Annotated in this window: 48 protein-coding genes (1 of these 48 running past the window's edge); 25 read left to right on the top strand and 23 right to left on the bottom strand. The window is 71.5% G+C overall.

All coding sequences use genetic code 11. The features are described 5' to 3' along the window. The 3 genes from ACZ49J_RS23665 to ACZ49J_RS23655 all read left to right on the top strand — a co-directional run. Positions 1–8, top strand: the 3' end of a protein-coding gene (locus ACZ49J_RS23665; protein ID WP_467452703.1) for a COG1470 family protein. 847 nt of this gene lie to the left of the window's left edge; only the last 8 of its 855 coding nucleotides appear in the window; its start codon lies off the left edge, out of view; its stop codon occupies positions 6–8. Between the two features lie 47 nt (positions 9–55). Continuing rightward, positions 56–1162: a hypothetical protein gene (locus ACZ49J_RS23660; protein WP_467452775.1), complete on the top strand. Its 1107-nt coding sequence runs from the start codon at positions 56–58 to the stop codon at positions 1160–1162. A 77-nt stretch (positions 1163–1239) separates the two neighbouring features. Further along, positions 1240–2475 (top strand): hypothetical protein, encoded by a 1236-nt coding sequence (locus ACZ49J_RS23655; protein ID WP_467452776.1) that lies wholly within the window; start codon positions 1240–1242, stop codon positions 2473–2475. A gap of 104 nt (positions 2476–2579) precedes the next feature. On the opposite strand, the gene ACZ49J_RS23650 is transcribed toward ACZ49J_RS23655, so the two are convergent. Continuing rightward, on the bottom strand, positions 2580–4076 hold the full coding sequence (locus ACZ49J_RS23650) for an oligopeptide:H+ symporter (protein ID WP_467452705.1): 1497 nt from the start codon (positions 4074–4076) through the stop codon (positions 2580–2582). 465 nt (positions 4077–4541) lie between these two features. On the opposite strand from ACZ49J_RS23650, the gene ACZ49J_RS23645 reads away from it, so the two are divergent. After that, entirely contained in the window at positions 4542–5219 is a 678-nt protein-coding gene (locus ACZ49J_RS23645) for a response regulator transcription factor (RefSeq protein ID WP_467452706.1), read from the top strand. Between the two features lie 212 nt (positions 5220–5431). Next, on the top strand, positions 5432–6706 hold the full coding sequence (locus tag ACZ49J_RS23640; RefSeq protein WP_467452707.1) for an ATP-binding protein: 1275 nt from the start codon (positions 5432–5434) through the stop codon (positions 6704–6706). A 120-nt stretch (positions 6707–6826) separates the two neighbouring features. Here ACZ49J_RS23640 and ACZ49J_RS23635 read toward each other — a convergent pair whose 3' ends face one another. Further along, positions 6827–7396 carry a GtrA family protein gene (locus tag ACZ49J_RS23635; protein ID WP_467452708.1) on the bottom strand — a complete coding sequence of 190 codons (570 nt, stop codon included), beginning with the start codon at positions 7394–7396 and terminating at the stop codon, positions 6827–6829. 196 nt (positions 7397–7592) lie between these two features. Between ACZ49J_RS23635 and ACZ49J_RS23630 the strand changes: the two genes are divergently transcribed. From ACZ49J_RS23630 to ACZ49J_RS23620, 3 genes are all read left to right on the top strand, one after another. Beyond that, positions 7593–8732, top strand: a complete 1140-nt coding sequence (locus ACZ49J_RS23630) for a 5-(carboxyamino)imidazole ribonucleotide synthase (protein WP_467452709.1) — start codon at positions 7593–7595, stop codon at positions 8730–8732. Positions 8733–8809: 77 nt separating this feature from the next. Continuing rightward, entirely contained in the window at positions 8810–9316 is a 507-nt protein-coding gene (gene purE / locus ACZ49J_RS23625; RefSeq protein ID WP_467452711.1) for a 5-(carboxyamino)imidazole ribonucleotide mutase, read from the top strand. Positions 9317–9321: 5 nt separating this feature from the next. Next, on the top strand, positions 9322–10506 hold the full coding sequence (locus ACZ49J_RS23620; protein ID WP_467452713.1) for a dipeptidase: 1185 nt from the start codon (positions 9322–9324) through the stop codon (positions 10504–10506). A gap of 253 nt (positions 10507–10759) precedes the next feature. Here the strand turns inward: ACZ49J_RS23620 and ACZ49J_RS23615 are convergent, their stop codons facing one another. Next, positions 10760–11152, bottom strand: coding sequence for a VOC family protein (locus ACZ49J_RS23615; RefSeq protein ID WP_467452714.1), 393 nt, complete (start codon positions 11150–11152; stop codon positions 10760–10762). 68 nt (positions 11153–11220) lie between these two features. Continuing rightward, complete coding sequence (locus tag ACZ49J_RS23610; protein WP_467452715.1) at positions 11221–11580, bottom strand: VOC family protein; 360 nt, start codon at positions 11578–11580, stop codon at positions 11221–11223. A gap of 141 nt (positions 11581–11721) precedes the next feature. Here ACZ49J_RS23610 and ACZ49J_RS23605 point away from each other — a divergent pair, with 141 nt between their 5' ends. Beyond that, positions 11722–12225: a CGNR zinc finger domain-containing protein gene (locus tag ACZ49J_RS23605; RefSeq protein ID WP_467452717.1), complete on the top strand. Its 504-nt coding sequence runs from the start codon at positions 11722–11724 to the stop codon at positions 12223–12225. 202 nt (positions 12226–12427) lie between these two features. Here the strand turns inward: ACZ49J_RS23605 and ACZ49J_RS23600 are convergent, their stop codons facing one another. The 6 genes from ACZ49J_RS23600 to ACZ49J_RS23575 all read right to left on the bottom strand — a co-directional run bounded on the left by ACZ49J_RS23600 (position 12428) and on the right by ACZ49J_RS23575 (position 18908). Then, on the bottom strand, positions 12428–13138 hold the full coding sequence (locus ACZ49J_RS23600; protein ID WP_467452718.1) for a cupredoxin domain-containing protein: 711 nt from the start codon (positions 13136–13138) through the stop codon (positions 12428–12430). Next, positions 13135–13701, bottom strand: a complete 567-nt coding sequence (locus ACZ49J_RS23595) for a hypothetical protein (RefSeq protein WP_467452720.1) — start codon at positions 13699–13701, stop codon at positions 13135–13137. The genes ACZ49J_RS23600 and ACZ49J_RS23595 overlap by 4 nt, the downstream gene beginning before the upstream one ends. 119 nt (positions 13702–13820) lie before the next feature. Next, positions 13821–14876, bottom strand: a complete 1056-nt coding sequence (locus ACZ49J_RS23590; protein ID WP_467452721.1) for a cupredoxin domain-containing protein — start codon at positions 14874–14876, stop codon at positions 13821–13823. A 27-nt stretch (positions 14877–14903) separates the two neighbouring features. Continuing rightward, the gene (locus ACZ49J_RS23585) at positions 14904–16241 is read right to left on the bottom strand and encodes a copper resistance CopC/CopD family protein (protein WP_467452722.1); all 1338 of its coding nucleotides are present in this window, start codon (positions 16239–16241) and stop codon (positions 14904–14906) included. Between the two features lie 11 nt (positions 16242–16252). Next, positions 16253–16870, bottom strand: coding sequence for a hypothetical protein (locus ACZ49J_RS23580; RefSeq protein WP_467452724.1), 618 nt, complete (start codon positions 16868–16870; stop codon positions 16253–16255). A gap of 694 nt (positions 16871–17564) precedes the next feature. Further along, complete coding sequence (locus ACZ49J_RS23575; protein WP_467452725.1) at positions 17565–18908, bottom strand: UDP-glucose dehydrogenase family protein; 1344 nt, start codon at positions 18906–18908, stop codon at positions 17565–17567. 199 nt (positions 18909–19107) lie between these two features. On the opposite strand from ACZ49J_RS23575, the gene ACZ49J_RS23570 reads away from it, so the two are divergent. Next, on the top strand, positions 19108–20265 hold the full coding sequence (locus ACZ49J_RS23570; protein ID WP_467452726.1) for an acyl-CoA dehydrogenase: 1158 nt from the start codon (positions 19108–19110) through the stop codon (positions 20263–20265). Here ACZ49J_RS23570 and add read toward each other — a convergent pair. Together add and ACZ49J_RS23560 are read right to left on the bottom strand one after the other, a co-directional pair. Next, entirely contained in the window at positions 20243–21295 is a 1053-nt protein-coding gene (gene add / locus ACZ49J_RS23565) for an adenosine deaminase (RefSeq protein WP_467452727.1), read from the bottom strand. The genes ACZ49J_RS23570 and add overlap by 23 nt on opposite strands. Positions 21296–21383: 88 nt before the next feature. Next, a complete protein-coding gene (locus tag ACZ49J_RS23560; protein WP_467452728.1) occupies positions 21384–22412 on the bottom strand; it encodes a glycosyltransferase family 2 protein in 1029 nt (342 codons plus the stop codon). A 128-nt stretch (positions 22413–22540) separates the two neighbouring features. On the opposite strand from ACZ49J_RS23560, the gene ACZ49J_RS23555 reads away from it, so the two are divergent. Continuing rightward, the gene (locus ACZ49J_RS23555) at positions 22541–23992 is read left to right on the top strand and encodes an LCP family protein (protein WP_467452729.1); all 1452 of its coding nucleotides are present in this window, start codon (positions 22541–22543) and stop codon (positions 23990–23992) included. Positions 23993–24021: 29 nt separating this feature from the next. Here the strand turns inward: ACZ49J_RS23555 and ACZ49J_RS23550 are convergent, their stop codons facing one another. After that, complete coding sequence (locus ACZ49J_RS23550; protein ID WP_467452731.1) at positions 24022–24768, bottom strand: ribosome-inactivating family protein; 747 nt, start codon at positions 24766–24768, stop codon at positions 24022–24024. 231 nt (positions 24769–24999) lie between these two features. Then, positions 25000–25548: an acyl-CoA thioesterase gene (locus tag ACZ49J_RS23545; RefSeq protein WP_467452732.1), complete on the bottom strand. Its 549-nt coding sequence runs from the start codon at positions 25546–25548 to the stop codon at positions 25000–25002. A 119-nt stretch (positions 25549–25667) separates the two neighbouring features. On the opposite strand from ACZ49J_RS23545, the gene ACZ49J_RS23540 reads away from it, so the two are divergent. Continuing rightward, positions 25668–26972 carry an LCP family protein gene (locus ACZ49J_RS23540; RefSeq protein ID WP_467452733.1) on the top strand — a complete coding sequence of 435 codons (1305 nt, stop codon included), beginning with the start codon at positions 25668–25670 and terminating at the stop codon, positions 26970–26972. 102 nt (positions 26973–27074) lie between these two features. On the opposite strand, the gene ACZ49J_RS23535 is transcribed toward ACZ49J_RS23540, so the two are convergent. The 4 genes from ACZ49J_RS23535 to ACZ49J_RS23520 form a co-directional block, all read right to left on the bottom strand. Continuing rightward, positions 27075–28751 (bottom strand): LCP family protein, encoded by a 1677-nt coding sequence (locus ACZ49J_RS23535; protein ID WP_467452734.1) that lies wholly within the window; start codon positions 28749–28751, stop codon positions 27075–27077. 338 nt (positions 28752–29089) lie between these two features. Then, positions 29090–30811 (bottom strand): LCP family protein, encoded by a 1722-nt coding sequence (locus ACZ49J_RS23530; protein ID WP_467452735.1) that lies wholly within the window; start codon positions 30809–30811, stop codon positions 29090–29092. Positions 30812–31033: 222 nt separating this feature from the next. After that, positions 31034–32212, bottom strand: a complete 1179-nt coding sequence (locus tag ACZ49J_RS23525) for an LCP family protein (protein WP_467452737.1) — start codon at positions 32210–32212, stop codon at positions 31034–31036. A 770-nt stretch (positions 32213–32982) separates the two neighbouring features. Next, complete coding sequence (locus tag ACZ49J_RS23520; RefSeq protein ID WP_467452738.1) at positions 32983–33738, bottom strand: TIGR03089 family protein; 756 nt, start codon at positions 33736–33738, stop codon at positions 32983–32985. Positions 33739–33875: 137 nt separating this feature from the next. Between ACZ49J_RS23520 and ACZ49J_RS23515 the strand changes: the two genes are divergently transcribed. Further along, a complete protein-coding gene (locus tag ACZ49J_RS23515; RefSeq protein ID WP_467452739.1) occupies positions 33876–35252 on the top strand; it encodes a peptidoglycan recognition protein family protein in 1377 nt (458 codons plus the stop codon). Between the two features lie 193 nt (positions 35253–35445). Beyond that, on the top strand, positions 35446–36528 hold the full coding sequence (gene manB / locus ACZ49J_RS23510) for a mannose-1-phosphate guanylyltransferase (RefSeq protein WP_467452740.1): 1083 nt from the start codon (positions 35446–35448) through the stop codon (positions 36526–36528). A 578-nt stretch (positions 36529–37106) separates the two neighbouring features. Here manB and ACZ49J_RS23505 read toward each other — a convergent pair. From ACZ49J_RS23505 to ACZ49J_RS23490, 4 genes are all read right to left on the bottom strand, one after another. After that, positions 37107–38114, bottom strand: coding sequence for a DNA-3-methyladenine glycosylase family protein (locus ACZ49J_RS23505; protein ID WP_467452742.1), 1008 nt, complete (start codon positions 38112–38114; stop codon positions 37107–37109). A 123-nt stretch (positions 38115–38237) separates the two neighbouring features. Further along, positions 38238–39584 carry a coenzyme F420-0:L-glutamate ligase gene (locus ACZ49J_RS23500; RefSeq protein WP_467452743.1) on the bottom strand — a complete coding sequence of 449 codons (1347 nt, stop codon included), beginning with the start codon at positions 39582–39584 and terminating at the stop codon, positions 38238–38240. After that, entirely contained in the window at positions 39581–40564 is a 984-nt protein-coding gene (gene cofD, locus ACZ49J_RS23495; RefSeq protein WP_467452745.1) for a 2-phospho-L-lactate transferase, read from the bottom strand. Before cofD ends, ACZ49J_RS23500 begins: the two co-directional genes overlap by 4 nt. Positions 40565–40631: 67 nt before the next feature. After that, on the bottom strand, positions 40632–41144 hold the full coding sequence (locus ACZ49J_RS23490) for a cysteine dioxygenase (RefSeq protein WP_467452747.1): 513 nt from the start codon (positions 41142–41144) through the stop codon (positions 40632–40634). Positions 41145–41849: 705 nt separating this feature from the next. Between ACZ49J_RS23490 and ACZ49J_RS23485 the strand changes: the two genes are divergently transcribed. From ACZ49J_RS23485 to ACZ49J_RS23475, 3 genes are all read left to right on the top strand, one after another. Continuing rightward, complete coding sequence (locus ACZ49J_RS23485; RefSeq protein ID WP_003975777.1) at positions 41850–42113, top strand: WhiB family transcriptional regulator; 264 nt, start codon at positions 41850–41852, stop codon at positions 42111–42113. A gap of 279 nt (positions 42114–42392) precedes the next feature. Next, on the top strand, positions 42393–46034 hold the full coding sequence (locus ACZ49J_RS23480) for a glycosyltransferase family 2 protein (RefSeq protein ID WP_467452749.1): 3642 nt from the start codon (positions 42393–42395) through the stop codon (positions 46032–46034). Beyond that, entirely contained in the window at positions 46031–47533 is a 1503-nt protein-coding gene (locus ACZ49J_RS23475) for a DUF5719 family protein (protein WP_467452750.1), read from the top strand. Before ACZ49J_RS23480 ends, ACZ49J_RS23475 begins: the two co-directional genes overlap by 4 nt. Before the next feature lie 286 nt (positions 47534–47819). On the opposite strand, the gene ACZ49J_RS23470 is transcribed toward ACZ49J_RS23475, so the two are convergent. Then, entirely contained in the window at positions 47820–48146 is a 327-nt protein-coding gene (locus tag ACZ49J_RS23470) for a metallopeptidase family protein (protein ID WP_468350095.1), read from the bottom strand. A 514-nt stretch (positions 48147–48660) separates the two neighbouring features. Here ACZ49J_RS23470 and ACZ49J_RS23465 point away from each other — a divergent pair. The 8 genes from ACZ49J_RS23465 to ACZ49J_RS23430 form a co-directional block, all read left to right on the top strand. Continuing rightward, on the top strand, positions 48661–49083 hold the full coding sequence (locus ACZ49J_RS23465; protein WP_134042683.1) for a DUF3499 domain-containing protein: 423 nt from the start codon (positions 48661–48663) through the stop codon (positions 49081–49083). 133 nt (positions 49084–49216) lie between these two features. Continuing rightward, on the top strand, positions 49217–50833 hold the full coding sequence (locus ACZ49J_RS23460; RefSeq protein ID WP_467452751.1) for an L-lactate permease: 1617 nt from the start codon (positions 49217–49219) through the stop codon (positions 50831–50833). 184 nt (positions 50834–51017) lie between these two features. After that, positions 51018–52382, top strand: coding sequence for a phosphomannomutase/phosphoglucomutase (locus ACZ49J_RS23455; RefSeq protein WP_467452752.1), 1365 nt, complete (start codon positions 51018–51020; stop codon positions 52380–52382). 332 nt (positions 52383–52714) lie between these two features. Further along, positions 52715–52885: a Trm112 family protein gene (locus tag ACZ49J_RS23450; protein ID WP_467452753.1), complete on the top strand. Its 171-nt coding sequence runs from the start codon at positions 52715–52717 to the stop codon at positions 52883–52885. Positions 52886–53027: 142 nt separating this feature from the next. Further along, positions 53028–54155, top strand: coding sequence for an SIS domain-containing protein (locus ACZ49J_RS23445; RefSeq protein ID WP_467452754.1), 1128 nt, complete (start codon positions 53028–53030; stop codon positions 54153–54155). A 96-nt stretch (positions 54156–54251) separates the two neighbouring features. Beyond that, positions 54252–55403 (top strand): mannose-6-phosphate isomerase, class I, encoded by a 1152-nt coding sequence (manA, locus tag ACZ49J_RS23440; protein WP_467452756.1) that lies wholly within the window; start codon positions 54252–54254, stop codon positions 55401–55403. A 157-nt stretch (positions 55404–55560) separates the two neighbouring features. Next, positions 55561–56538: a cation diffusion facilitator family transporter gene (locus ACZ49J_RS23435; RefSeq protein WP_467452759.1), complete on the top strand. Its 978-nt coding sequence runs from the start codon at positions 55561–55563 to the stop codon at positions 56536–56538. A 369-nt stretch (positions 56539–56907) separates the two neighbouring features. After that, positions 56908–57671 (top strand): adenosylhomocysteinase (locus ACZ49J_RS23430; RefSeq protein ID WP_467452760.1); only part of this gene is annotated, 764 nt, incomplete at its 3' end.

Genomic DNA, 57671 nt, shown 5'->3' with positions numbered 1-57671 from the left:
TGCGGTGAGGCGGATCTCGGCGCTGGTGGCGGTGCTCGCGCTCGTCCTGGTCCCGATGACGGTGGGGGCGGGAACGGCCGCGTGGGCGGCGGAGAAGCCGGCCGTCAAGCTGTCCAAGTCGCAGGCGGGTACGGGCGGTTCGATCACCGTGAGCGGAAGCGGATGGCGGCCCGGGACGCTGTTGATGCTGCTGATCTGCGGTCGGGCCACACCGTCCCGCGGGGTGATCGGCGGCACCAACTCCTGCGCCAACGCCGACGGGCGCGCCGTCACCACCGACACGAAGGGCGCCTTCGGCAAGAAGCTGCCCGTGGTCGAGCCGCCCGTGCCGTGCCCGTGCGTCGTCCACGTCGCGACGGTGACCGGCGAGAAGGCAGAAGCGGACGCGGTCCTCCAGGTGGCCGGGCACTCGGTGGAGCCGCTGCCGGAGGAGACGGCCGGCGGGCGGCTCTCGGTCCTCACGGACACGCGGCTGGACGGGTCGAGCGGGCTGCTGACGTGGTTCGGGGCGCCGCCGCAGCGCCGCCTCGTCTTCACCGTCGGCAACGTGGGCACGTCCCCCGTCAAGGACCCGGTCTTCCACGTGGGCACGTCCCACGGGGTGTTCGCCCCCCAGTGGGAGGAGCAGCGGTGGCGCGGCACGATCCGGCCGGGCAAGAAGGCACGGATCGCGTTGCCGGTCGAGCTGTCCTCCGGAGCGCACGGCTCCTACACCGTCTCGCTCAAGTACGGCGGCAAGGTGCTCGCCGAACAGCCCTGGGGCGTGGGCCGGCCCTGGGGCGTGACCCTCTTCTGGATCCTGCTCGCCGTCGTCGTGCCGGCCGCGGTGTTCCGCGTCGGGATGGCCGTGGTCGACCGGGTCCGCCCGGGCGCCCGTGTGTCACGGCGGCACCGGGGGCCACGGCTGTCCGACCTGCGCGCACGGCTGTTGGGGGCGGTGCGCGGACGCGCGTCGGCCGGCTCGGAGCCGGCCGCGCCGCGGGCCCGGCCGTCCCGGACGTCCCGGTCCGCCGTGGCGCCGCCCACGAGCACGGCGTCCCGTACGACCCCGGCCCTGCCGTGGTTCACACCGGACACCGAGCCGGGGACGGCAGCGGCCGGTCAGCTCTCCGCACCGCAAGAGAACGGTTCGACGACTGCGACAGGGAAGGGAAACACGTGAGCGCGCAACGGAGAGTTCTCACGGTACGGCGTGGGAGAGCCGGGCGGACCCGGGCGAGCGCGGCCGGGGTCGCGCTGATGCTGAGCGGGGCCGGGGTCCTGATCGCGGTGGCCGCGGTCCCGGCGCAGGCGGCGGAGGTCAGTTACGCGACGAAGTGCGTGCCGCCGGCCGTCTCGCAGCTGCCGCCCGTGGACGGCACCACCAAGGTGGAGGTGACCGCGCCGGCCACGGCGAAGGTGGGCGACGAGATCGAGGTGGTGTGGAAGTTCGTCCAGGCGGCGTCCAAGAACCCCGACCTCATCGACCTGCCCGCGAACTCCGTCCAGCCGAGCGGCACGCTGAAGGCGGCCGGTGCGCAGAGCGCCGACATCGCGATGCAGGGGCCACGGGAGAACCCCGCCATCCCCAAGGGCGGTGCCATGGTGCTGTCCGACATGAAGGGCAAGCTGAAGCTGACGAAGGCCGGGCAGGTGACGCTGACGCCGGACGCGTACGCGATCAACGTCATGTCGACGGAGACCAAGTGCGCGCCGACGGAGGCCGTGACGTCGGCCGCCACCATCAACGTGACCGAGGGCGGCGGGGGCACGTCGACCCCCACGCCGTCCACGCCGACGCCGCCACAGACTACGACGCCCACCCCGTCGTCGGGTACGAACGCGGGAGGCGGCGGCGGGCAGACCGACTTCACCGGCAAGGAGGTCCAGGTCCCCTACAAGTGCAAGACGCCGATCGGCGACAAGGACGCCACCTCGCCGGTGCAGATCAACGCCAAGAAGAACGGCGGGAGTTACGACCTCACCGTGCAGTTCAAGAAGTCGGTGATGGACAGTCCTGCGGACATCCCCAAGGACTCCGTGAAACCGTCGATGGAGGTGGTCCTGGGCGGTGCCGACAAGGGCACCGTGCACGTGGAGGGGCCGGCGAACTCCGAGGCGATCAAGTCCGGTGAGCCGATCGAGGTGCCCGACCTGACGGGCACGTACAAGCCGGGGGCCTCCGGGGAGTCGACGCTCTCGCCGGGTGTGCTGACGGTGAAGGCGCTGGGCACCACGACGACGTGCACCCCGTCCAAGAGTGAGGTCTCCCTGACTCTCGACACGACGCAGCAGCCCGGCGGTGCCTCGGGCGGCGGTTCGGCCGGGGGTGCGGCGGGCGGTTCGTCGTCCGGCTCCGGCGGTACGACGGGCGGCCTGGCCGAGACGGGTGCCGAGGACCACGGCTCGCTCAAGGCGCTGGGCCTGGTCGCGGGGACGGTGACGCTGCTCGGGGGCGCCGTCTTCACGTTCCTGCCGCGTCGCCGCGTGCGCTGACGTTCCCGGAACAGCCGGAACAGCGGCAATAACCGGAACAGCCGAAGGGCCCACCCCACCGGGAACGGCGGGGCGGGCCCTTCACGCGTCGTGTGCGTTCCGCGTCAGTGCACGTCGCCCATCAGCTGCTTGACCCGGTTGCGGTACATCCACACCGCGACACCGGCGACCACCGCGAGCGCGGCCTCCATGGCGACGACGCCCCTGCCGTTCAGGCCGACGCCCGCGATGGAGAGGAGGCCCGTGGTCGCGTCGCCGGCGGTGACGGCCAGGAACCAGACGCCCATCATCTGGGAGGCGTACTTCACCGGGGCCATCTTCGTGGTGACGGACAGGCCGACCGGGGAGAGCAGCAGCTCACCGACGGTCTGCACGAAGTAGATCGCCACCAGCCACATCGCGGCGGCCTTGTGACCGCCCCCGGCGATCGACAGCGGGGCGAGGAACAGGAAGAAGGACGCGCCGACCAGGACCAGCCCCGAGGCGAACTTCACGATCGTGCTCGGCTCCTTGCCGCGCCGGTTCAGCGCGAGCCAGAACCAGGCGAACACCGGGGCCAGGGCCATGATCAGGACCGGGTTGACCGACTGGTACCAGGAGACCGGGAACGACCAGCCGAGGACGCTGTTCTCGGCGGAGGAGTCGGCGAAGATCGACAGGGTCGAGCCGCCCTGGTCGTAGATCATCCAGAAGACGGCGGCGGCGACGAAGAACCAGATGTACGCGGACATCTTCGACTGCTCGGCCCGGTCGAGGTCCTTGTCGCGCTTGATGCGGACCAGGACCATCGTCGGGATGATCACACCGAGCAGGGTCAGCGGGACCAGGATCCAGTTCAGCGTGTAGTGGCCGGAGAAGCCGACGATCGCGTAGAAGACGACGGCGATGCCCGCCCAGATCGCGGCCTTGCGCAGCGTCGAGGTCTTCTCCTCGGCGGACAGCGGCGTCGGGACGACGCTGGAGCGCGGGGCCAGGTGACGGCTGCCGATCAGGAACTGGGCGAGGCCCAGCGCCATGCCGAGGGCGGCGAGAGCGAAGCCGAGGTGCCAGTTGACGTTCTCACCGATGGTGCCGATCACCAGCGGCGCGGCGAAGGCACCGAGGTTGATGCCCATGTAGAAGACGGTGAAGCCGCCGTCGCGGCGGGGGTCGTCCGGGCCGTCGTAGAGGTGGCCGACCATCGTGGAGATGTTGGCCTTCAGCAGACCCGAGCCGATCGCGACGAGGCAGAGGCCCGCGTAGAACGTGCCGGAGGCCGGCAGGGCCAGCGTGAGATGGCCGAGCATGATGACGCCGCCGGCGATGGCGACGGTCCTGCGCGGGCCCCAGACCCGGTCGCCGAACCAGCCGCCCGGCATGGTGAGCAGGTACACCAGCGACACGTACACCGAGTAGATCGCGGTCGTGGCCGCCGCGCCCAGGTGCAGGCCGTCGGGGGCGACGAGGTACAGCGGGAGCAGGGCCCGCATGCCGTAGTAGGAGAACCTCTCCCACATCTCGGTCATGAAGAGGGTGGCCAGCCCGCGGGGCTGGCCGAAGAAGGTCCTCTCGGAACCGGGGCTGCCCGGGGAGACCGAGTCCTTCGTCAGGCTGGACGCCATGGTCGTTCCTTGCTGGTCAGGGCGCGGGGTGGGGGGATCCGTGTCCAGATCATTCCCGCACACAAAAGAGACCTTCGACGTCATATGCCGCCAAAGGTCCCCGTGTGGTGCTTGGTTTGCGCCTTCACCATACGTCAGAGTAACAACGACCCCGGAAGGGCCTGAGACGTGTATCACAGGTAAGAAAGGAGTTGTGGTCTCTCATTTGAAGGTTGTGTGCGGGATCGCCCCCCATGGCCGCAGGAGGTCAGCCCAAGGCTGTCACTGTGCGTCACGGTAAGGAGAGGGTGCTTCGATCCGGTGACGGTGGCCTGGCCCGGAGCCGTCGGGTGAGCGCCGGGAGATCCTTCGGGGATCGCCAGGAGATCGTCGGGGGCCAAGGTAAGAAGTCGGCAGTGAGAAGGTGTGAATCACGGTTGCCGATCACCCTCCCTGGTGTGGTCAAAGGCGGTCTACCATCACCCCATGACCCGAGTACTGCTCGCCGAGGACGACTCGGCCATCTCGGAGCCGCTGGCCCGCGCACTGCGCCGGGAGGGCTACGAGGTCGAGGTGCGCCAGGACGGTCCCACCGCGTTGGACGCCGGGATGCAGGGTGGCGTGGACCTGGTCGTCCTGGATCTGGGGCTGCCCGGCATGGACGGCCTTGAGGTGGCGCGCAGGCTCCGCGCCGAGGGGCACACCGTCCCGATCCTCATCCTGACGGCGCGCGCCGACGAGGTGGACACCGTCGTCGGTCTCGACGCGGGCGCCGACGACTACGTCACCAAGCCGTTCCGGCTCGCGGAGCTGCTCGCCCGCGTGCGGGCCCTGCTGCGGCGCGGCGCAGCGGAGCCCCAGCAGCCGCCCGCCACCCACGGCGTCCGCATCGACGTCGAGTCCCACCGGGCGTGGATGGGCGAGGAGGAGCTCCAGCTCACGGCGAAGGAGTTCGACCTGCTCCGGGTGCTCGTGCGGGACGCGGGGCGGGTCGTCACCCGGGACCAGCTGATGCGGGAGGTCTGGGACACCACGTGGTGGTCGTCGACCAAGACGCTCGACATGCACATCTCCTGGTTGCGGAAGAAGCTCGGGGACGATGCCGCCAATCCGCGGTACATCGCCACGGTACGGGGTGTCGGGTTCCGGTTCGAGAAGAGCTGATTCGCTGCCGCTGGGCTTGGCCGGGTTCACCTGGCCGCCGTCGTGCCTTGGGTGAGTTCGCGGGTGCCGGTTGTCCGTGGTTGCTCGCGCCCACGCGGCGGAGCCGCATATGTGCACAGCCCCGCGCTCCTGCGGGCGCGCCCGCCCTGGCCGGGGTGGCGCAGTACTCAGAGGCACACTGGTCCACGTAAACCTGCTGCTCGGAGGGGACCGTGCGTCGTCGTCTCATTCAGTCCACGCTTGCCGTGGTTCTCGTGGTGATCGCGGTCTTCGGGGTCTCCCTGGTGATCGTCGAGACGCGCACGATCACCAACAGCGCCCAGGAGCGCGTCGACTCCGAGGCGGTGCGGCTCGTGAGCATTGTGGACAGCCGCATCCTGGGGGACGAGCGGATCAGCGCGGACGTCCTCAGGGACCAGGTCGCCGACGTGCGGTACGCGCGCATCGACATCCCCGGCCGGGAACCGATCGAGATCGGCGACCGGCCCACGGGTGACGTCATCCACTCCGATGAGGAGGGCGACCAGGGCGAGACGGTCACGGTCGAGGAACCGCGGTCGTCCGTGACGCGGGAGGTCGGCCGCACGTTGCTGATCATCGCCGCGGTCGCGCTGCTCGCCGTCATCGCGGCCGTCCTCCTCGCCGTACGCCAGGCCAACCGCCTCGCGTCCCCCCTCACCGATCTCGCGGAGACCGCGGAGCGCCTCGGCTCGGGCGACCCCAGGCCGCGCCACAAGCGGTACGGCGTCCCGGAGCTGGACCGGGTCGCCGACGTCCTCGACGCCTCCGCCGAGCGCATCGCCCGTATGCTCACCGCCGAGCGGCGCCTGGCCGCCGACGCCTCCCACCAGCTCCGTACGCCGCTGACCGCCCTCTCCATGCGACTGGAGGAGATCACGGTCGCCGACGACCCGGACACCGTGAAGGAGGAGGCGACCATCGCGCTGACACAGGTCGAGCGGCTGACCGACGTGGTGGAGCGGCTGCTGACGAACTCCCGCGACCCGCGCACCGGCTCCGCCGTCTCGTTCGACCTCGACGAGGTGATCAAGCAGCAGCTGGAGGAGTGGCGGCCGGCCTACCGCAGCGCGGGCCGCGCGATCGTCAGCTCGGGCAAACGCCACCTGCGGGCCGTGGGAACGCCGGGTGCGGTGGCGCAGGTGCTGGCCGCGCTCATCGAGAACTCGCTGATGCACGGCGGCGGAACCGTGGCGCTGCGGACGCGTGTGACCGGCAACCAGGCGGTGATCGAGGTGACCGACGAAGGGCCCGGCATCCCCGCCGATCTGGGGGCGCGGATCTTCGAGCGGGCGATCAGCGGGCGGAACTCCACGGGGATCGGGCTGGCCGTGGCCCGCGATCTGGCCGAGGCGGACGGGGGGCGCCTGGAGATGCTGCAGCTTCAGCCGCCGGTGTTCGGGTTGTTCCTGTCGCGGACGCCCCTGAAGCCGGTTCCCTCCGGGGGTGAGGGGAGGACGGTTCGGTGAGGTGGCGGTTCGTTCTTGGCCGCGGGTTCATTGTGGCTGGTCGCGCCCACGCGGCGGAGCCGCATGTTCGGCACAGCCCCGCGCCCCTGATGGGGCGCTGCCCCTTACGGGCGCGGCCCCTTACTCGGGGCGGTTCCTCTGGCTGTACGCCGTGCTGCCCGACAACGCCGGCCTCCGGCGGCGCCCCTCCGCGAGGAACGATTCCGCGCTCGCCACCGCCTCCTTCGCCGGGAGGGTGCGGAAGACCCAGGTGCGGTAGGACCAGAAGCGGAACAGGGTGGCGACGCCGATGCCGAGGAACTTGAAGACGTTGCTCTGCAGGGGGCTGTCCCAGCCGAAGCCGTAGGTCGCGGTGTACAGGACGCCGTTCTCGATGACGAGGCCGACCGCGCTGAAGAGGAGGAAGAGCGTCAGCTCCTTCGTCCGGCCGCTCTTGTCGCGGTCGCGGTACGTGAAGTAGCGGAAGCCGACGTAGTTGAAGGCGATCGCGACGATCGTGGCGATGACACTGGCCCGCACCACCTGCAGATCCGTGACGTGCCGGACCAGGTTGAACACGCCGAGGTTGACCAGCAGCCCCGCCCCGCCGACCGCGCCGAACTTGGCGACCTCGCGCGCGAGCTGCTCTATCTGCCGGCGCAGGACACCGCGGGCGGGCCCCGCTTTCGGCCCCGAGGTGGTACTGCCCATGGTGTGCCGGCCCCCGTCACGTCGATTCGTATCGGCTCGGATTCGTCTTCGTCGGTAGGGTGCGCCGACTCCGCCATGCTAACCACGACCCCTCGGGGGATGCCTGTGGACGAGCTCACAGGCTCGTCAAGCGGGTGGCGAAGGTGGGAAAACCGGCCGCCGGAGGGCCGGCTCCCCTGGCCGATACCCTGGGGGTGTGACATTCCCGGTAGTCGGCATGGTCGGCGGTGGTCAGCTCGCTCGTATGACACACGAGGCGGGCATCCCGTTGGGCATCAGGTTCAAGCTCCTCAGTGACACTCCTCAGGATTCCGCGGCGCAGGTCGTCAGCGATGTCGTCGTAGGCGACTACCGCGACCTCGACACGCTGCGCGACTTCGCACGCGGCTGCGACGTGATCACCTTCGATCACGAGCACGTGCCCACCGAGCACCTTCGCGCGCTGGAGGCGGACGGCATCCCCGTGCGCCCCGGTCCGGACGCGCTCGTGCACGCTCAGGACAAGGGCGTGATGCGGGCGAGACTCGACGCCATCGGTGTGCCGTGTCCGCGCCACCGGATCGTGGCCGATCCGGAGGACGTCGTCGCCTTCGCGAACGAGGGGGACGGCTTCCCCGTCGTCCTCAAGACCGTCCGCGGTGGCTACGACGGCAAGGGCGTGTGGGTCGTACGGTCCGCGGAGGAGGCCGCCGACCCCTTCCGGGCCGGTGTCCCCGTGCTCGCCGAGGAGAAGGTCGACTTCGTCCGGGAGCTGGCCGCGAACGTCGTACGGTCGCCGCACGGCCAGGCCGTCGCCTACCCGGTGGTCGAGTCGCGGCAGGTCGACGGCGTGTGCGACACCGTGATCGCCCCGGCTCCTGACCTCGACGAGAGCCTCGCCCTGCGGGCCGAGGAGATGGCGCTGCGGATCGCCCAGGAACTCGGAGTCGTCGGCCACCTCGCCGTCGAGCTGTTCCAGACGCGTGACGGCCGCGTCCTCGTCAACGAGCTCGCCATGCGCCCCCACAACTCCGGCCACTGGACGCAGGACGGCGCCATCACCTCCCAGTTCGCCAACCACGTGCGCGCCGTGCTCGACCTGCCGCTCGGCGACCCGCGCCCCCGCGAGCGGTGGACGGTCATGGTGAACGTCCTCGGCGGCGACTTCCCGGACATGTACTCCGCGTACCTGCACTGCATGGCCCGCGACCCCAAGCTCAAGATCCACATGTACGGCAAGGACGTGAAGCCCGGCCGCAAGGTGGGCCACGTCAACACCTACGGCGACGACCTCGGCGACGTGCTGGAGCGCGCCCGTCACGCAGCCGGCTACCTGAGAGGGCCGATCACCGAATGAGCCCAGCCCACCCGTCTCCCGACCACCGCCCCTCATCGAGCGCTGACGCGCGCCCTGTTCCATTGGTCGGCATCGTCATGGGGTCGGACTCCGACTGGCCCGTCATGGAGGCCGCCGCGCAGGCCCTCGACGAGTTCGAGATCGCGTACGAGGTCGACGTCGTCTCCGCGCACCGCATGCCCCGCGAGATGATCACGTACGGCGAGGAGGCCGCCGGGCGCGGCCTGAAAGTGATCATCGCGGGCGCCGGGGGAGCGGCCCACCTGCCCGGCATGCTCGCCTCGGTGACCCCGCTGCCCGTCATCGGCGTGCCCGTCCCGCTGAAGTACCTCGACGGCATGGACAGCCTGCTGTCGATCGTGCAGATGCCCGCGGGCGTGCCGGTCGCCACCGTCTCCGTCGCCGGCGCGCGCAACGCCGGCCTGCTGGCCGCCCGCATCCTCGCCGCGCACGACGAGGAACTCCTCGGCCGTATGCGGGAGTTCCAGCAGGAGCTGAACGACCAGGCCACCGAGAAGGGCAAGCGCCTGCGTTCCAAGGTGGACGGCACGGCGGGTGGTTTCGGGTTCGGCACGGGTAAGTGACCGTTATGACGTCACTGGGGGAAGCCCGGGAACTCCTCGCGGAGTTCCCGGTCGTCGACGGCCACAACGACCTGCCCTGGGCACTGCGCGAGCAGGTCCGCTACGACCTGGGCGCCCGCGACATCGCCACCGACCAGAGCGCCCACCTGCACACGGACCTGGCGCGGCTGCGCGCGGGCGGGGTCGGGGCGCAGTTCTGGTCGGTGTACGTGCGCTCGGACCTGCCGGGCGCGGTGACCGCCACGCTCGAACAGATCGACTGCGTACGGCAGTTGATCGCCCGCTATCCGCGGGAGCTGCGGGCCGCCCTCACGGCCGCCGACATGGAGACGGCGCGCGCGGAGGGCCGTATCGCCTCGCTGATGGGCGCCGAGGGCGGCCACTCCATCGACAACTCCCTGGCCACGCTGCGGGGGTTGTACGCGCTCGGCGTCCGCTACATGACCCTCACCCACAACGACAACATCGCCTGGGCGGACTCGGCGACGGACGAGCCGAACGTCGGCGGGCTGTCCGCCTTCGGCCGCGAGGTCGTCCGGGAGATGAACCGGCTCGGCATGCTGGTGGACCTGTCCCATGTGGCGGCGACGACGATGCGGGACGCGCTGGACGCGTCGACCGCGCCGGTGATCTTCTCCCACTCCTCCTCCCGCGCGGTGTGCGACCACCCGCGCAACATTCCGGACGACGTGCTGGAGCGGCTGCCCGGCAACGGGGGAGTGGCGATGGTGACATTCGTGCCGAAGTTCGTGCTCCAGGCGGCGGTCGACTGGACGGCGGCCGCCGACGACAACATGCGGGCCCACGGCTTCCACCACCTCGACACCACCTCCGAGGCGATGAAGGTCCACCGTGCCTTCGAGGAGGCCCACCCGCGCCCGGTCGCCACGGTGTCCACGGTCGCCGACCACCTGGACCACATGCGCGAGGTCGCCGGCATCGACCACCTCGGCATCGGCGGCGACTACGACGGCACGGCCTTCACCCCGGACGGCCTCCGCGACGTCTCCGGCTACCCGAACCTGATCGCCGAGCTCCTCCACCGCGGCTGGTCGACCACCGACCTCGCCAAGCTGACCTGGCAGAACGCGGTACGGGTGCTGGGCGCCGCCGAGGACGTCGCACGGGACCTGTCGGCGCGCACGGCTCCCTCGAACGCGACGCTGGAGGAACTGGACGGGGACGGCTGATTCCCTCGGGGCTTCGCCCCGAACCCCGTCCGCGGTCTCGTCTGCCGGGTGTGGCGGTGGGCGGCTGCCGGTTCGTTGTGGCTGGTCGCGCCCACGCGGCGGAGCCGCATGTTCACCACAGCCCCGCGCCCCTCGAAAGTTTGGGCGCGCCCGGGAGCACGGCGCGCCGCACCACTCAGCTCCCCGCTGCCACCGCGCACATCCAGAACGGCACGAGCCGTCCCCGGGGAGGATCACGGACCTGGACGGGTAGCTACTTCGACTCGATCCGGCACAGGCAGAACGGGTGCCCCGCCGGATCGGCGTACACCAGGAAGTCCTTCGTCTCCCGGTCCTCCAGGTCCAGCGGCCGCGCGCCCAGCGCCAGCACCTTCTCGTGGGCCGCGTCGACCTCCTCCCAGGTGCTCCCGGCGTCGAAGTCGAGGTGGAACTGCTGCGAGTCGTGGTCGGCCCGCGGCCACTGGGGCGGTTGGTACCCGGGTGCCCGCTGGAAGGAGAGGCGTGGACCGCCGGGGATGCTCAGGACGACCCAGTCGTCGTCCTCCGTCTCGGGCGTGCCGCCGCCCACCTGCGCGTAGAAGGCGGCGAGCGCCTGCGGGTCGGGGCAGTCCACCACGACGGAACGGAAACGAGCGACGGCCGGCATCGGACCTCCCGGATCAGCGGACACAGATCAGTACGGACGGATCTGCACAGACGGGTCGTGCAGACGGATCAACAGTCGCAGAGGCAGAACGGGTGCCCCGCCGGGTCCGCGTAAACCCGCCAGGCACGCGACCGGTCCTCCGCGTCCAGCGGCCTCGCCCCCAGCGCGAGCACCTCCTTCTCGGCCGCGTCCATGTCGTCCACGCACAGGTCCAGATGGAACTGCTGCGAGGCGTCGGGCGCCGGCCACTTCGGCGGTACGTGACCGGGCGCGGCCTGGAACGCCAGCGACTGACCGCCGGGGACCTTCAGGTCCACCCAGTCGCCGTCGCCCTCGACGGTTCCGCCGAGCACCCCGGCGTAGAAACCGGCGAGCGCGCGCGGGTCGGGACAGTCCAGGACGACGACACCCAGCTTGGCGAGGGCCATGACTTCCTCCTTGAAGCGATGGGGTTACTGCTGGAAGCGGTCAACAGGTAACCGTTACTGCATGCTGCCGCACATGGGGTAACACCGCAAGCGCGAAACACCGTCATCGGGAACGCCACGATCGGAGGTACCGTCGCTGGCATGAGTGAGAGAGCGCCCGCACCCGACGGCCTCGCCCTGGTGGAGGCCCTGGTGAACACCCTCGACATCGAGTCGGGCGCCGACCTCCTGGACACGGCCGAGGGCCGCGAGCGGTTCGGCGTCCCGGAAAGCGACCTCGCGGACGTGCGGGAACTGAGGGAATCGCTGCGCGCCGTCTGCCTGGCCCACGCGGGCCACCCGCCGCACCGCGAGGTGACGCCCCTCGGCGAGCTGCTGGCGCGGGCGCCGCTGTACGTCGCGGTCGACGCGCGGGACGGCTCGGCGACCCTCGCCCCGGCCGACGAGGGCCCGTTGCTCTCCCGTGTCGCGGCGGCCGTGGCCCAGGCGCTCACCGCCGGCACCTGGCTCCGCCTCAAGGCCTGCGAACTGCCCGAGTGCCACTGGGCGTACTACGACCGCAGCCCGGCGGGCCGCGGTCGCTGGTGCTCGATGTCGGTGTGCGGGGCGCGCGCGAAGATGCGCCGCTACCGCGCGAAGGCCTGACTCAGGGGTCCTTTCACTATGCCCGTCCGGGTCGCGCGGCCTGGCACCGCACCTCGCCGCGTTGCCGAAAGGCCCTAGTAGCTCCTCCCCCGCTCTCGGCTTCGCTCGAGCGGGGGGACCCCCATCGAGGACCTTCCGGCGCCTTGCGATGCACGGCACCAGACCACGCGACCTGATCGGACGCTCATAGTGAAAGGACCCCTCAGTCCCCGCCCCCTTCCCGCGAGGCCGCCGCCCGCGAGCCCACCAGCAGCAGGCACAGCACCGCGACGCCCGCGACCAGTCCGGCCAGCACGAGCAGCGGATCGAGGGGGCGGGCCGCCGACGCGGTCTGCTGGGCCTGCGGTGCCGTGGTCGTGGGCGGGGAGCCCGCGGCTGCCGGGGAGGCCATGGACACGCTGGGGGACGCCGACGGCGAGCGGGTCGTGCGTGCCGCCGGCGACCTGGTGCTCGGTGCCGCGGGCGTCGCGGCCCGCCCCGGCACCGTCGCCCGCTGCCCGGACGAGGTGCCCGCGTGGTCGTGGGTGGCGGGCGCCGCCGAGGTCGCGGGTGCCGCCGCGCGGACCACGATCCGGGCCGTCATGTCCGGGTGGACGGTGCAGTAGTAGCCGTACGAGCCGGCCCGGGTGAAGGTGAAGCTCCAGCTCTGCCCCTCGTTCAGCATGGGGGAGTGGATCGGGGCCGGGCCCGAGGTGGTCTTCACGTCGTGCGGAGCCGTGTCCTGGTTGGTCCAGGTCACGGTGGAGCCGACGTCGACCGTCAGGGTCCCCGGAGCGAAGGCGTACCCCTTCATCACCACCCGGTACGAGGCGGCCGCCGCCCGCTGCGGACCCGTGAACGGCGGGAACAGCAGGAACGAGAGTGTGAGAACGGCGAGTACGGCAGCCGACGCCGTCCGCCGTGCCGCCCTCACGCGAACTCCGCGGCGACCAGCAGCCTCAGACGGGTGGCCGGGCACAGCCGGCCGAGCCGGAACCCGGTGGCCCGGCGCAGCAGACGGTACGGCAGCCGGGCGGTGCCCACCACGAGCAGCCGGTCGTCGGCGCGTTCGACGACACGCAGCCACAGCAGCGCGGGGAAGAGGACGCCGCCCAGTTCGAGGTCGGCGAGCAGCCGCAGCCGGCGGCCGCCGTCGAAGGGCTCGACGTGCTGGGAGACGAGGGCGGCCCTGGACGCGGTGAGCGCGGACCGCGGCCCGAGGCCCGCCAGCTGGAAGCGGAACACCGCCTGTTCGGCAGGACCGGACATGCCGGCACCGGACTCGCCCCTGTCGGGCACGCCGGGCTCCGGCACGGTCAGCGCGGCCCCGGTGAGGGTGAGGTGGCGGCGCCGCGTGGGCAACGGCCCGTACCAGCAGGTGAGTTCGGTGAACGAGCGGCCGGGGGCCACGGCGTACCGGCCGGGCCGCGGCAGCCATCCGCCCCCGTCGGGCGACTCGGGCGGTGGGGACACGGTGGGCAGGGTGACGGTTGTCATCCCGGATCTCCTTGGAAAGCGGTTCCCGAGGTGTGGGGAGCGTGTGGAGAATGGGGCGGGCGCCGGTCCGGCCGACTGAGCCTCGGCCGGACCGGCGTCCACCCTCCTCCCAAGGCGCGTCAGCAGCTGTCGGTGAGGAAGTCCTCGGTGGGGGCGAGCAGTTGCCCGGCCCAGACCGTGTGCATCTTCACGTAGCTGTCGGCGTTCAGCAGATCGCCGACCTGCTGCCCGGGCGACTCCTCCAGGTGCGCCTTGTTGATGTGGTTCAGCAGCACGCTGAGTGTGTCGTCGGCGACCGTTCCGCCGCCCTCGACGGCCGGTGTGAGGATGTTCTCGATCCACACCGTGTGCGTCCTGACGTACGAGTCGAGTGCCAGCGCGTCCTGCACCTGCTGACCGGGCGACCGCTGAAGGTGCGCGGTGCCGAGGTGCTGCAGGATCGGCAGCAGGACGTCCTTGACGCTCGCGCACTGCTCGTCGTCACCGGAGCCGCCACCGCTCGTGCCACCGGACGTACCGCCGGTGCCGCCGCCGGACGTACCACCGCCCGAGCCTCCGCTCGAACCGCCACTCGAACCACCCGAGGCGCCACCGGACGTGCCGCCCGTCGACCCCCCGGTGGACCCGCCGGACCCACCACTGGTTCCACCGCTGGAGCCGCCACCGGACCCGCCCGTCGACCCGCTGTCGTCTGCGACGACCTTCACGGACCCGACCATGTCCGGGTGCACGGCGCAGTAGTACTCGTAGGTCCCGGCCTTGGTGAAGGTGTACGACCAGGAGTCGCCCTGCTCCAGCGTGCCGGAGTCGAAGTCCTCCGGACCCTTGGTGGTGGTGACCGTGTGCGGCGCGCTGTCGTGGTTGGTCCACTGCACCGTGTCGCCGACCTTGACGACGAGCTGCTCACCGTCGCCGAACTTGTAGTTCATGATGTCGACCTGGTAGTCCGGCGCGGCAGCGGCGGCGGGCTGGGCCTCGGCGGCGGCCGCGGGCGCCTGAGCCGCGCCCGCGGTCCGCTCGGAGCCGGCCGTGGAGGTGCCCGAGGCCGCCTGCAGCAGCCCCAGGCTGAGCACGGCCGCCAGGGCCGCGCCGAGCCCGGCGAGGAGCAGGGCCCGGTTCCCGGCGGGCGGCCTGCGGCGCCGCTCCCGCTCGCCGGTTTCGTTGGTGCGTTTCACAACAACTCCTTTGTGTATCAGGGGAGTTCACCGGCCGGGATCGGCGGTGACGAGCAGACTCGTCACGGCCAGGACGACGAGGACGAGCCCCGTCTCGGCCGCGACCGAGTAACCGAAGGGCCGCACGGAGGCGGCGTCGCCGCGCAGCAGCACGGCGAGAGCGAGACGGGTGCGCACCCACTGCCTGCTGAACCAGGCCGCCACCATCACCACGGCGAGGACCCCGGTCTTCAGCAACAGCAGATGCCCGTACGAGGTGTGCAGCAGGGCGTCGTACGACCCGACGACCTGCCAGGCGAGCACCAGGCCGGCCGCCGCGACGGCCAGCACGCTCGTCGCGGCGAGCCGCGAGTACCCGGGCACCACGGCGGCCAGCTCACCGGGCTCGCGACGCGGCAGCACGGCCACCACGAGCATGACGAGCCCGCCGATCCACAGCGAGGCGCCCAGCAGATGCACCAGATCGGCGACGGCACCCCAAGCCGGCTCGCTGCCCTCGGCGTTGTGGCCCGCCATTCCGGTCGTCCGCAGCAGCCCCAGCGCCACGGCGAGGGCGCCCACACGCCACCCGGGCGAGCGCGCGGCACCCCCGCCGCCCTGCAGCAGCCCGGCCAGCACCACCGCAGCGAGCACCCACAGCAGCCCCCGGGCGGCGAGCACGATCCCGGGCCCGGTGGTGAGGACGTCGGCGTACGTCGCCGCCCGCAGGACGTCCCGCAGCCCGCCGAACGCCCCGTACGCGCCCTGCAGCCCGACCCCGGCGACGGTCGACAGGAGTCCGCCGGCCCACGCCGACGCGAGCAGCACCCGGGCCCGCCGCTCCCGCGCACCCCGCGGCCACAGCAGCGCGACGAAACCGAGTCCGCCGACGAAGAGGGCCAGCGACACGTAACCGGCCCACCGGACGGCGACGAGACCCTTGCGCACCGCCGCCTCGGGGGCCGGCGCGGCGGTGGGCCCCTCGGCGCGGTCCTGCCGGGCGCCCGTCTTCGTCCCGATCTCGAAGGTGATCCGCCCGGAGGAGGCGTGCCCGTCCTCCTCGTCGACGACCGACCAGGTGACGGCGAACTCCCCGCTCCCCGGCCGGCCGAGAGCGACCCGCACCCCCTTGTCCCCGGCACCCGGCGCACGCGTCACGGGAAGCCGGTCACCGTCCGGCCTCATCACCCGCACGTCACCGGGCTCGACGGCTTCGTCGAAGACCAGGGTGAGGTGATCGGGCGCCTTCGCGAGTTCGGCTCCGTTCCCCGGAGCCGAGCGAACCAGTTCGGTGTGGGCGGAGGCGGGCGTGACCGAGAGCGGACCGCAGAGGAAAACAACGACGAGGAACGACAACAGGGCGATCCGCGAACGGGAACGAGGCACACGGCGGACGATCACGGGGTGACCTCCGGCAGCGGTGAGGCGGAAATCCCGAGAAGTCCGTCGACCGGGGGGAGCCCGACACAGGGTGAGGCCTCGGGAGAGGGCGTCGCGTCCGTTCCGTTGACGGCCTCGAACAGCGGCCGGGTGAGTCCCGTCAGCAGCGGCTTCACGAGCCGCACCTCACCGTCCTCACACGTGTCGCCGCCCGCCGGAGGCTCCTCACTCGGGGACGGCGACGGGGACGGCGAGCCCCCGGGCGCGGTACCGGATCCGTCCCCGGACCCGTGCCCCGCGTGGCCCTCTCCCTTGCCGCTCCCGTGCCCGGCGTGCGACCCGGCCCCGCCGCCGAACACGGGAAACTCACCGCTACCGACAGGCACTTGGCCTACCGGAACCTGGCCCGCCGGGACCTGTGGTGCGGGGTTCGCCGGGGCGGGTGCGGGGTTCGGCGGGGCCGTGGCCGCGGGCGGTGAGGCGGGTGGGGCGGCGGCCTCGTCGGCGCCCGACGCCGAGGGGGCGCCGATGCCCGAGGCGTAGCCGAGCACGATCACCACGGCGCCGACGAGCGCTCCCGCGACCACCTCGTCGCGGTGGTCTCTCGGCCAGTCCGCCCTGCGCGACAGGGGCATGGTCACTCCTGGCATGGTCCGGTCATTCCGGTCAGTGAATGCGGACCAGTGGAGTGCCGTGCGAATTCCGCGTGACTACGCGGCAGTTAAGCGATTGTTGCCTGCCTCTCTTATGGGGGTGCCCCCGTTGTGAGAACGGTCGAGACCGGCGTCATTCCGCGCAATGCGGCTGTGAAGAAGGCGAGTAGAGGGGGCGTCAATTCCCTCACAATGCTCGAATAGGGCTCGAATTCTTCAGGGGGATTTCGAGGACAGGGTATTCGCGATTTCACCACACCTCGGCCATGGAATCCCGCCCCCCGAGCTCTGCGGGTGGCCGGCCGCGGGTTCGCTGAGGGTTCGCTGCGGCTTGTCGCGCCCACGCGGCGGAGCCGCATATGCAACACAGCCCCGCGCCCCTGAAAACGCAGCCGCGTTACCCGTTGTCCCGACGGACCGCGACCGCGACGCACCGCGACCGCGACGCACCGCGACTACGACGCACCGTCAGCCGCTCACGCACCCAAGGGGGTGTGCCGGGAGGTGCCCGCCCGCAGCGGCCGACGTCCGCCGCGGAAGGACTGAACGCCTCACAGCACCGCCGGACCGAGGACGGAGACCTCGCGGCGCGCCCCCGACCCACGAACAAACGCGTAGGCGACGCGCGCCCCCTACGACGGGAAGGAACTCACCAACCGCCCCGAACCCCAAGACCTCAGGCCGCAGGCCGCCCCATCGCCCGGTACGTCCACCCCGCCCGACGCCACAGCTCCGGGTCCAGCGCGTTGCGCCCGTCCAGCACGAGCCGGGTCGCCGCGACCTCACCGAGCGCCGCCGGGTCCAGCTCCCGGAACTCCCGCCACTCCGTCAGATGCAGCACGACGTCGGCCCCGCGCACCGCCTCGACCGCGGAGTCCGCGTACCCGAGTGTCGGGAAGACGCGCCGGGCGTTGTCCATGCCCTTCGGGTCGTACACCGTGACCTGCCCGCCCTGGAGATGGATCTGCCCGGCGACGTTCAGCGCCGGCGAGTCCCGTACGTCGTCCGAGTCCGGCTTGAACGTGGCGCCCAGCACCGCGACCCGCTTCCCCAGGAACGATCCACCGCCCAGTGCATGCCGCGTCAGCTCCACCATCTGCCCGCGCTGACGCATGTTGATGGAGTCGATCTCGCGCAGGAAGGTCAGGGCCTGGTCGGCCCCCAGCTCACCGGCCCGCGCCATGAAGGCCCGGATGTCCTTGGGCAGGCAGCCGCCCCCGAACCCGATCCCCGCCCTCAGGAACTTCTTCCCGATCCGGTCGTCGTGCCCGATGGCCTCCGCGAGCTTGGCGACGTCACCGCCGGAGGCCTCGCACATCTCCGCCATCGCGTTGATGAAGGAGATCTTGGTGGCCAGGAACGAGTTCGCCGAGGTCTTCACCAGCTCGGAGGTCGGGAAGTCGGTCACGATGAACGGCGTCCCGTCGGCCACCGGCGTCGCGTACACCTCACGCAGCAGCTTCTCGGCCCGCTCGCTGCGCACACCCACCACGATCCGGTCGGGCCGCAGCGTGTCCTGCACGGCGAAGCCCTCCCGCAGGAACTCGGGGTTCCACGCCAGCTCCGCGTCCGCCCCCGCGGGCGCGTGCTCGGCGAGGTACGTGGCCAGCCGGTCCGCCGAGCCGACCGGCACGGTGGACTTGCCCACGACCAGCGCGGGCTCCCTCAGATGCGGCGCGAGCGAGGCGATCGCGGAGTCGACGTACGACATGTCGCAGGCGTACTCACCGTGCCGCTGCGGGGTGTTGACGCACACGAAGTGGACGTCACCGAACTCGCCCACCTCGGCGTAGTCGGTGGTGAACCTCAGCCGTCCGCTGGAGCCCTCGATCCCCGCCACGTGCTTGCGCAGCAGCTCGTCCAGCCCGGGCTCGTACATCGGGGCCTCGCCCCGCTCCAGCTTCTCGATCTTCTCGGGCACGACATCGAGCCCCAGCACCTCGAACCCCAGCTCGGCCATGGCCGCGGCGTGCGTGGCGCCGAGATAGCCGGTGCCGATCACTGTGATCCTGAGGGCCATGGGTACTCCAGGGGTGTACGTCCGCGGGGTGGCGTAGCTGCGCTGCCTGAGCATAGTCGGGGCGTGTCCGCCCCCTTCACCGGGCAGTTTCCCCTTGTCGCCAAGCTCACGTACCCGTCACGCGAGCGGAGCCCTAAAATTCGGGTTACTTAACGGTAATTAGCGTCAGCAGCACAGCGTCTTTGGAGCGTGAGAGACCGTGGCCGGATCGGCTGACTTCGACCTGTACCGCCCGTCCGAGGAGCACGACATGCTCCGAGACGCGATCCGCGCGCTCGCCGAGGCGAAGATCGCGCCGTACGCCGCCGCCGTGGACGAGGAGGCGCGCTTCCCGCAGGAGGCGCTGGACGCGCTGGTCGCGGGCGACCTGCACGCCGTGCACGTACCCGAGGAGTACGGCGGCGCGGGTGCGGACGCGCTCGCCACGGTGATCGTGATCGAGGAGGTGGCGCGTGCCTGTGTGTCGTCCTCCCTCATCCCCGCCGTGAACAAGCTCGGCTCACTGCCCGTGATCCTCTCCGGCTCGGAGGACCTGAAGAAGAAGTACCTGGCGCCCCTGGCCAAGGGTGACGCGATGTTCTCGTACTGCCTGTCCGAGCCGGACGCGGGCTCCGACGCGGCAGGCATGAAGACGAAGGCGGTCCGCGACGGCGACCACTACGTCCTGAACGGCGTGAAGCGCTGGATCACGAACGCCGGTGTCTCCGAGTACTACACGGTGATGGCGGTCACCGACCCCACCAAGCGCTCGAAGGGCATATCGGCCTTCGTCGTCGAGAAGTCGGACGAGGGCGTGTCCTTCGGCGCCCCCGAGAAGAAGCTCGGCATCAAGGGCTCCCCGACCCGTGAGGTCTACCTGGACAACGTCCGCATCCCGGCCGACCGCATGATCGGCGAGGAGGGCACCGGCTTCGCGACGGCGATGAAGACACTGGACCACACCCGCATCACGATCGCCGCCCAGGCCCTCGGCGTCGCCCAGGGCGCCCTCGACTACGCCAAGGGCTACGTCCAGGAGCGCAAGCAGTTCGGCAAGCCCATCGCCGACTTCCAGGGCATCCAGTTCATGCTCGCCGACATGGCCATGAAGATCGAGGCGGCCCGCCAGCTCACCTACGCGGCCGCGGCCAAGTCCGAGCGCGGCGACAAGGACCTCACCTTCCAGGGCGCGGCCGCCAAGTGCTTCGCCTCGGACGTGGCCATGGAGGTCACCACCGACGCCGTCCAGCTCCTCGGCGGCTACGGCTACACCCGCGACTACCCGGTCGAGCGCATGATGCGCGACGCCAAGATCACGCAGATCTACGAGGGCACGAACCAGGTCCAGCGGATCGTCATGGCGAGGAACCTGCCGTAACGGCCGGTGACTTGACGTGAAGGGTGCCCGGTCCCGGGCACCCTTCGGTGCTCAGCCAGTCGCCGATGAGGGTGAGCGCGTCCTCCACGACGGCACGTGGGGCGCCGGAGGACTCGACGGAGGTGCGGGCCACCGCGGCGAGTTGGGGGTCGGTGAGGGCGAGGGCCGTGCGGGCTGTCTCGTACTCATCGAGCAGGCCGGCGCCGAACAGAAGGGGATCGTCGGCGTTGAGAGTGCAGCGGACGCCCGCCTGCAGCAGCTGTGGGAGGGGGTGGGCGGACAGCGACGTCACGACGCCGAGGGCGACGTTCGAGGTGGGGCAGACATCGAGGACCACCTCTTCAGCGGCCAGACGGGCGACGAGAGCCGGGTCCTCGACCGCCCGCACACCGTGGGCGATCCGTCGCGCACCCAGCACGTCGAGCGCGGCGCACACGCTTGCCGGACCGGCGAGCTCCCCGGCGTGCGGGGCGGAGATCAGCCCGGCGTCACGGGCGATGGCGAATGCCTCGGCGAACGGTTCCGGAGGGTGGAGGGCCTCGTCGCCGGCCAGGCCGAAGGCAACCACGCCGTGGTCTGCCCGCCGGGCCGCGAGACGGGCGGTCGCGACGGCCTCCGAAGGGGCCGCGTTGCGCCGGGCGAACAGCACGACGCCGAAGCCGGTGCCCAGCCCGGCAGCGGTTCGGCGGCCCTCGTCGATGACCGCGTCCAGCACGTCGAGCGCCGCGTGCGGATCATCCTCGTAGGTCAGGGGGTTCAGGTGCGGCTCGATCCACACCGCCCCGTCCGCGGCGGCGTCCTCGACCACTTCGCGCACCAGCCGCAGCAGGTTCTCCCGCGGGCCCTCACGCACCAGCCGCGCGGCGGCACCGTACAGGGGCCCGAAGTCCTCGAACGACGCGAAGCCGCCGCTCGGGTCCGGCAGTCGCAGGCCGCGCTCGCCGGCCAGCTCCGCGAGCGTGGCGGGGCGCATCGCGCCTTCGAGGTGGACATGGAGGTGAGCCTTCGGCAGCCGGGCCAGGCTTCGCATGGCGCATCACCCTACGACCGTGCCCGTGAGGGGCGCCAGAGGTGCCGGGCAGGCCCTGGAGCCTGCCTGCGACGCCCCCGGTGACCGCTCAGTTCTCCGCCACCACCGCCGGCCGTCGCGACGCGATGACCCGCTTCGCCAGCGACCGCGGGCTGGTCAGGAAGCCGAAGCCCCAGGACATGTGCATGGTGGCGAGGGCGACGGGGATCTGGAGCCGCGCCTTCGCAGGCAGGCCCTTGCCCGCGGGCAGCGAACCCGCCACGATCGCCGCGAGGTAGCCGCCGGGGACGACGAATCCCCACGGCGTCAGCACGGCGCCCACCACGATCCCCGCGGCGATCGCGCACAGAGCGGTCGGCGGGGCGAGGTAGCGCAGGGTGATGGAACCCTCGTGGTAGCGGGCCACGACGTGGCGCCAGCGTCCGTAGTCCTTGTACTGCTTGGCCAGGGCCCTGACCGACGGCCGGGGGCGGTACGACACCTTCAGCTCGGGCGAGAACCAGATCAGCCCGCCCGCCTCGCGGATGCGGAAGTTCAGCTCCCAGTCCTGGGCGCGGATGAACTCCTCGTTGTAGCCGCCCTGTTTGTCGAGGGCCTCGCGGCGGAAGACACCCAGGTAGACGGTCTCCGCGGGGCCCGCCTCGCCGCCCGTGTGGAAGGCCGCGTTGCCGACGCCGATCTTCGAGGTCATCGCGGCGGCGACCGCGCGCTCCCAGTCGTTCTCGCCCTCGGCGTGCATGATGCCGCCGACGTTCTGCGCGCCGGTCTCCTCCAGGAGCCGTACGGCCGTGGCGATGTAGTTCGGCGACAACATGCCGTGCCCGTCGACGCGCACCACGATCGGATGACGGGAGGCCTTGATCGCGGCGTTCAGCGCGGCCGGGGTGCGGCCCGTGGGGTTCGGGACCGTGTGCACGCGCGGGTCCTCACGGACCAGCTCGGCGGCGATCTCGTCCGTACGGTCCGTGGAGGGACCGAGGGCGATCACGACCTCCATCTCGCCGGCGTACTCCTGGGCGAGGATCGCGTGGACGGCACCGCGCAGATGCCGCTCCTCGTTGAGGACGGGCATGATCACGGACACGGCGGGGAGCGGCACGACGGGCTTGGCGTTCATAGAGAGCTCACGTTACCGCGAACGGGGGACACCGACGCGCGCCGCCCGGCCGCTGGGCCGGGCAGCAGATCGTATGGGCCTACGGTGCTAACGGATCCCACCCCCAGTCCTCGCGGAGGTGTCCCCCCGTGCCCTCACCGCTCCGCCGCCCCGCCCGGCCGAAGCCGCCGCGTTCCCGACGGCCGCGTGTGCGGCGCAGCCGGTCGGGCTGGGCCGTGCGGGTGGTGACCACGCTCTCCGTGGTGGTGCTCGCCTCCGCCGGCATCGGTCACGCGATGCTCACGAGCCTCGAAAAGGACATCGCCCGCGTCGACCCCTTCAAGGACATGAAGAACCGCCCGAAGCCGGGCCACGGCATGAACATCCTGCTCGTCGGCACCGACGGGCGGGACCAGGTCACGAAGGAGGAGCGGCACAGATACCGGCTCGGCGGCGCCCCCTGCCACTGCACGGACACGATGATGATCGTGCACATCTCCCAGGACCGGGAGCGCGCCAGCGTGGTGAGCCTGCCGCGCGACTCGTACGCCGAGACGCCCGCGCACACCGACCGCACCACCGGCGAGCGGCACGACCCGCACCCGATCAAGCTGAACGCGGCGTACGCGGAGGGCGGGCCGGAGCTGACCGTGCGCACGGTCGAGCACATGACGAAGGTCAAGATCGACCACTACCTGGAGGTCGACTTCATCAGCTTCATGAAGACCGTGGACGTGCTCGGCGGCGTCGAGATCTGCACCGCCCGCCCGCTGAAGGACCCGTACACCGGCCTCGACCTCCCCGCGGGCACGCACCGGCTGAACGGCGGGCAGGCCCTGCAGTACGTCCGCTCCCGCCACGCCGACGGGTCCTCCGACCTCGGCCGGATGCGGCGCCAGCAGCGTTTCCTCGCCTCGCTCGTCGAGTACGCCACGTCCTCCGGAGTGCTGCTGAACCCGATGAAGTTCCGTGACGTCACCGGGGCCGTGCTGGGTTCGGTGCGCGCGGACGAGGGGTTCGGCACACGGGAACTGCTGGACCTCGGGCGGGCGCTGCGCACCTTCTCGCCCTCCTCGTCGGAGTTCACCACGGTCCCCATCGAGCAGATGGGCTACACCGTGCAGGGCGTGGGCTCGACGGTGAAGTGGGACGGGGCCAGGGCGGGCCGCCTCTTCGAGGCCCTGCGCGGCGACAGACCGCTGGCGTCGTACAGGACGCGACGGAGCGGAGCCGTCCGCGTCGAGGTGGCCCCGGAGCGGATCCAGGTCCAGGTGGAGAACGGTACGACCGTGGACGGGCTCGGCAAGCGGGTGGACGACCTGCTGGCGGCCGCCGGGTTCCGTACGACCGGGGTGCCCGTGAACGCGACGTACCCGGACGCGGAGCGCACGGTCGTCGTGTACGACCCGCGCTGGGACCGCTCCGCCCGTTCCCTCGCGGCGGCCCTGCCGGGGGCCGGGCTGCGCCGGGCGCCGGGGCAGGGGCCGACGCTGAGGGTGATCGCCGGGGCGGACTTCAAGGCGGTGCGGAAGGTCAGGGCCGCCGACCCGTACGAGAAGGAGACGGCGGTGGTGACCGGCGAGGACGCCTCCTGCCCCTGAGGAGCCGGGACGGCGGTGCCCGCCGGTCGTCACAGGGAGTTCATCAGCTCCGCCTCGGCCCGGGAGACGGTGTGCGAGCCGTGGTCGAAGACCTCCTGGAAGGCCCGTTCCAGCGCGTCGAACCGCGCGGCCTCCGAGACGGTCAGGGTGAAGACCATCAGCGCCCTGGCCGTCGAGGCCTCGTCGGCGTCGTCCCGGAGCGCCGTGAACGCCTTCGTCATCAGCCGTTCGTCGATCACCAGGCCGGCCCGGCTTCTGCCGCCGACCCGCTCCAGGTCGTCGTAGCTGCCCCTGAAGCGCAGCTCGTCGGGGGCGTCGCTGTTCTCCGTGCCCCGGAAGCAGAAGAAGCTGTCGTGGCCCTGGGGCGTTCGGAGCCGGTAGCCGATGACGGCCAGGTCCCGTGCCCTGACGAGCAGGCTGACGTGGGGCGCCCCGGTTGTGCGGGGGGCCTCACCGGCCCGCAGGCCGACGGCGAAGACCTGGTCGGTCCGCAGCATCTCGTCCCTGGGCACCCGCCCGCCGGCCGCCTGCTCGCGCACCGCGCTGATCATCGCGCGGTACGCCGTCAGGCCGTCGTTGACGTCCCAGGTGATGTCCCCGCTGTCGTCGACGGCACCGGCCTTCTCGTGGAACTGCGGGGCCACCACGACGGCTCCGGCGAGCAGCCCGGAGATGAGGAGGTAGAGCGCCAGGAACTTCCCCGACAGCCGGCGGGCCCGGCGCCTGTGACCGGGGCCGTTGGCCGGGGGTTCGGGTGACGCGACGTGCAGGTGCATGCGGGGGGCTCCTTCTCACGCAGCGGGGCACGCTGGATCGGTCTCGCGTCCCGCTGGTGCGTGAGTCTGTTCAGGTGCCTCAGAGGCAACCAGAGGCAGATGTCCCAACCGGCCAGTACCGACAGGTTTCCCGGGTGATGACTCGTGTGACGTGTCCAACGGCACACGGTGGCTCGGACCCGGACAGTTTCTCCCCGCCCTACCCGTCCCATCCGGCTGGTGGAGGGCCCCTCAGTCCTCGTAACCCTCCGCCGTCCGCCGCTCCCGCAGTTCCATGATCGCGCGGCGCCGGGCGAGGCGGTGCGTGCGGCGGATCTGGGCCTCCTGGTAGCGGCGCCGGTCGCGGTCCGTCTCCGGGACGACCGGCGGTACCCGGCGCGGCTTGCCGTCGGCGTCGACGGCGGCGAACACGAGGTAGGCCGAGCCGACCTGCTGGGGTGGGGTCGACTCGTTCCAGCGCTCGGCGAGCACCCGGACACCGACCTCCATCGACGTGCGCCCGGTCCAGTTCACCTGGGCCTTCACATGCACCAGGTCGCCCACCCTGACCGGTTCCAGGAAGGCCATCTCGTCCATGGAGGCGGTGACGGCGGGGCCGCCGGAGTGCCGGCCCGCCACGGCGCCGGCCGCGTCGTCGACCAGCTTCATGATCACTCCGCCGTGCACCGTGCCCAGAAGGTTGGTGTCGTTGTGCGTCATGATGTGGCTGAGCGTGGTGCGGGAGGCCGAGGTCGGCTTGCCCGGAATATCAGGGTCCGGGGCTGGGGCCTGGTCTGTCATGGCCCCCACCTTATGCGGCTCTGACATTTGTGCGATTTGTGTCAGCTTCGCAACAGCACTGCCTCCGTTTTTCGCCGACCCTTGTGAAGGGCATGGCGGGGCACTGCACACTGGTCCGCATGAATGACTGGCCCGAGGGATGGTCCGACAGCAACCGCGGCGGTGGATACGGCCACGGTAGTGCGAGCGCACAGCCCGAGGGCGCGCGCGTGATGCGACAGGTGCGGCGCGACCCCGCCGGAGCCCCGCCGCGCGGCGGGGTGCCCCCGCAGCCGTCGTACGACAACTACGACGACTACGGCGACGGATACGGCACGCCGGAGCCGTACGACAGCGGCTACAACACCGGACAGGTGTACAGCGGCAGTGGCCGCCGCGGCGGCGGCTTCGTGCCCAACGACAACGACCCGGACCCGGAGCTCCAGCGCTACAGGCCGCGGCCGAACTACCGCCGCCGCGTCAAGTGGACGGCGATCACGGTGGTGACCGTGCTGGTCGCGTGGGCCGTCGGCACCTACTTCTGGGCCGACTCCAAGCTGAACCGCGAGGTCGACCTCTCCAAGGTGATCGACCGGCCGGAGGCGGGCGAGGGCACCAACTACCTCATCGTCGGCTCCGACAGCCGGGCCGGCCTGTCCGACGAGCAGAAGAAGGAACTGCGCACCGGGTCCGCGGAGGGCAAGCGCACGGACTCGATGATGATCCTGCACACCGGCAGCAACGGTCCCACGCTCATCTCGCTGCCCCGCGACTCGAACGTCACGATCCCCACCTTCAAGGGCTCCGACTCCGGCAAGACCTACCCGGGCACCGGCCGCCAGGTGAAGCTGAACGCGGCGTACGCGGAGGACGGCCCCGAACTGCTGGTCCGCACCGTCGAGGCCAACACGGGCCTGCACATCGACCACTACGTGGAGATCGGCTTCGCGGGCTTCGCCAACATCGTCGACGCGGTCGGCGGCGTGGAGATCGACATCCCCAAGGGCGGCATGAAGGACACCAAGTCCGGCGCGAACTTCGAGGCGGGCAAGCAGACCCTGAACGGCGCGCAGGCCCTCGCCTTCGTCCGCACCCGGTACGCCCTCGCGGGCAGCGACCTGGACCGCACGAAGAACCAGCAGAAGTTCCTCTCGGCCCTGGCGAGCCAGACGGCGACGCCGAGCACGGTCCTCAACCCGTTCAAGCTCTACCCGACGATGAGCGCGGGCCTCGACACCCTCATCGTTGACAAGGACATGAGCCTGTGGGACCTGGCCGACATGTTCTGGGCCATGAAGGGCGTCACGGGCGGCGACGGCAAGTCCATGAACATGCCGATCTCGGGCAACTCCCCGAACGGCAACCTCCAGTGGAACACCACGAAGGTCAAGCAGCTGGTCAGCGAACTCAAGAACGACGAGAAGGTGACGGTCTCGGGTAACTGAGACAGCCGGCTACGACATGCCGGCCACGGCATGAGACAGCGGCGGCCCGCACAGCGCGGGCCGCCGCTCCTGCGTCACCGGCAGGCGTCACCACCAAGGGCACTACCAGGTGAAGTTCGGGTTCACCTTCATGCACGCCTTCTTGTTGCCGCCGTTCAGGGCGTCGGCGGACTCGGGCGTCGAGTCGTCCTCCTTCTTCGCCTTGTACGCCGTCCCCTCGCGCCAGTCCGCACCCACGACGAGCGTGACCCCGCTGACGTCGGCCGACTTCTCCACCTGGCTCAGCGGAATGCCCAGGGCCTTGGCCACCGTCTCGGCGTCGCCCTCCAGCTCGGCGCTCGGATAACGCACGACGGTCTCGTCCTCGGACACCGCCGTGGTCTGGTCGGCCGTGGCCTTGGTGAAGCCCTCCCGCACGAGCAGCCCGCTCACCGTGCCCGCGCGCCCACCGGCCGGAGCGAGCGCCGACGTCCTCGTGCCGTTCTGGACGAGCACACCGATCTCGTCCTTCGCCGCGGCCGGATCGTTGGAGCCCTCCTGAGCCGTCGCCTTCTTCTTGTCCTTGCCGTCCAGCGCGATGTCCTCACGCACCAGCCGGAACAGCTTCTCGGCGTCGCCCTCCTTGGGGATCACCCGGGCGCCGACGTAGGTGTACGGCATCGTCGTCATCGTGATCCGCTCGGGCTCGACCTTGCGCAGCTCGGTGCTGAGGTCGTACAGCGCCTTCACGGTTCCCAGGCCGTCGTCGACCGTCAGGGCGTCCGTGGCCTCCTCGGCCAGTTTGCGCAGCTTGTTCGGGTTGGTGATCGTGGCGTTCTCGCGCAGCTCACGGACCATCGCGTTCATGTACTGGTGCTGTGCCTTGGCACGCGCGATGTCGCTGCCGTCCTCGAACCCGTACCGGGTGCGCAGCCACTGCAGCGCCTGCTTGCCCTTGATGTACGTCGTGCCCTTCTCCAGCTTCAGGCCGGAGCCGTGGCCCTGGCTGTCCTTGGAGTAGATGTTGTCGGTGACGCACACCGGCACACCGCCGATCGCGTCGGCCATCGACACCACGCCCGAGAAGTCCACCATCATGAAGTGGTCGATGTGGATCCCGGTGAGCTCCTGCCACGTCGCGACCGTGCAGCCGGGGCCACCGCGGCCCAGCGACTGGTTGGTCATCACCCGGCCGCTGGACGCCGCGTACACCTTGCCGTCGTCGGGGTCCGTGCACTTGGGGATCTGCAGCAGCGTGTCGCGGGGCATGCTGATCACCGACATGTTGGTGCGGTCGGCCGACAGGTGCAGCAGCATCTGGACGTCCGCGAGCGGGGTGCCGCCGAAGGTCTCCCGGGCGCCGCCGAGTTGCTGGTTCTCCTTGGTGTCCCGCGCGTCCGAGCCGATGAGCAGGATGTTCAGCGGGGTCTGGCCGGCCGCGTTCGGCGTCGGCTCGGCGATCTCCTTGTCGCCGAGGTTCAGGTCGTCCTTCTCGATGTTGCCGTTGAGGTGCTGGTAGTAGAGGTAACCGGCGCCCGCCGTGCCGAGTATCAGAACCGACAGGACCGTCGCCGACCAGCGCAGGACGCGGCGTCTGCGGCGCGGGCGCCCGGGAGCGCTCCCGCGCCCGCGGCCACCTCCGCCGTGCCGTCCGTGCCCCTGCGGCTCGGCCCCCTGGGCGTCGTCCGCCCCGTCCACCGCCGGACCGCTCTCCGCGCCGTACGGGCCGTCGTCCCAGCCCTCACCGGCCTCCCGCACCCCTGGCCGACGTCGATCCCCCCGCACATCGCTGCGCACCATCTCCCTGCCCCTCCCCACCCTGCCTGTCGAACGAGACCGTCCCCGCACCCTTGTTGGACCTTCGAGAGCCCCACTCGGATGTACTCATGAAGGGTTGAACGCATCACTCGACCGATCCGGATGACACGTTCGTACGCCCGGATCCGGGCACCCCGTAGCGCCCGTCCCGGATGTGTGGCACACGTCCGGTTCGGCTCGACTCCCCGCCGTACCACCGACCCGGACACACGCGGGGACACGCCAGGGCCGGACACGCACACGCCCCTCGGGACGCGTCCCCGTGTCCGGCCCGGACACACCTCGCGCTCTGTCAGACGCGGAATGACCCCGTCAGGTCATCAACCGGCGCACGTTTCCTTGTCCGCCGTGTTCTTCTGGACGTCCAGATCGGCCGCCGACGTGCTCTGCGATCCGGCGCCCTTGAAGTCCTTGCCGAGGGTGAGGACCATCGCGGGCAGCCCCTGGTCGTTGGTCTCGCTGTTGCCTTCACCGGGCTTCAGCGCCGACGCGGACAGCCCCAGGATGTCGGCCAGCTTGCGGGCCTGGTCGGCCTGGTCGGGATCGTACGCGAGGGTCGTCTTGGCCTGGGTCTTGTCGGCGTTGCCGAGCTGACTTGACTTGGTCACGCCCTCATCGTTCTGCAGGTACGTGAGAGTCTCCTGTGCGCTGCCGGCCGGGGCGCCGCCGTTGTAGATGTCGACCCGGACGTCGGAGGCCTTCGCCCGCGTGCCCTTGAGCTTCGCGGCCTCCTTCTCCTTCGCCTTCTGCTTGACCTCGCTGAGCGACTGGTCGGCCTTGATCGTGTCGAAGAGCTCCTGGGCCTTGACCGGGGTGGGCAGCACGGTCGCGCCGTCGGTGTTGTCGATCACGGGGACGGTCGTGAAGGTCAGGTTCTTGGTCTTGACCTTGCCGATCTCCTGGCCGAGCGCGGCGAGCTTGCGCAGGTTCGCGATCTTCGAGTCGACGGTGAGCGCCTTGGTGCCCGCCTCGGCGAGCTTCAGCATCTTCGACGGGCTGGTCAGCGTGTCGTTCGACGACAGCTTGCGCATCAGCGAGCTGAGGAACTGCTGCTGGAGCTTGATCCGGTCCAGGTCGCTGCCGAATCCGACGGCGTGCCGGGTGCGCACGAACGCGAGGGCCTGCTCGCCCTCGATGGTGTGCTTGCCCGCGGACAGCTTCAGATGTGACTTCGGGTCGTCGAGGTCCTTCTTCAGGCAGACCTCGACGCCGCCGACCGCCGAGGTCAGCGTCTTCACCGCGTTGAAGTCGGCCACCAGGAAGTGGTCCGGCTTGATACCGGTGAGTTCGGTGACCGTCCGCATGGTGCAGCTCGGGGTGCGCTCGGCCTGGCCGAGGCTCACGTTGAATCGAGTGTTGGGCGTGCCCGCGATGTCCCTCTGGGTGCCGTCCGCCAGCGTGGTCGGGCAGTCCGGGATGTCCACGATCATGTCCCGCGGGATGCTCATCGCGGTCGCGTTCGTACGGTCCTTGGAGACGTGCAGCAGGATCGTGGTGTCCGCGTGGCCGACGCTGCCGGCGTCGCCGTACCCCTTGTTGCCCTTGCCGTCGCGCTTGTCCGTGCCGATGATCAGCACGTTGATCGCGCGGTCCTTGCTGAAGCCGCCGGTGCTCGCGCCGTCGTCGGAGACAGCGGTGATGTTGCTGTTGAGGTGCTGGTAGTAGAAGTAGCCCGCCGCGCTCGCGGCGACGAGGACGAAGGCCAGCGTGCCGCCCGTCCAGACAAGGACCTTCTTGCCCTTGGACTTGGCCTTCGGCCGACGGCGCCCCGGCGGCGGCTCGACCGGCGCACCGCGCCGGCGCCGCTGCCCCGGCACCACCTCGGGCATCTGGCGCGTACCGGTCCCCGCCGTCACGGTCCCCGCACGGGTTCCGGCGGATCGCGTCGCCGTGGCGCCCGCACCCGCCCCCCGGGGCCTCGGCACCGTTGACTGCGGTGCGGAAGGGGTCAGTCGCAGTTCGTATTCACCGGTGTTCGGGTTGAGTACCCACTGGTCTGCGGGGTCGATGTCATCCGCCCGCCCACGGCCTTGCGCGTCCACGGTTGTCCGATTCCTCCGTTGGGGCCACGCGGCGCCTTCCCCCTCAAAAGGCGCTCGGGTCTCGTGCAAGTGGTGCGCGACCGAAGAAGGCCTGACACACCGGATCGCTCACACTATCCGCCCGATTAGGCGTCAAGCGACGGCGGTGACAAATTCCACGTCCATACACCTGGGCAATCCGCCCATTTGTTAGCGCATTTGTTCCCTTTGTTGACGTGCGCTTTACCTGCAGCCGTCGTCGGCGGCGGTGCTGCCGCGGAAAGTGGGAGCCGGGTCGGACTCATGGGAGCCCTCCTCGCGCGTGTCCTCGAAGGACTCGCTGTAGTCGTGCGGGTGCGCGTTCGACTCCCTGTACGGATTCTTCGGGCCCCCGCGTTCAGTCCTGCCGCTGACTTCCGACGCCGCATTGCGGCTTTTTGAGCCGGATTCCTCCGGATTCTCCGTGACCACGGTCACCGGTCTGTCCTCACGCAGGCGTGCGAAGAGTTCGCCGGCCGCGGGTTCCACGAGTTGGTCGCGATTGGTGTTGTAGGGGTACGACCGGCGGGGGGCGGTAAGGAACTGCACCTTTTCCGTAGGGATCGTGCGCAACCCGCGCACGAGGTCGTACAAACCGCGCAAACTGGCCAGTGGGGGGTCGGTCGTGAGCGCCGACGTTGCCGCGTCGAGCACGGGATAGAGCTTCACCGGGTTCAGCAGGACGCCGCTGCTCTTCACCTTGCCGGCCAGCGCGCCGAGGAACCGCTGCTGGCGCCCCATTCGTTCGGTGTCGCTGCCGTCGCCCAGGGACTTGCGGGCACGCACGTAACCGAGGGCCTGCTCACCGTTCAGCCGCACCTTGCCCGCGGGGAGCCGCAGCTTGGCCGCCTTGTCGTCGATCGGCTCGGTCACGCAGACCTCGACCCCGTCGAGGGCGTCGACGAGCTTCTTGAACCCGCGGAAGTCCACCACCACGTGGTGGTCGACACGAATGTCCGTCAGCTTCTCGACCGTACGGATCGTGCAGGCCGACCCGCCCATCTGGAAGGCGCGGTTGAAGACGGTGAACCGGGGCTCGGTACGCGTGCCGTTCCGGCTCCGGCAGCGGGGCACGTTCACCATCAGGTCGCGGGGCAGGGACACGGCGGTGGCGCTGCCCCGGTCGGCCGCGAGGTGCAGCAGGATCGTGGTGTCGGAGCGCTCGGTGCCCACGTCCCGCCCGTACTTGCCGTTGCCCGCGCCCGACCGTGTGTCCGACCCGATCAACAGGATGTTCTGCGCGCCCCGCACCAGCGCCGTGGGGCGCTCCTTCTCGTACCGGGCGAGCTCTCTCGCCGCCTCGGTGTCGGACGTGATGTTCCCGTCGAGCTTCTCGTACGCCGCCCACCCGACCCCGACGGCCCCGACCACGAGCACGGCCATCCCGACCGCACCCCACTTAACCCACCCCCGCCGCCGTCCCCCTCCGCGACCGCCCTCACCACTTCTCACCTCCGGTTCACCCCCTGGCGTCGTACGAGCGTGACGTGCTCTTACGACGATGCCCCGACCCGAGAGGGACGGCGGCCGGGGCGAGCCGAACGGGGGAGGAGCACTGACACGGCGCCCGAAGGGGCGCGGGGGTGTGACATGTGCGGCTCCGCCGCGCGGGCGCGAGAACCCGGGCCGGCCCGCAGGCGACGTGCGGCGTGCACCCACCCCTTCAGGGGCGCGGGGAACTGCGCGAGAAACCACGGCCGGCCCGCAGGCGACGTGCGGCGTGCACCCACCCCAGGGGTGCGGGGAGCTGCGCGGGAAACCTCGGTGGATCCGCGGGAATGCACGGCGGGCAGTGCCGGTCAGGGGTGCGGGGAGCTGCGCGAGAAACCACGGTGGATCCGCGGGAATGCACGGCGGGCAGTGCCGGTCAGGGGTGCGGGGAACTGCGCGAGAAACCATGGCGGATCCGCGGGACTGCACGGCGGGCAGTGCCGGTCGGGGGCGCGGGGAGCTGCGCGGGAAACCACGGCCGGCCCGCAGGCGACGTGCGGCGTGCACCCACCCCTTCAGGGGCGCGGGGAGCTGCGCGAGAAACCACGGCGGACCCGCGGGAATGCACGGCGGCAGTCCCGGTCAGGGGCGCGGGGAACTGCGCGACAAGCCACGACGGACCCGCAGCGAACCCACAGCCCCCCAACCGCCGGAGGCAACCGTCAGTGAGCCGTAACCGTCACCCGCTCACTCTCGATCCGCTGCGCCAACGCCTCCTCCCCGACCCGCTCGAGATGCCGGCACAACACCACGGACCCACCCGTCGCGAGCGGCCCGTACAACCCGGCCTCCAGCCCCTCCCACGTGTCGTACGGCAACCCCGACAACAACCGCGACCCGGGCCCGGTCAACCCCAGCGCGGGCGCCTCCGCCCGAGCCCGCTCCACCACCTCCGCGCCGCTGAACTCCCGCCCTGCCACGATCAGCGCGGGCTCCTCGGGGTCGACGGGCGCGTACGGCACGAAGCGGTCACCCTGGCTCGGAACCTCCACGGCGTAGTCGACGAACCCCTCCGGCGGCTGCGGAAAGCGCCCCCCGAGCGGCCGCAGCGCCAGCGCCACGCGCTCCCCGGAGCAGGCGCGGGCCTCGTCCAGCGTGTCGGGCCCGCTGACCACGACATCGGCCGCCGCAGGCGCACCGGCCACGTCCGCGACCACCCCCACCGACGAGCACGCCAGCAGCCACACGGCCGTCTGCCAGTGCGCGGGCAGCAGGAGCGCGACCCGGTCGCCCGGCGCGGCGGACAACTCGTCCTGGAGCAGGTTCGCGGTCTTGGCCACCCAGTTGGCGAAGGTGGCCACGGACAGTTCGACCCGTTCGCCCGTGGCGTCGTCGTAGAAGGTCACCAGGGGGCGCGCGGGATCCGCGGCGAGCGCGGATCGCAGCAGGTCGGCAGGGGTGCGGTCGGTGGCGTTCACGCGGCAAGCGTACGCGGGCCCCCACCGGGACGGGCCGCCCGGTGGGCCGGTCGGGCCACCGGTTCGGGGGAATCCGGCCGACGCCCCGTCAAATCCTGGATGTGCGGAAAAGGATGACTGTGCGCAAGATCAGACTTATGCGTAGATTCCTGCCACCTTCGATCGGCGTCACATGCGCCGCGGTTCTCTCCGTCCCCCTGACCCTCCCCGCATCTCCAGCCACGGCCTCGACCTCGACCTCGGCCACGGCCTCGACCTCTGCCTCGGCGTCACCCTCCGCCTTGCCGCCACCCCTTGCTTCGGCCGCCCCGATCGACCCCCCGTCCGACGAGTCCCTGCCGGGCAGTACCCGCTCGATCCCCGTCGCCCCGTTCGCCGGCGACCGCGCGACCGCTGCGACCCCGTCGGACCAAGGCGTCACCCGCCGGGGCGTACGGTCGTTCTCGCTGGTCGGAGTGGTCTGGGACGACCCGGAAACCGAACTCCGCGGCCGCGTTCAGGTCCGTACCCGGGCGATGGGCACGGCCCGCTGGTCCGGCTGGCAGGACATCGAGACGCACAACAAGGAGCACGCGCCCGACCCGGACACCGCCGAGCGCGTCTCCGGACGCGTGCGCGGTGCGACGGCACCGCTCTGGGTGGGCCCCTCGGACGGCGTCGAGCTGCGGATCCGCGCGGAGATCGAACACCGCACGGGCGTCCCCGGAGTCCAGACGCTCCCCTCGGGGCTGCGCCTCGAACTCGTCGACCCGGGCGCCGGCAACGAGCCCCCGCCGGGCGGCGCCCCCGCGGACGCCTCGCAACTCGGCGCACTGACCGCCGAGGAGGCCGCCGCGTCCGCGGTGAACGCGGACCTCGCGCCCCTCGGCGCCTTGGAGATCCCGGCGTCCGCACGGGACGTCGGGGAAAAGGCCGCGTCGCGTCCCCCCATCGTCACGCGCCGTGGATGGGGCGCCGACGAGCAGCTGAGGGAGCGTGACTTCCTCTACACGAAGCGGGTCGACGCGGCCTTCGTGCATCACACGGCGTCCGGCAACAACTACACCTGTTCGCAGGCCGCTTCGGTCATCCGCAGTATCTACCGCTACCACGTGGTGAGCAGCGGCTGGCGCGACATCGGCTACAACTTCCTCATCGACAAGTGCGGAACCATCTACGAGGGCCGAGCGGGCGGTGTCGCCAAGCCCGTCATGGGTGCCCACACCCTCGGGTTCAACGTGAACACCATGGGTGTCGCCATGCTCGGCAGCTTCAACACCGTGAAGCCGCCCGCCACCGCGGTCACCGGAATCGCGAAGCTCACCGCTTGGAAACTAGGACTTTACGGGGCGGACGCCGATGGCAGGACATATCTGACGTCGGGCGGTGGCAATCTCTACCCAAAGGGTAAGAAGGTGCGACTGAACACGATCTCCGGTCACCGGGACGGCTTCGCCACCGAGTGCCCCGGCCGCAGCCTGTACAGCATGCTCGGCACGGTCCGCTCGCAGGCGGCGCGGTACCAGGCCGGGTAGGCCGGTGTCGGTACGCGCACCTGAGGACCCACTTCGCACAACACCCGCGCTTCGGGCGGGTCCCCCACGTACAACTCAACACAGAGCCATCGAAGGACCCCCGCGCTGCCATCGAAGGCGTATCGAACGGTCTGCATACACTGGCCGGCCGAAAGACAGTTCGGCCGGTCCCGGCAGGAAGCAGAGACGACAGGTGACAGAAGCGATTCTCCTGGTCGGCGGCAGAGGTACCCGGCTGCGTCCGCTCACGGTGCACACCCCGAAGCCGATGGTCCCGGCGGCGGGCGTCCCCTTCCTCACCCACCAGTTGGCGCGGGCGAGGGCAGCGGGCGTCGACCACATCATCCTGGCGACCTCGTACCTGGCCGAGGTGTTCGAGCCGCACTTCGGCGACGGTTCCGCGCTCGGCCTTCACCTGGAGTACGTCACCGAGGACGAACCCCTCGGCACCGGCGGCGCGATACGCAACGTGGCCTCGCGCCTGCACTCGGGCCCCGACGACCCGGTCCTGGTCTTCAACGGCGACATCCTCACGGGCCTGAACATCAGGGCCCTGGTGGCGACCCATCAGTCGACGGGCGCGGACGTCTCCCTGCACCTGACGCAGGTGACGGACCCGCGCGCCTACGGCCTGGTCCCCACGGACGCGACGGGCCGGGTGACGGCCTTCCTGGAGAAGCCGCAGACCCCCGAGGAAATCGTCACGGACCAGATCAACGCGGGGGCGTACGTCTTCCGCCGCTCGGTCATCGACACGATCCCCACGGGCCGCCCGGTCTCGGTCGAACGCGAGACGTTCCCGGACCTGCTGGCGGCGGGAGCCCACCTCCAGGGCATGGTCGACTCGACCTATTGGCTGGACCTCGGCACCCCGGCGGCCTTCGTCCGCGGCTCCGCCGACCTGGTCCTCGGCCGGGCCCCGTCCCCCGCCGTCCCCGGCCGCTGCGGCGACCGTCTGATCCTCCCCACGGCCCACGTCGCCGGCGACGCCAAACTGACCGGCGGCACAGTGGTCGGCGAGGGCGCCTTCGTCGGCGAGGGCGCCCGCGTCTTCGGCAGCACGGTCCTCGCGGGCGCCGTCGTGGAACCCGGCGCCGTCATCACCGACTCCCTGATCGGCGCCAGAGCCCGCATCGGCGAACGCTCGATCCTCACCGGTGCGGTCATAGGCGACGGCGCGGTCATAGGCGCGGACAACGAACTCCGCGACGGCGTCCGAGTATGGTGCGACGCAAGAATCCCCACAGCAGCGGTCCGCTTCTCATCGGACGAGTAGCCCCGGGCAGCCCCTCGGGCAAGAGCCCTGGGCCGGCCGCCGTGGCAGCGAACACGAGGTTGGTCGCTGGGCGAGTGGGCTGGGGGCTGGTAGTCGGGCGAGCAGATCGGCGCGGTCTTCGGGCGAGTGGGGCGGGTCTGGTGGCCGTGGGAGCGGCTATGAGGTTGGTCGCCGGGCAAGTGGGCCCCGCCGTGCTCATCAGGCGAGTGAACCCGCACTTGTCTGCCCGGGCCAGCACCAACCAGCCCGCCCGGCGCTTGAGGACGAGGCCGTTCAGGCCGACGAACAACCCACCCACCCGCACCGACCCACCCACCCCGGCCCCTGCCCACCGCGGGGGTCCGGGGGCGGCCCCCCGGGGGACGGGACGGGTAGGGGCGGCGGGGGCGACAACCCTCACCCGCACCGCAAAGCGGCCCGCGCCCCAAAGCGGCCCGCGCCCCAAAGCGGCCCGCGCCCCAAAGCGGCCCGCGCCCCAAAGCGGCCCGCGCCCCAAAGCGGCCCGCGCCCCAAAGCAGCCCACACCGCAAAGCAACCCGGCCCCCCGCAGCCACCCTCCCCGGCAGCAACCCGCCCTCCTACAACCGCCCGATATCCCCCCGAGGCATCTTCGGCACTCGACGAGCCGGCACACACCCCGACAACAGAATCAACCGAGCCGCCCGATGCCGCTGCCCCGCATACGGCTCGAGCAGCGACAACATCACAGAGTCATCCGCATCCCGATCACCCGCCAGCGCATAGCCCACGATCCCCGGCAGATGCAGATCCCCCACGGTCACCGCGTCCGCCGCCCCATGACTGCGCTGCACGGTCTCCGCCGAGGTCCAAGGCCCGACCCCCGGCACGACCTCCAGCCGCCGCCGCGCCTCGTCCGGCGTCATCCGGACGCCCTCCTCCAACCGCGCGGCGACCCGGACGGCCCGCAGAACCGTCGACGCCCGCTTGTCGTCGACCCCGGCCCGATGCCACTCCCACGACGGGATCAACGCCCACGTCCGCGCCGCCGGCACCACATACATCCGCCCCGGCACGGGCCCCGGCGCCGGCTCACCGAACTTCCGCACGAGCAACCGCCACGCCCGGTACGCCTCGTCCGTCGTGACCTTCTGCTCCAGGATCGACGGAATCAGCGACTCCATCACCAGCCCGGTCCGCGTCAGCCGCAGCCCCGGCCGCCGGTGCCGCGTCAACGCGACCAGCCGGTGCCGCGGCTCGAAGGCGTCGGGATCGTCGAACGCCCCGAGCAGCGAGGGAAGCTGGTCGAGCAACCACTCACCTCCCGGCCCCCACGCCTCACCCTCCGCGACGCCGCCCCGCAAGGCGACCCGCAGCGTCCCGGGCCCGGCCGGCGTACGGCTGGTCCGCCACACGGACCCGTCCGGAGCCGCGCGGAACGTCGGGTCCGCGGGCCCGCGCCGCAGCGGCCCGAGCACCAGCCCCAGATCGAGGGGCCCCTCGGGCACCCAGGTCCGTGTCCGCCCCGCCACGGGGGCGGCCCGCGCCGCACCCCTGGGCCCGGGCACGACGACATGCCCGCCGCGCACGGTCGTACGCGTGGGCCGCGGTGCGAAACGTCCTGCCACGGGTGCCGTCCTAGAGGCTCAGGGGGTTACCGAAGAAGGGGCCGTTGATCCAGTGCATCGAGATCCAGTGCATCGAGATCCAGTGCACCGAAGCTTCTCCGCACGGTGCTCAGTCCACCACGTTCACCGCACCTCGATGAAGGCCCCCGCGTCCCGCTCCGGCCGCGCCCTCGGCTCCTCCGCCGCGTGGCCCACCGCCACGGCACCCATCGGATCCCACTCCTCCGGCAGCCCCAGCACCTCCCGTACGACATCCCGGCAGAACATCGTCGACGACACCCACGCGGAGCCCAGCCGCTCACCGGCCAGCGCCACCAGGAAGTTCTGCACCCCGGCTCCGGCGGCGACCACGAACATCTCCCGCTCGGCCCCGTCCCGCCGCGCGTCACCGTACGCATGGGACCCGTCCATCACCAGACACGGCACCACCAGGTACGGCGCGTTCCGCAGCACGTCCCCCCGGCGCACCCGCTTGGCTATGGACTCCTCCGACTTCCCGTCCCGCCGCAGATCCGCGATCCACGCGTCCCGCATGGCGTCCAGCAGCCGGACGCGCGACTCCTGGGACTCCAGCAGCACGAACCGCCACGGAGTGGTGTGGTGCGGCGCCGGCGCGGTGACGGCCGCGGCCACGGCACGCCGTACGGCACCGGGATCGACGGGCTCGTCGGTGAACGCCCGTACGGTGCGCCGCTGGGTCACCGCCTCCCGTACGGCCTCCGACGTCCCGAGCCGGAACATGTCGTCCCGCGCGCCGCGCACCATCGCCCGCGCTCCGTCGCCGTCCTCCCCGGCCACCACCACCTGCGCCAGCCCGCGTGCCACGGCGACGGGCAGCCCCGCCGCCTTGCCCTTCACCAGGTCCCCGGCGGCGGCCAGCTCGTCGGCGGTCGCGACGACGGTCGCGCTGAGCGGGTTGCCGTGCGCGTCGGCCCCGCCCCGCAGATCGTCGAGTACGCGCACGCCCGCGGCACCGATGGCGACGTCCGTCAGCCCCGTGCGCCACGGTCGCCCGAACGTGTCGGTGACGAGGACGCCGACGTCGACACCGAGGGCGTCCCGCAGCCCCTCGCGGATGGCCCGCGCGGACGCGTCCGGGTCCTCGGGCAGCAACAGCACGGTCCCGGGAGGGGTGTTGGAGGCGTCGACCCCGGCGGCCGCCATGATCAGCCCCTGCCGGTTCTCGACGATCCTCAGGGGCCCGCGGCGCGCCACGACCCGTACTGTCTCGGCGTCGATCGCGGCCTCGCGGTCGGTGGCCTCGACGACCCGGCCCTCGGCCTTGGACACGATCTTCGAGGTGACGAGGAGAACGTCCCCGTCGGCGAGCCCCGGCTCGGCGGCGGCGATCAGCTTGGCGAGGTCGTCGCCCTGCCGCACCTCGGGCAGCCCCGGAACGGCCCACACGCGGTAACCGGGAGCGGCGCCCGTCACGTCGCTGCCCGTACCTGTCGACGACTCGCTGCTCAAGCGCCCCGCACCTCCTCCGCCAGCGTCAGTGCCTCGCGGGCCATCTGTGCCGTGGCGTCCAGGTCCGTCATCATCAGCGGTACCGCCCGGCACCGGATTCCGGCGGCCTCGACGCGCTCCACCGCACCCGTGTCCACCGTGTCGACCAGCCACCCGTCCAGCAGCCCCGATCCGTAGTGCTCGGCGACGGCCGCCGCGGTGGACTCGACGCCGACGGCGGCCAGCACCTTGTCGGCCATGCCCCGCACGGGTGCGTCCCCGACGATGGGGGAGAGGCCGACGACGGGCACTCCGGCCTCGGCGATCCCCTCGCGGATGCCGGGCACGGCGAGGATCGTGCCGATGGACACGACGGGGTTGGACGGCGGGAAGAGCACCACGTCCGCCTCGGCGATGGCCTCCAGGACACCGGGGGCGGGCTTGGCCTGCTCCGCGCCCACCGGCACGATCGCCTCGGCCGGTACGGAGGCCCGCAGCCGCACCCAGTACTCCTGGAAGTGGATCGCCTTGCGCTCGCCGGGGTCCGGGGTGGCGCCGCTGTCGGGCAGCGTGACGGCGACATGGGTCTCGATGCGGTCGTCGGACATCGGGATGAGCCGCACGCCGGGCTTCCACCGGTCGCACAGGGCCTCGGTGACGGCGCTCAGCGGGTAGCCGGCGCCCAGCATCTGGGTGCGCACGATGTGCGTGGCGAAGTCCCGGTCCCCCAGCCCGAACCAGTCCGGCCCGACCCCGTAGGCCGTGAGCTCCTCCTTGAGGTGGAAGGTCTCGTCGGCCCGGCCCCAGCCCTGGTCCTCGTTGATACCGCCGCCGAGCGTGTACATCACCGTGTCGAGGTCCGGGCAGACCTTCAGCCCGAAGAGGTGGATGTCGTCCCCGGTGTTGCCGATGACGGTGATGTCCGCGTCCGGCGCGGCCCGCTTCAGACCACGCAGGAACCGGGCACCACCGATGCCGCCTGCCAGAACCACAATGCGCATGAGGCCAAGTCTCGCAGGCGGGTGGGACACCGGGACCTCATACCCCCGACGCCCTGCCCCCGGCGCCTCAGGCCGTGACCGTGTCCACCGCCGCGTACGACTCCTCGGCCGTGCAGGCGGACCTGTGCATCGGCATCTCCGTCAGCGCCGGGTAGTACACGTGCAGACTGACCGCCGGCTCCAGCGCGTCGTTCACCACCTCGTGCACGTACCCGGGCGCGAACACCCGCTGCGCGCCGGCGCCCAGGGCGCGCGTGCCGCGCTCGGTGCGCTCGGTCAGGGCGCCGTCGAGGACGGTGAGCACGCCGGAGGAGTCGCCATGGCCGTGCGGCCCGCTCCCCTGCCCGGGCACCCAGGACAGCAGCCACACCTCGTAGCCCGGCCCGGTGCGCAGCCGGTGGTACCAGCGGGATGTCGCGTCGTACTGGACGAGGTGCTCCCACTGGGAGCGGTCGGCGGCGATGGAACGGGCGAGACCGGCGAACTCGGCCACGGTGACCGGGTGCTCGCGCGGGGCCTGCAGGAGGTGCGGGACTTCGAGGAGGTCGCCGGCGATCTGGATGTCGCTGTCGCTGTTCATGGGTGGGGTGGTTCCTCGGCGGAAGTGTGGGGGACGGCTGGGTGTCGAAGACCGTCGCCCGGGTCACGGGCGTGGGGGTGGGCGCCCTGGTACGGGCGGAGGGAACAGCAGCCGAGCCCTGTCGGGGCTCAAGGGCAGCCGGAGCGCGTCTGGCTCAACAGCTGGAACAGCAACAGCTACAGCGAGCGCGGGCAGCACCGAGGAACCCGGCGGAGCGGGTCGAGGTGAGTGCCAAGTTCGCGAGCATGCCCACAAGGACACCGGTTCACACGCCGACTGTCAACTTGACGCCCGGCAGGTGGGAGGTGTTTCACCTCATCCGGTCCATCTGGCCGGTGAAAGGTTTGTGCGGGCGCTCTTCGGGACACCTGGCGCAGCACCGGCCGTACGGATCCGGTGGCAGGTGCCGGCATCCGGACGGGAAACCCGTGGCTTCGAGGTTCGAACCGCAACGGGATCGAACTTCTGGACGTCCTTTCCCGTATGGGAGGGAGACGCACCCCGGACCCCTGCCTGCTGTCAGGGTTTATGCCGATTTGAACACTTTCCGCATACCCTTGGTTCCGGAGAGTGAATAAGGGGCTCATTAGCAGATTCCGGCTTGACTCGCCCGTAGCAGCACACTTGTAATTTCACTCGTGTCGTTCAGCCGAAATCGGTAACGGCAGGCACCACGGGGACGCGAAAGACAGACGAGGGGCGCACATGACCGAGCTCGTGCAGCAACTGCTGGTCGACGACGCGGACGAGGAACTCGGCTGGCAGGAGCGCGCGCTCTGCGCCCAGACCGATCCCGAGTCCTTCTTCCCCGAGAAGGGCGGGTCGACCCGCGAGGCCAAGAAGGTCTGCCTCGCCTGCGAGGTCCGCTCCGAGTGCCTCGAATACGCACTCGCCAACGACGAGCGCTTCGGCATCTGGGGCGGCCTGTCGGAGCGCGAGCGCCGGCGGCTGAAGAAGGCGGCGGTCTGAGAGCGGCTGTCCTCCGGCAACAGCTGTCCTCCGGGAACAGCCGTCCGCGGACGCCGCACCGACCGGAACCGGCCACAACCAGCCACGCACGCGCGTGAGCACCGCTGACCAAACAGCACACACCTCACGTAACGATCGGCCCGTCGCCGGTGGGTTGTCCACAGGCGGCGGGCCGTCCCGCTGCCCAGCCGTTAGTGTGGTCGCTCGTCCGAGACGTCCCGCTGTCCCCGCAGGACACAGGCGTCGACCGCAGTCCAGCGAACCGGGGCCCGTACCTCGATGTCCGTGCACAGCCACCCGGCAGCCCACCACGACGCTGCCACTCCAGAGTTCCCACGCCACGTGGTGACCGCGGTGCTCGTCGCCCACGACGGCGCCCGCTGGCTGCCCGACGCGCTCGCGGGGCTCCTCGGCCAGGAGCGCCCCGTACAGAACGCCATGGCGGCCGACACCGGCAGCGCGGACGACTCCGCCCGGTTGCTCACCGACGCCCTCGGCGCCGACCGGGTCCTCCATCTCGCCCGGCGCACCGGTTTCGGCCAGGCCGTCGACGAGGTCAACCGCACCGCCGGTGAGCTCACCCCGGACGACCTGCCCTACCTCAAGCGCCCCAGCGGCTGGGACCCGGTCACCCGCACCTGGCGCGACGACGCCTACGACATGCCGGAGCTCCCGCACGGTGAGCCGGTCCAGTGGCTGTGGCTGCTGCACGACGACTGCGCCCCCGAACCGGACGCGCTCGCCCAGCTGCTGAGGGTCGTCGAGAACGAGCGGGAGCTCGGCCGGGACGAGGACATCGCCGTCGTCGGCCCCAAGCTCCGCGGCTGGTACGACCGCCGCCAGCTCCTCGAGGTCGGCGTCACCATCGCCAACTCCGGCCGCCGCTGGACCGGCCTGGACCGCCGCGAGCAGGACCAGGGGCAGCACGACCACGTCAAGCCCACCCTCGCCGTCTCCACCGCCGGCATGCTCATCCGCCGCGACGTCTTCGAACAGCTCGGCGGCTTCGACCGGCGCCTGCCCCTGATGCGTGACGACGTCGACCTGTGCTGGCGCGCCACCGCCGCCGGGCACCGCGTCCTCGTCGCCCCCGAAGCGGTCGTACGGCACGCCGAGGCGGCCTCCCGGGAGCGCCGCACCGTCGACTGCGTGGGCCGCAGCGCCGCCTCGCCGCACATGGTCGACAAGGCCGGCGCCGTCTACACCCTGCTCGTCAACGCCCGTACGGCACAGCTGCCGTGGGTGCTGGTCCGGATCGTGCTCGGCACCCTGCTGCGGACCCTCGCCTACCTCGTCGGCAAGGTCCCCGGACAGGCCGTCGACGAGACCCGGGGCCTTCTGGGCACGCTGCTCCGTCCGGAGCGGATCATCGCCGGCCGCCGCAGACGCGGCAGCCCCCGGATCGACAAGGGCGAACTGCGCGCCCTGTTCCCACCGCCCGGCGCGACCGTCCGGGCCACCGTCGAACAGGTCGCCGGCAACCTGATGGGCCGCTCCGACCCCGAGTCCTCCTCCGCGGGCCGGCACGGCGGCGCCGTCGAGTCCGGGCCCGGCGGCGACGACGCCGACTTCCTGCAGGTCGAACAGTTCGCCCGGCTCAAGCGCGTCGCCCGCAAGCCGGGGCCCGTACTCTTCGCCGTCCTCCTGCTCGTCTCGCTCGTCGCCTGCCGTGAACTGCTCGGCGGGCAGGCCCTCGCGGGCGGCGCGCTGCTGCCCGCGCCCGCCGACTCCTCCGAGCTGTGGGCGCGCTACCTCGACGCCTGGCACCCGGTGGGCGCGGGCGACACCCAGGCCGCGCCGCCGTACCTCGCGCTCGTCGCCCTGCTCGCCTCGCTGCTGCTGGGCTCCACCGGGCTCGCTGTCACCGTGCTGCTCGTGGCCTCCGTGCCGCTCGCCGGGTTCACCGCGTACTTCGCCTCACGGCCCCTCGTCGAGTCGCGGCTGCTGCGCGCGTGGGCGGCCGTCGCCTATGCCTTCCTGCCCGCCGTCACCGGCGCGCTCGCCGGCGGCCGCATCGGCACCGCCGTCCTCGCGGTCCTGCTGCCCCTCATCGCACGCGCGGGCGCCGCGGCCAGCGGCCTCGCGAACACCTCGGGCACCCGCGGCAGTTGGCGGGCCACCTGGGCGTACGCGCTGCTGCTGACCATCGCCACCGCTTTCACCCCGATCGTGTGGCCCATCGCCCTGCTCCTCGGCGTCGGACTCCTCGTGCTGCGCCGCGGCGACATCACCGCCTACGGTCTGCGCTTCCTCGCCCAGCTCGGCACTCCGCTGCTGATCCTCGCCCCCTGGTCGCTGACGCTGCTGCCGTTCGGCTTCTTCACGGAAGCCGGCCTGGAGTACGGGGCGAGCACGGCCTCCGCCACCGACCTCCTCGGCGCCAGCCCCGGCGGGCCCGGCACGGTCAGCGGGCTGATGCTCGCCGGCGTCGTGCTGGCCGCCCTCGCCGCCCTGCTGCGCTCCGAGCGGCAACTGCCCATCTGGACCGCCTGGACGGCCGCCCTCGTCGCGCTCGTCTTCGCCGCCCTCTCGAACGGCTCCACCTGGGCCGGGCCCGCGACCCTCGTCTACGGTCTCGCCCTGCTGGCCGCCGCCGCGCTCGGTGCCGACGGGGCGCGCTCACGCGTGGCCGAGCAGAGCTTCGGCTGGCGCCAGCCGGTGGCCGCGCTCATCGCGTTCGCCACGGCGGCCGGCCCGCTGCTCGTCGCCGCCGGGTGGATGATCCGCGGCGCCGACGGGCCCCTGGAGCGGCGCGACCCGGTCCAGGTACCCGCGTTCGTCGCCGAGGAGAGCGGCACGCGCGACCAGGCCCGCACCCTGGTCCTCGACAGCGACTCCGGCGCCGAGGTCGGCTACACCCTCGTCCGCGGCTCCGGCGCCCGCATGGGCGACGCCGAACTCGCGGCGGCGGGCGGCGAGAACAAGCTGCTCGACAAGGTCGTCGCCAACCTCGTCGCGGGCTCCGGCGCCGACCAGGCCGACGAACTCGGCGGGTTCGCCGTGCGCTACGTCCTCGTCCGCAAGGGTGCGCCGCGCGAGATCAGCCGCGTCCTCGACGCCACACCGGGCCTCACCCGGCTCAGCCAGCAGGACGGCAGCGCCCTGTGGCGCGTGGACCGGCAGGTCGCCCGCGCCACCATCGTGTCCGGCTCCGGCGACCCGCAGCCCATCGCGGCCGGACCCGTCGACATCCACACCACCGTCCCCGACGGCGGATCGGGCCGCACGCTCCGCCTCGCCGACACCGCCGACCCGGGCTGGACCGCCACCCTGGACGGCAGGCCGCTCACCGGCACCACCGTCGACGGCTGGGCCCAGGGCTTCGAACTCCCCCCGAACGGCGGGAGGCTGGACGTCACCTACGAGGCCCCCGTGAGCCACACCGGCTGGCTGTGGGCACAGGGCGCGCTCGCCGTCGTCCTCGTGGTCCTCGCCCTGCCGGGCCGCCGCCGCGACGTCGACGACGACCTTCCCGAGGAGCCGGTCGTCCCCGCGCAGGCGACCGCCGGAGACGGCCGCCGCGCCCGCCGCCTGCGCGCCCAGGCCGAGGCCGAGAGCGCGGCCGGCACGGACGAGACCGCGTCGACCCCTCCTCCTCCGCAGGAGGCCCCGGCGGCGGCCGCCGTCCCGCAGCAGCAGTCCTACGGCGCATGGGACAACCAGAGCTACACCGGCGCCGGCTACAACACCTACGGACACGACCCCTACCAGGGCTCCCAGCAGTACCCCGCGGGCACGTACGACCAGACCTACCAGGCGGACCCGTACCAGACGGGCGCCCACCAGGGCGGCCAGTACGACCCGTACGCCTACGGGGGCACGACCGAGTCGTACGACCAGACGTACACCCAGGGCTACGACGCGACGTACGACCCGTCGCAACGCCCCGACAGTGAGCGCCCCGACGGGAGCCAGCAGTGAATCGCACGACCTTGTCCCTGATCGCCGGCGCGACCGCGCTCGCCGCCGTCACCGGCTTCGCCGCGCTCACCGCGCCCGACGCCTCCGGCGACGGCACGGCCAAGGCGGCGGCCCAGCTGCCCGTGGAGCGCACGAGCCTGCTGTGCCCCCAGCCGAGCACGTCGGACGTCGCGGAGACCGCGTACACGTCGTTCACGCCGGTCACGAAGGGGACGGGGGACAAGGGGAAGGCCGAACTGGCGGCGGCGGGCGAGGAGTCCGCGGACGACGGTGGTGACGGCGGCAAGAAGCAGACCGGCAAGGCCGCGAAGCCCGTCGTCGAGCCCAAGGAGCCCGGCAAGCCCGCCACCGGCAGCGCCGACGGAGCCGAGGCACCCGCGCTGATCGGTCTCGCCGAGGGCACGTTCGCGCCCGGCTGGACCGTCCAGGAGACCACCGAGGTCGCAGCGGGCACCGGACGCGGTCTGCTCGGCACCAACTGCACCGCCCCGGACACCGAGTTCTGGTTCCCGGGAGCCAGCACGGCCGCCGACCGCACCGACTACGTCCACCTGACGAACCCGGACGACTCCGCCGCCGTCGTCGACATCGAGCTGTACGGCAAGGACGGCGCCCTCAAGACGACCGTGGGGGAGGGCATCACGGTCAAGCCGCACTCCAGCGAGCCGGTGCTGCTGTCCACGCTCACGGACCAGCCGGAGACCAACCTGACCGTGCACGTGAGCGTGCGCAGCGGCCGGGTCGCCGCGGCCGTCCAGGCGCTGGACGACAAGGTGGGCGGCGACTGGCTGGCCCCTGCGGCCGACCCCGCGGCGAGCGTGGTGATCCCCGGCATTCCGAAGGACGCGACCTCCGTGCGCCTGGTGGCCTTCGCGCCCGGTGAGCGGGACGCCGACCTGAAGCTCCGGCTCACCTCGCCCTCGGGGACGATCACTCCCGCCGGCAACGAGACGCTGCACGTGAAGGCCGGCATGACGGCGGCCGTGGACCTCGGCGACGTCACGCGGGGCGAGGCGGGGTCCTTGTCGCTGACGCCCACGGACGACTCCGTGCCCGTGGTGGCCGCGGTGCGGGTGGTGCGGGGCAAGGGAGCCAAACAGGAGACGGCGTTCATTCCGGGGAGCCGGACGGTGGGCCAGCGCGCGAGCGTCGCCGACAACCGCTCCAAGGGCGTCACCCTCGCCCTCACCGCGCCGGGCCGCACCGCCGAGGTCAAGGTCACGGCATCGGCGGGCAGCGAGGGCGGCACGGCGGTGACCAAGACGTACACGATCAAGTCCGGCACGACCGAGAACGTCGCCGCACCCGTCCCCAGCGGCCTGAAGGGCACCTACGCCCTCACGGTCGAACCGGTCTCCGGCGGCCCCGTCTACGCCTCCCGCATGCTCGAATCCACAGCCAACGGCACCTCCGGCTTCACCATCCAGCCCCTCCAGGACGACCGAGGCACGGTAGCGGTCCCGAACGCGGAACAGGACCTGTCGGTACTGCAGAGGTAGGGGCAGAGGTGTAGGCGAAGTGCCCTTTAGGGGCGCGGGGGGACCTGCGCGGTCTTTCAGGGGCGCGGGGATCTGCGCGGTCTTTCAGGGGCGCGGGGCACTGCGCGGTTTTTCAGGGGCGCGGGGAACTGCGCGACAAGCCACAACAAACCCGCACCGAACAACGATGCAGGCCAAAGGGGGTCTGGGGCACAGCCCCAGGGGACGGGAATGGGTAGGGGCGGCGGGGGCGATCCCCCGAGGGAACAAACCCGCAGCAGCCGTCACTCCCCCCGGTCACCCCCCGTCAATCCTCCCCATACCGAGGATCGACCGTCTCCGGCGTAAGCCCCAGAATCTCGGCCACCTGCTCCACCACCACCTCATGAACCAGCGCGGCCCGCTCCTCCCGCCCCTTGGTACGGATCTCCACAGGCCGCCGGTACACCACGACACGCGCGGGCCGCCCCTCCCGCGCGGGAACCGTGCCCCCAAGCGGCACCGCCTCGTCGTTCCAGGCCTCCCGCGGCCCGTCGAGCCGCGGCACCTCGAGAACGAGGAAGTCGATGTCGGCGAGCTGCGGCCAGCGCCGTTCGAGACGCTCCACGGAGTCCTGCACGAGGTCCGCGAACACCTCGGCACGACTGGCCGCGAGAGGGACCTGAGGCGGCGCGACGGGGCCACGCATGCCCCTGCCATGCCGGTCACGGCGGCGGGGCCCGGGTGCGGCGGCACGGGGCGGTACGGGGTTGTCCATCACCTACGAAGCGTAGTCCCCGGCCGCGGCGGGTGTCCGACGCCCACGCGGGGCGCCGGAAGCACGCGGCGACCGGCATCGACGGCTCGACCGGCTCGACCGGCATCCACCGGCTCGACCGGCATCCACCGGCTCGACCGGCGTCGACCGGCGTCGAGCCGTCACGGACGCCGTACGGCATGTCGGCAGTTGACCATTCCAGCCAAGGTTGGGCTCGATTCCGTATCCCTCCGGGACCGCCAACCTCATGGCAATTGGCAGGATTTGTGTCAGCTTGTGATCGGTTCTCAGGGTGTTCGGCATTCCGGACGCGAGTCTCCGCCCTGGTCAGACTGGTGTGCCCGGTGGGGCCTGTGGGGCGTCTCACACCGCGACACGGTGGAGTGACCTGGTGGAGAGTCGTCGCGGCCCGCTCAAGAGTGCGGTACCGTCCAACGTCGTGAGCCCTGTACGTCGCTGTTCGCGCACCGCCTGCGGCCGACCTGCCGTCGCGACGCTGACGTACGTCTACGCCGACTCGACCGCGGTCCTCGGCCCGCTCGCCACCTACGCCGAACCCCACTGCTACGACCTGTGCGCCGAGCACTCCGAGCGCCTCACCGCCCCACGCGGCTGGGAGGTCGTCCGTCTCCTCGACGGCTCCGCCCCGGCCCGGCCCAGCGGCGACGATCTGGAAGCGCTTGCCAACGCCGTGCGCGAGGCGGCAAGGCCCCAGCAGCGCGCCGCGGAGGCCGGCGGCAGCGGGCGCTCGGCGGACCCGATGGAGGTCGCCCGCCGCGGCCATCTACGGGTGCTGAGGTCACCGGACAACTGAGGAACCCCTCGAAGAAGTTCCGCACGAACATCACTGAGCCATGCACGCACATTGACGCCAGGCTGTCGCGGACACGACCATTCCGGTACCGGTGAGAAACCGCTTTCCGCATCGCGGAACCGGGGAGGCGCCCGTGTACGTCCAGGAACTGGAACCCGTGGCCGACTCGCTCGGCCTGTCCGCACTCGTCGCGACCCTGCCGCTCGTCCTCGTGCTCGTCCTGCTCGGCGGCGTCCGGATGAAGGCCCACCGGGCGGGCCTGATCGGCCTTCTGGCAGCCGCCCTCGTGGCGTGGCTCGCGTACGGCATGCCGGTCGGCCAGACCCTGTCCGGCGCCGCGCAGGGCGCCGTCTTCGGGCTCTTCCCGATCATGTGGATCGTGGTCAACGCCCTCTGGGTGTACCGGATGACCGTCCGCACCCGGCACTTCGACATCCTGCGCCGCTCGTTCGGGCGGCTCTCCGACGACCCGCGCATCCAGGCCCTCGTCGTGGCGTTCTGCTTCGGCGCGCTTCTGGAAGCCCTCGCGGGCTTCGGCGCGCCGGTCGCCATCTGCTCGGTGATGCTCGTCGCGCTCGGCTTCGACCCGGTCCGGGCCGCCGTGGTCGCCCTGGTCGCGAACACCGCGCCGGTCGCCTTCGGCGCCATGGGAACCCCCGTCGTCACGCTCGCCCAGGTCACCGAACTTCCCCTGGACACCGTCGCGTCCGTGGTGGGCCGTCAGACGCCGTTGCTGGCCCTCGTGGTGCCGCTCGTACTGGTCGGCCTGGTGGACGGGCGGCGCGGGCTGCAGGAGACCTGGGTGCCCGCCCTTGCGTGCGGAACCGCCTTCGCCGTCGGCCAGTTCGTCGCGTCCAACTACGTCTCCGCGCAACTCGCCGACATCGGGGCGGCCTTGCTGGGCGCGGCCGCCCTCGTCGCCGTACCCCACGCGCGCAGGCCCGCGGCCGAACCCGTGCGGGCGACGGTCCTGACCGGCGCGCGCAGCGAGGACCTGGACGAGGAGGACCCACGGCGCGAGGTCGTGCGCGCCTACGCGCCGTACGCGCTGATCGTCGCCATCTTCTCCCTCGCCCAGATCCCCGTCGTGAAGGACTGGCTGGACGGTGCGACCCGCACCTTCGACTGGCCGTTCCTCGACGTCGCGAACCCGGACGGCGAGCCGGTCGGCGGCAACGTCTTCACCTGGCCGATCGTGTCGACCGGAGGCACCCTCGTGCTCCTCGCGGGGATGGGCACGGCGGCCGTACTGGGGGTCCACGCGCGCGTGGCGGTCAGGGAGTGGGCGGCGACCGTGCGCGAACTGCGGTTCGCCATCCTCACGGTGACGTCCGTACTCGGCCTCGCCTACGTCATGAACCTCTCCGGACAGGCCGCGACGATCGGCCACTTCGTGGCGGCGGCCGGCGCCGGACTCGCCTTCCTGTCACCGGTCCTGGGCTGGTTCGGCGTCGCCGTCTCCGGCTCGGACACCTCGGCCAACGCCCTCTTCGGCGCCCTCCAGGTCAGCGCCGCACGGGAGTCGGGGCTCTCGCCCGAACTGCTCGCCGCCGCCAACAGTTCCGGCGGTGTGCTCGGCAAGATGATCTCGCCGCAGAACCTGACGATCGCGTGCGCGGCGGTCGGGCTCGCGGGCCGCGAGGGCGACCTGCTGCGCAAGGTGCTGCCGTGGAGCCTCGGGCTGCTCCTGGTGATGTGCCTGATCGTTGTGGGCCAGAGCACGCCCGTACTCGACTGGATGCTTCCGTGAACGACCGGCGGGGGTCCGCGGGAGACCGGCCGGGGGCCCGCGGGAGAGGAGACGCGGGAGAGGAGAGGGGCGTCCCGGAGGAAACGCACGGCGAACTCCCCGGACATCCTCGGAGGTCGCACAGCCGACTGTCACATTCGGCGGGTAGTTTGGGGTGACCAATGAGACTTCAGGAGGGTTGGCCGTGGCTGCTGATCTGTCGACGATCGTCAAGGCGTACGACGTACGCGGAGTGGTCCCGGACCAGTGGGACGAGTCACTGGCCGAGCTCTTCGGAGCGGCCTTCGCCCAGGTGACCGGCGCGGACGCCATCGTGATCGGCCACGACATGCGGCCCTCGTCTCCCGGGCTGTCACGGGCCTTCGCGCGAGGGGCGGCGGCACGCGGTGTGGACGTCACCGAGATCGGCCTGTGCTCGACGGACCAGCTGTACTACGCGTCGGGCTCGCTGAACCTGCCCGGGGCGATGTTCACGGCCTCCCACAACCCCGCGCAGTACAACGGCATCAAGATGTGCCGCGCGGGCGCCGCCCCGGTCGGCCAGGACACGGGCCTCGCCGAGATCCGCGAGCTGGTCGAGGGCTGGAGCGAGACGGGCGCTCCGGAGCCGGCCCCCACCCCGGGAACGATCACCCAGCGCGACACGCTGGAGGACTACGCGGCCCACCTCCGCTCCCTCGTCGACCTGACCTCCATCCGCCCCCTGAAGGTCGTGGTCGACGCGGGCAACGGCATGGGAGGCCACACGGTCCCCACGGTCTTCGCGGGCCTGCCCCTCGACCTCGTCCCGATGTACTTCGAACTGGACGGCACCTTCCCGAACCACGAGGCGAACCCTCTGGACCCGGCGAACATCGTGGACCTGCAGAAGCGCGTCCGCGAGGAGTCCGCCGACCTGGGAATCGCCTTCGACGGCGACGCCGACCGCTGCTTCGTCGTCGACGGGCACGGCGACCCGGTCTCGCCGTCGGCCATCACCGCGCTCGTCGCCTCCCGCGAGCTCGCCAAGCACGGCGGTAAGGGCACGGTCATCCACAACCTGATCACGTCCTGGTCGGTACCGGAGGTCGTGAGGGAGAACGGCGGCACACCGGTACGCACGCGCGTGGGCCACTCCTTCATCAAGGCCGAGATGGCGAGCACGGGAGCGATCTTCGGAGGCGAGCACTCCGCGCACTACTACTTCGCCGACTTCTGGAACGCCGACACGGGCATGCTGGCCGCCCTCCACGTCCTCGCAGCCCTCGGCGGCCAGGACGGCCCCCTCTCCGCCCTCGTCGCCCAGTACGACCGCTACGCGGGCTCCGGCGAGATCAACTCCACGGTGGACGATCAGGCGGCCCGCCTCGCCGCCATCAAGTCCGCCTACGAGGGCCGCGAGGGCGTCGAACTCGACGAACTGGACGGCCTGACCGTCTCGTCCTCCGACTGGTGGTTCAACGTACGCCCGTCCAACACCGAACCCCTGCTGAGGCTGAACGCGGAGGCGAGGGACGAGGCGACGATGGCGAAGGTACGGGACGAGGCACTGGAGATCATCAGGGGCTGAGGCGGGTCCGGGGGAGTGCCGTGGGGGCGAGGCGCGGGCTGTGACCTGCGCTCGGGGATGAGGCGTCGCGGCCGATGCGGCCGATGCGGCCGTCAGGCCGCGGGGGCGCGGGGAACCGCGCGATCAGCTCCCAACCGCCCGCACAAACCCACCCACCCCAACCCACTTCCCCGCGAGGGGGTCTGGGGCGCAGCCCCAGGGATGGGACGGGTAGGGGCGGCGGGGGCGAAAACCCTCACGGGCACCCTCCCGCCCCACCGTCCCGCCCCGGCGCCCCCCGCCCCACAGCGGTACTCTGACCAGGCCGCATCCACGTTCGGAAGGACACGCCCATGCCGCTCGAAGCCGGCCTCCTGGAGATCCTCGCCTGCCCGGCATGCCACGCCCCCCTCAAGGAGGAGGACGCCGAGCTGGTCTGCACGGGCCAGGACTGCGGCCTCGCCTACCCCGTCCGGGACGACATCCCCGTACTCCTCGTCGACGAGGCCCGCCGCCCCGCGTAGCACGCACCCCCGGAAGCGGGGTACGCGGAAGCGGGTACAGCGGGGTACGCGGAAGAAAACCCAGGCGACCACCCCAGGCGACAGAAGAAGACCCAGGCGACAAGGGAACACAAGGGCACCCGGCGATCGGAGGCTGCCGCCCATGCTCGACGAATCGCTGCTCGACACCCCCGACGCCCTCGCGGAGGCGGACCACCGCGGCCTGCTCCGCGGCGCCGCCGAAGCCGGCGCCCGCGTCCGCACCGCCGTCCGCCTCGCCACCGAGGCCGGCATCCCCGACCTGAAGCCCGACGGCCGCCCCCGCGCCGTTCTGATCGCCGGCCCCGGCACCGCCTCCGCGGGCGTCGCCGACCTCCTCGGCGCCCTCGCCGGCTCCGGCTGCCCCGTCACCCGTCTGCAGCCCACCGGCGTGGCCCCCGCCGCGGGCGCCCTCCGCTGGGAGCTCCCCGGCTGGGTGGGATCCCTCGACCTCCTCCTGGTCGCCACCCCCGACGGCACCGAAGCGGGCCTCTCCCTCCTCGTGGACCAGGCCTACCGCCGCGGCTGCACCGTCGTCGCCGTCGCCCCCGCCCGCACCCCGATCACCGAGGCGGTGGAAGGCGCCCACGGCCTCTTCGTCCCGATGGCGACCACCCCGTACGAACAGGACGAAGCCCTCGCGGCCACCGCGCCCGGCCTCCTGTGGGCGCTCCTCACCCCGATGCTGGCGCTGCTGGACCGCACCGGCCTGATCACGGCGCCTCCCGACGCCCTGGAGAAGGTCGCCGACCGCCTCGACCTTGTCGCCGAGCGCTGCGGCCCGGCCATCGCCACCTACAGCAACCCCGCCAAGACCCTCGCCGCCGAGCTCTCCGAGTCCCTCCCGCTGCTGTGGACCGAGGGCGCTTCCGCGGGCCCCGTCGGGCGCCGTTTCGCCGCCGCGCTGGCCGAGCTGGCGGGCCGGCCCGCACTGGCCGCCCAGCTGCCGGAGGCGCTCGTCTCCCACACGGTCCTGCTCTCCGGCGCCCTGGCCGCGGGCGCCGACCCCGACGACTTCTTCCGCGACCGCGTCGAGGAGGCCGCCGCCCTCCACGCCCGCGTGGTGCTCCTGCGCGACCGGGCGAACGGGGCCCTCAGCGCCGCCCCGGCCGCCCGCGAACTCGCCCTCAGCCACGACACCGCGATCAGCGAACTGGAAGCCGAGCCCGGCGGCGACCTGGAGACCCTCGCGGAGCTGATCGCCGTCACCGATTTCGCCGCCGTTTACCTCGCCCTCGCTTCGGCGACGTGAGCTGGGCCCGCACCCCGTGACCAGCACGGGGCCGAGCAGCGTACGCAGCGCGGTACTGAGGTACCGCAGTACCGCAGTACCGAAGGACAAGGACCCATGGACCGCCTCGAGAACATCATCCGCCCCTACGCCTGGGGCTCCACCACCGCCATCCCGCACCTCCTGGGCGTGGAGCCGACCGGCGAACCGCAGGCGGAGATGTGGATGGGTGCCCACCCCGGCGCGCCCTCGCGCACCGCACGCGGCCCCCTCACCGAGGTGATCGACGAGGCCCCGGAGCGGGAACTGGGAGCCCAGGCAGTCGCCAAGTTCGGCCCCCGCCTCCCCTTCCTTCTGAAGATCCTCGCCGCCGGTGCTCCCCTCTCCCTCCAGGTGCACCCCAACCTCCAGCAGGCGAAGCAGGGTTACGAGGACGAGGAGCGCCGCGGCATCCCCGTGGACGCCGGGCACCGCAACTACAAGGACGCCAACCACAAGCCCGAACTGATCTGCGCCCTCACGGAGTTCGACGGCCTGTGCGGCTTCCGCGACCCGGCTGAGGCCGCGGACCTGCTGGCAGGCCTCGATGTCGACTCCCTGAAGCCGTACGTCGACCTGCTGCACGCCCACCCCGAAGAGGCCGCCCTGCGCGAGGTGCTGACCGCCGTGCTGTCGGCCGACCCCGAGCAGATGACCCAGACGGTCACCGAGGCCGCGGCCGCCTGCGAACGCCTCGGCGGCCCCTACGCGCCGTACGCCGACATCGCCCACCACTACCCGGGCGACCCCGGCGTCATCGCCGCCATGCTCCTCAACCACGTCCGGCTCCAGCCCGGCGAGGCCCTGTTCCTCGGCGCGGGCGTCCCGCACGCGTACCTGAACGGACTCGGCGTCGAGATCATGGCCAACTCCGACAACGTCCTGCGCTGCGGCCTCACCCCGAAGCACGTCGACGTACCCGAACTCCTGCGCGTCGTCCGCTTCGAGGCGAGCGACCCCGGTGTCCTGCGCCCCGAGGCGTCCCCCGACGACGAGGAGGTCTACGAGACCCCGATCGACGAGTTCCGCCTCTCCCGCTACGTCCTCCCCGAGGGCTCCGCCGCCCACGACCTCACCCGCGCGACCCCGCAGATCCTGCTGTGCACGGCAGGTTCCGTAGTGGCGGGCGAGCACCGGCTCGACCCCGGTGAGTCCGTCTTCGTACCGGCCGGAGAGAAAGCCGAAGTCTCCGGAACCGGCACGGTTTTCCGCGCCACCGTGATCGCCTGACCGACCGCCGGAAGGCGCCGGAGCACGCTTGAGCGACGCTTGAAGGGAGACCTGGCTCACCGACGTCGGACCGGGCTGCAACAATGCCCACTGCAAAAGGCGGGCAAAGCCCGGCCGACGACGGACCAAAGCGTAGGCGAAGGGACATCCCGGACACATGAGCGCGTCAGGCGGCACCAAGGCGATCGTGGCGGCACTCGCTGCCAACCTCGCGATCGCGGCAGCGAAGTTCGTGGCGTTCCTCTTCAGCGGATCGTCGTCGATGCTGGCCGAGTCGGTGCACTCGCTCGCCGACTCCGGCAACCAGGGCCTGCTGCTCGTCGGCGGCAAGAAGGCCCAGCGCGAGGCGACTCCCCAGCACCCGTTCGGCTACGGCCGCGAACGCTACATCTACGCCTTCCTCGTCTCGATCATCCTGTTCTCGGTCGGCGGCATGTTCGCGCTCTACGAGGGCTACGAGAAGATCAAGCACCCGCACGAGATCGAGCACTGGTACTGGCCGGTCGGCGTCCTCGTCTTCGCGATCATCGCCGAGACGTTCTCCTTCCGCACCGCCATCAAGGAGTCCAACGCCCTGCGCGGCAAGAAGTCCTGGAAGGAGTTCGTCCGCCACGCCAAGGCCCCCGAACTGCCGGTCGTCCTCCTGGAGGACCTCGGCGCGCTGGTCGGCCTGATCCTGGCCCTGGGCGGCGTGGGCCTCGCCCTGCTCACCGGCGACGGCGTCTGGGACGGCATCGGCACGCTCTGCATCGGCGTCCTGCTCATCCTGATCGCGATCGTCCTGGCCGTGGAGACCAAGTCGCTGCTGCTCGGCGAGTCCGCGGGCGCCGAAGAGGTCACGAAGATCGAGAAGGCCCTCGTCGACGGCGACACGGTCACGGGCATCATCCACATGCGCACGCTCCACCTCGGTCCCGAGGAGCTCCTGGTCGCCGCCAAGGTCGCCGTCCAGCACGACGACACCGCCAGCGAGATCGCCTCCGCCATCAACGCCGCCGAGGCCCGCATCCGCGAGTCCGTCCCGATCGCCCGCGTCATCTACCTCGAGCCCGACATCTACAGCGAGGCCGAGGCCTCCAAGGGCCCGGACCCCGAGGCCACCCCCGGCGGCCCCGCCCGCACCGCCGACCACTGACCTCCCGCCCACAGACCGAACCAGGGCCCGCCGAACCGCTCGGCGGGCCCTGGCGCGTGCCACGCCCAAGGCACACCCACCCCAGCCCCCCACCCCACTTTTCCGTCGAGCCGCCCGCCCTTGTCCGGATCTGTACGCAGGCGGACTGGGGACAGCCGGGACGACCGGTGTAGCTTGGGTCGGAGCCAGACGTCGCTGCTGATGGCGGTCGGGCGGTCCCAGCGCGGATCGACCGAGGGAGAGAGGGCCTCCGACGGACTGCGCTGCGCGCACGCGGGCATGCCTGTGTCCTCTTCGGGCACCCCTGTGTCCGCCGCCGCGCAGACCAGCCGTACACACCCTCGACCCGAAACCGAGGAGCAGCTCGCAATGACGACTGTCGAAAAGCGACAGGACTTCAAGGTCGCCGACCTCTCCCTGGCCGAGTTCGGCCGCAAGGAGATCACCCTCGCCGAGCACGAGATGCCGGGCCTGATGGCGATCCGCAAGGAGTACGCCGAGGCGCAGCCGCTCGCCGGCGCGCGCATCACCGGATCGCTGCACATGACGGTGCAGACGGCCGTCCTGATCGAGACCCTGGTCGCCCTGGGCGCCCAGGTCCGCTGGGCGTCCTGCAACATCTTCTCCACCCAGGACCACGCGGCCGCGGCGATCGCGGTCGGCCCGAACGGCACGGTGGACGACCCGCAGGGCGTGCCGGTCTTCGCCTGGAAGGGCGAGACGCTGGAGGAGTACTGGTGGTGCACGGAGCAGGCGCTGACCTGGCCGGACTCGCCCACCGGCGGCCCGAACATGATCCTCGACGACGGCGGTGACGCCACCCTCCTCGTCCACAAGGGCGTCGAATACGAGAAGGACGGCAAGGTCCCCTCTGTCGACACCGCCGAGAGCGACGAGCACCGCGTCATCCTCGAACTCCTGCACCGCACCATCACGGACGGCTCGCGGAAGTGGACCCAGCTCGCCTCGGAGATCCGCGGGGTGACGGAGGAGACCACGACGGGTGTGCACCGTCTGTACGAGATGCAGCGCGACGGTGTGCTGCTGTTCCCGGCGATCAACGTCAACGACGCGGTGACGAAGTCGAAGTTCGACAACAAGTACGGCTGCCGCCACTCCCTCATCGACGGCAT

This window comes from Streptomyces sp. NPDC030840 (assembly GCF_055572015.1).
This window is presented reverse-complemented; position numbering and strand designations above follow the sequence as displayed.

Bases quoted from the DNA above. Each gene is read 5' to 3' on its own strand.
- ACZ49J_RS23580 (WP_467452724.1), bottom strand. From the start codon at position 16,870: ATGCCCCTGTCGCGCAGGGCGGACTGGCCGAGAGACCACCGCGACGAG.
- ACZ49J_RS23550 (WP_467452731.1), bottom strand. From the start codon at position 24,768: ATGCACCTGCACGTCGCGTCACCCGAACCCCCGGCCAACGGCCCCGGT.
- ACZ49J_RS23650 (WP_467452705.1), bottom strand. From the start codon at position 4,076: ATGGCGTCCAGCCTGACGAAGGACTCGGTCTCCCCGGGCAGCCCCGGT.
- ACZ49J_RS23545 (WP_467452732.1), bottom strand. From the start codon at position 25,548: ATGACAGACCAGGCCCCAGCCCCGGACCCTGATATTCCGGGCAAGCCG.
- ACZ49J_RS23575 (WP_467452725.1), bottom strand. From the start codon at position 18,908: ATGGCCCTCAGGATCACAGTGATCGGCACCGGCTATCTCGGCGCCACG.
- ACZ49J_RS23655 (WP_467452776.1), top strand. From the start codon at position 1,240: ATGCTGAGCGGGGCCGGGGTCCTGATCGCGGTGGCCGCGGTCCCGGCG.
- manA (WP_467452756.1), top strand. From the start codon at position 54,252: ATGGACCGCCTCGAGAACATCATCCGCCCCTACGCCTGGGGCTCCACC.
- ACZ49J_RS23535 (WP_467452734.1), bottom strand. From the start codon at position 28,751: ATGGTGCGCAGCGATGTGCGGGGGGATCGACGTCGGCCAGGGGTGCGG.
- cofD (WP_467452745.1), bottom strand. From the start codon at position 40,564: ATGCGCATTGTGGTTCTGGCAGGCGGCATCGGTGGTGCCCGGTTCCTG.
- ACZ49J_RS23490 (WP_467452747.1), bottom strand. From the start codon at position 41,144: ATGAACAGCGACAGCGACATCCAGATCGCCGGCGACCTCCTCGAAGTC.
- ACZ49J_RS23620 (WP_467452713.1), top strand. From the start codon at position 9,322: ATGACGTCACTGGGGGAAGCCCGGGAACTCCTCGCGGAGTTCCCGGTC.
- ACZ49J_RS23450 (WP_467452753.1), top strand. From the start codon at position 52,715: ATGCCGCTCGAAGCCGGCCTCCTGGAGATCCTCGCCTGCCCGGCATGC.
- ACZ49J_RS23485 (WP_003975777.1), top strand. From the start codon at position 41,850: ATGACCGAGCTCGTGCAGCAACTGCTGGTCGACGACGCGGACGAGGAA.
- ACZ49J_RS23525 (WP_467452737.1), bottom strand. From the start codon at position 32,212: ATGGCCGTGCTCGTGGTCGGGGCCGTCGGGGTCGGGTGGGCGGCGTAC.
- ACZ49J_RS23645 (WP_467452706.1), top strand. From the start codon at position 4,542: ATGACCCGAGTACTGCTCGCCGAGGACGACTCGGCCATCTCGGAGCCG.
- ACZ49J_RS23605 (WP_467452717.1), top strand. From the start codon at position 11,722: ATGAGTGAGAGAGCGCCCGCACCCGACGGCCTCGCCCTGGTGGAGGCC.
- ACZ49J_RS23610 (WP_467452715.1), bottom strand. From the start codon at position 11,580: ATGGCCCTCGCCAAGCTGGGTGTCGTCGTCCTGGACTGTCCCGACCCG.
- ACZ49J_RS23560 (WP_467452728.1), bottom strand. From the start codon at position 22,412: ATGAACGCCAAGCCCGTCGTGCCGCTCCCCGCCGTGTCCGTGATCATG.
- ACZ49J_RS23660 (WP_467452775.1), top strand. From the start codon at position 56: ATGACGGTGGGGGCGGGAACGGCCGCGTGGGCGGCGGAGAAGCCGGCC.
- ACZ49J_RS23615 (WP_467452714.1), bottom strand. From the start codon at position 11,152: ATGCCGGCCGTCGCTCGTTTCCGTTCCGTCGTGGTGGACTGCCCCGAC.
- ACZ49J_RS23515 (WP_467452739.1), top strand. From the start codon at position 33,876: ATGCGTAGATTCCTGCCACCTTCGATCGGCGTCACATGCGCCGCGGTT.
- add (WP_467452727.1), bottom strand. From the start codon at position 21,295: ATGCGAAGCCTGGCCCGGCTGCCGAAGGCTCACCTCCATGTCCACCTC.
- purE (WP_467452711.1), top strand. From the start codon at position 8,810: ATGGGGTCGGACTCCGACTGGCCCGTCATGGAGGCCGCCGCGCAGGCC.
- ACZ49J_RS23435 (WP_467452759.1), top strand. From the start codon at position 55,561: ATGAGCGCGTCAGGCGGCACCAAGGCGATCGTGGCGGCACTCGCTGCC.
- ACZ49J_RS23595 (WP_467452720.1), bottom strand. From the start codon at position 13,701: ATGACAACCGTCACCCTGCCCACCGTGTCCCCACCGCCCGAGTCGCCC.
- ACZ49J_RS23445 (WP_467452754.1), top strand. From the start codon at position 53,028: ATGCTCGACGAATCGCTGCTCGACACCCCCGACGCCCTCGCGGAGGCG.
- ACZ49J_RS23540 (WP_467452733.1), top strand. From the start codon at position 25,668: ATGAATGACTGGCCCGAGGGATGGTCCGACAGCAACCGCGGCGGTGGA.
- ACZ49J_RS23635 (WP_467452708.1), bottom strand. From the start codon at position 7,396: ATGGGCAGTACCACCTCGGGGCCGAAAGCGGGGCCCGCCCGCGGTGTC.
- ACZ49J_RS23480 (WP_467452749.1), top strand. From the start codon at position 42,393: ATGTCCGTGCACAGCCACCCGGCAGCCCACCACGACGCTGCCACTCCA.